Origin of the sequence: Segatella sinensis (assembly GCF_040095255.1) — a bacterium.
GTDB classification, from domain to species: domain Bacteria; phylum Bacteroidota; class Bacteroidia; order Bacteroidales; family Bacteroidaceae; genus Prevotella; species Prevotella sinensis.
In genome coordinates this window covers 1-52,924 of sequence record NZ_JBBNGE010000023.1, presented here as the reverse complement: position 1 = coordinate 52,924, position 52,924 = coordinate 1, and the positions used below count along the sequence as shown (strand labels likewise).

Genomic DNA, 52,924 nt, shown 5'->3' with positions numbered 1-52,924 from the left:
TACACTTACCGTTGTATTCTGACCAACGATTACAAGTCATCGACAAGGGACATTGTTGAATTCTACAATCTGCGTGGGGGCAAAGAGCGTATATTCGATGATATGAACAACGGATTCGGCTGGAACAGGCTCCCCAAGTCGTTCATGTCAGAGAACACCGTATTCCTTCTGCTTACGGCATTGATACACAATTTCTATAAGACCATCATTAGCAAGCTTGACACCAAGGCTTTCGGGCTCAAGGAAACGAGTCGCATAAAGGCTTTTGTCTTCAGATTCATCTCCGTACCTGCCAAGTGGATCTTGACTGCAAGGCAATACGTGCTGAATATCTACACAGAGAACCGAGCTTATGCAAAACCCTTCAAAACTGGATTCGGATAAAGTCCGTTCCTTATGGTTTTAATCTGCGTATTGCCTCAAGTCGCATTGTGGGGTAAGGGGATGGTGGCTACATATTGATGTTGTGCTGTTGCTTTTTACTGAAAGCTGCTACTAACGACTCATAAATCTACCCTTAATCGTGTATTGGATGATAGTTGCGGATTTTAGGTTGATGAAGTATGGGTAAATTTTTACCTGCTGTACGTTTGTATAAACGTAGTTTGCAGAGTCGTTCAAGTTCTTTGGACAACTAACCATACGTACATTCAAAGTGATAGGCTGGTCTGTTACTACTTGAGATTCTTCTTCCCATCCCTTCACTTTCATAACGCAGAGGTCAAACTCGTTGGCTGGTGCATTATAAGTGATAGAGTTTCCTTTGGTTGAAGTAGAGAAGATGCGCTTTTTGTTTTTAAAGTCAGCATTATCTTCTCCTGCAATCTGTATCCAATAGGAAGTTTCTGTTGGGAAACCGTAGTCAGCAGCCTTTTCTGCCTTGAACTGAACGTATTCGCTGCTCTTCAGGTCGATGATATTGTCACCCATCTCAGGCTTGAGGAGATTGAATGACTCTGGAACTGACATGATTGGGTTGTCATCTCTATCGGCATCGCAAGAAGCGAAAGCCAAGAGACCCACCAACGCTGCAGCCATTATATTAATCTTTTTCATATTGTAACCTTATTAAATGATTGATAATTAATAATCAGGGTTCTGTTTCAAACCTGTTGTGTTACTATTGATATCACTGATAGGAATTGCATAGATGTTGAAATGCTTGTCGAATGGAGTTCCATCCTGAGTTCCACCCATCCATTCCCACTTGTACTTGCTCTGGCCACCGAACTTGTCGAAACGAATCAAGTCCATACGGCGGCGTCCTTCGTAAGCAAACTCACGAGACCACTCATCGCAGATGTCATCAAGAGTGAATGAGGTCAAGTTAGAAACATCTATACCTGCTCTTTCGCGAATCTCCTTGATTTTAGCAAGACCATCGTTTGTGCAAGAACCATTGTTCATGCGGGCATCAGCTTCTGCATAAGTCAAAAGTGCCTCTGCATAACGCATCATAGGGAAATCGGTATCAACAAACTGATTATGCTTTGGAGAACCCGAACCTGCATAAGTATTGAGGAACTTGACATAAGCATAACCTGACTTGAAGTCTGTTTCCTTTGTAATACTCATCTTGAAGCCCTTGGTATAGAACAAAGCACGATTGTCGCCAGCTTGAGCTGCAACCTCTGTAGGGGTGCCTTCCATAGGTTGACTGCTAGGGAAGAACTTTTGTACAAACTGCTTGCGGGCGTGATTACCACCCCACTGTTCTGAAGTTCCCGTAGGATAATTCTTTATGATGTCGGCATCAGTAGTAGAAGCAATCAGGAACAAGCAACCACCCCATGTCTGAGTATCCCAACCATCGTGGATTGCAGGAAGAATAATCTCGTTTTCTGCACCATTCACATCATTATCTGCCATAAAGAGTTTCTGGAAACCTGAGTAACTGCCAGTAGGTGTCTTGCACAAGTTATATGGAGTGTCAATAACTTTCTGTGCGAAATACTTGGCAGAGTCGTTATGTTCTGTACCAGAATATACCTTAGCATTGATATAGTCGCGGGCCAAGAGCAACCATGCTGCTGCCTTGTTTGCACGGCCATAACCATCTTGTTTGCCATTTACTACCTTTGCATCGCTTAAAACCTCTTGGGCACCAGCTGTTTCGCCACAAACTTCACGAAGTTCACCATTTATAAAGTCGAAGAGATATTTGCGGCTTACCTGAGGCGCTGATTCTTTAGATACGTTAAGTACCAATGGAACATTACCAAAGAGATCCATCAGATAAGAGTAGTGAAGAGCTCTCAAGAAGCGGGCTTCTGCACGCTTGGTACTGATTTCAGGATCTGTAGAGTTGGCTGTTGACTCCAAATAGTTGTTTGCATATGTGATACCCATGTAAAGACGATAGTAAAGCGCCTTCATCATTGGGTGTGAATCACCCCATGAAGCGTGGTTGAATTCAGGAATACCTGCATCACCCCAAATACACTCTGCTTCATCAGTAGGAAGTTCGTTGGCATTCCACAACTGACGAATCAAACTAGAAGTACCTTCATCGATATCGTCAATATCGCCACTTCCATCAGGTCCTTTCTGACCTGTCAGTACCATGTTAGCATATACCTTGTTTAGGAGAGCGTCATAGTTGGCGGTTGGAACCTGCTGTGGGTTGATGTTGTCTGCATCCAAATCACCTACACATGACGAGAATCCTAATGATGCTACAGCCATAGCTGCAACAGGCAATATATTTTTAATTTTCATTAGTCTCATAATTGTAATACTTAAGTAATTAGAAGTTCAAGTTGAGTCCAATAACAGTTGTGAATGGACGTGGGTAAATTGAGTTGTCGATACCGCTTGCTACCTCAGGATCGATGCCACTATAGTTTGTAATAGTGAATACGTTTTGAACGGTAGCATAGATACGGCCACTGATTCCCTTGTATTTGCTTCCGCCGAAGAGACCATCAAATGAGTAACCCAATGTGATGTTGTCCATCTTCAGGAATGAAGCATTCTCTACGAAGTAGTCCGTGAAGAACTGCTGTGTGAGTGGGTTGGTGAATCCAAGTTTTACTGCATCTTTTGGACGGTTACCTAAGTAACCCAATGCGTAAACAGAACCTGTGCCTACGTTGCAAGAACCTGCGAAGTTATCATTGTATACATAGTTGCCAAGACTTGCACGCATAGAGAAACTGAAGTCCCAGTTCTTGTACATCAACTTTGAACCGAAGCCCATTGTTACGTCTGGTGCAGGTTTATAGTAGAAGTAGCGGTCGCCACTATCTATGTAGCCATTACCATTGCGGTCTACGTATGTATTCTGGAGAGGATTTCCGTTCTTGTCGTAAGCCTGCTGATATACATAGAATGCGCTTGCAGAGTGACCAACGGCATGTGCCTGGATAGTACTTCCAGTACCGGCTGAGACACCACCTGTTTCTACCAGATAACCTTCTGAATTACCGCCTACCAACTCATCAATCTTGTTCTTGTTGTAAGTCAGGTTGTAGTTGATTTCCCATCTCAAGTCTTTTGTCTGGATAGGACGAACGATTGTCGCCAACTCAAAACCTGTATTATGCAAAGAACCGATGTTGCTTGTAACTTTGTTGCGGAAGTTAGAACCTGCTGATACATATACAGAGTTAATCAAATCTGTTGTCTTGCGGTAGTACCAGTCCAAGTTCAGAATCCAACGGTCACGGAAGAATGAGAAATCAAGACCTGCGTTCCAAGTAGTGGTCTTCTCCCAAGTCAAGTCGGTATTGAATGCATCTGGACGATAAGTTACACCATTGCCATTAGCATCCTTGATAGCACCATAGTATGCGTGGTCTTGGTTCGGTGTAAATGTAGGCATATATGTATAGTCACCGATACCTTCCTGCTGACCAGTCTTACCCCAGCCGAGACGAAGTTTCACGTCTTCAACCCACTTGACATCTTTCAGGAAAGATTCTTCCTTCATCTTCCATGCCAAAGCAGCAGATGGGAACAAACCCCAACGATTGCCCTTGGCAAAACGTGAAGAACCATCATCACGAAGCGTGAATGTGAAGAGGTAACGGTCTAAGAGAGAGTAGTTTAAACGACCAAAGAATGATACGAGATAGTTCTCTGTCTTATAGAGCGTACCTGATGTTGGCGCATTATACTTAGTGCCCGCCAATGGAATGGTTGTTGTTGTCTTATCCGGGTTGGTAATGTCTTGGGTCATTCCGCAAGTTGCAGGATACATTCCATAGCCATCCCAATCGGTCTTTTTGTGGAACTTCTGGTATTCATAACCTGCCATCACATCAATGTGGTTTGCCTTGTTGATGTCCTTCAAGTACTGTGCATAAGCATTGAATGAGAGGTTGTATGTATCCATCTTGCTCCAGCCATTGTAACCGAAATAGCTGTTTGAGTATGAATAAGGACTGATATCTGTATTCTGCTTACCAGTAGAATAGTCTGCACCAGCATTCATGTGAATGTGCAAGTCTTCGAAACCATGAATCTTATAGTCTGCCTCGATGTTACCAACGAATGTCTTTGATGTTGCACGATCGTTCTTCATTTCGAGCATTGCCACTGGGTTTTGTGTAGCGTTGCGGTTGTAAGAGATGCCCCAGTTTGGATCCATGTATGTAGAACTGCTGGAATACCACTGTGTATAACCTCCGAAGTACTTCTCATAGACACCATTGTTTACACTAACTGGCTTGGTAGGGTCCATATAGCGGGCTGCACCGATGGCACCACCATCTGCATAACGGCTCTTGGCAATCATACCCTTACCATTAATGTTGAACTTCAAGTGGTCCTGCAAGAATGAAGGGTTCAAACTCATGCTGGCTGTGTAACGTTCAAACTTTGAAGTCTTAATGATACCTTCATTGTTTGTATAGCCGAGAGAAGCGCGGTAAGGCATATTCTTTAAACCACCCTGGATAGTAATGTTGTGGTCGTGAGAAATGGCTGTACGATAAATCTCGTCCTGCCAGTTGGTATCAGCAAATTGCTGTTCGCCTACTTGGTTGAATTCGCTCTTGTAACCAGTAATTTTATCGTCCTTAATGATAGGAGAAATAGTTTCTTTATCATAGGTGTAATAGCCGAGTGCCTTATAAGCTGCACTCTTTTCACCATAAAGATTCTTGATAAACTCTCTATACTCTGGACCGCTCATTACGTCGAAGGTCTTTTTCTTGGTAGAAATTGACATGTTTCCGCTATAGCTAACCTTAGGAGCCTGGCCTGAACGACCTTTCTTTGTAGTAATGATGATGACACCATTAGAAGCTCGGGAACCATAGATGGCTGTTGCTGAAGCATCCTTCAATACAGTGAAACTTTCGATATCGTTAGGATTTACCATAGAGAGTGGGTTAGAGAGACCCTTAACTCCATAATTGTCCATAGCAAGTCCATCAATAACGATTAATGGGTCATTGGAAGCGTTCAATGACGAACCACCACGGATACGAATCTGTGCACCTGAACCTGGAGCACCATCGTTAGAGATGACATTAACACCGGCAATTTTGCCGGAAATCATGTCTTGTGCATTAGTCTGGAGACCATGGTTCATGTCATCAGGTTTGATAGCAGTAACAGAACCGGTCAAGTCGTTCTTCTTAGCCACACCATAACCGATGACTACGACTTCGTTCAAAGCCTTAGAGTCATCTGCCAAGGTAATGCTCATGTTATTTGCTGCTTTCACTGTCTGCGGAGTCATTCCCAGATAGGTGAAAGTAAGATTGGTACCTGGAGCTGCGTCAACAGAGAAGTTACCATCCATATCGGTAATGCCTACTGCCTTACCGTTAACTGTAATGGTAGCACCCATGACAGGCTCACCGGAAGCATCCTTCACATGTCCCTTAATCGCATTAGTCTGCGCAAAGGAACTCACCGTCAGAAGCAGACCACCTGCGAGGGTCAATGCTCTGAGAGGCAATTTAAATTTTACCTGCTTCATCATTTTGCTTGATTTTTAAGTTTATGTTTATACTATTGTTATTCTTAAAATGAATATTCTGCTTTTAGTCTCTGGCCTGTTTATATAAGAGGTCGAGTTGTCTAATTGTTTATTCTTTCTGGGTGCAAAATTAAAGTCTTTTTCGATACAATGTACTATTTTTAAGTTAATTCCGTTATTTCTTATGCGCAAACGTTTGCATACCTTTTGCTTGATTTAGGTCAACAAAAAAGGTACAAAATAACGGATATTTGCCTAATTTTGCAGCGTGATTTAAGATAACATGAATGAAAATAACAACATAACAATGAAAGATATAGCTCGCGAACTGGGAGTCAGTGTTGCTACAGTGAGCCGGGCGTTGAAGGACAGTCCTAGAATCAGTGCTGCCCAGAAGGAGCGTATCCAGACTTTTGCGCGTGAACATAATTTCTTTCCGAACATGCTTGGTGAGGCTTTGCGCCATAGCAAGGTACAGCCGATGAAGGTCATCGGAGTCATTGTACCGGAGTTCGTACATTATTATTTTATGTCCGTCCTTTCGGGCATAGAGGAGGAGGCGAGAGCCCGCGGATATCGTGTGATGGTGGCACAGAGTAACGAAAGATACGACAAGGAAGTGGCCATCTGCGAGGACTTCTATAAGAATAAGGTATGCGGTATCATCGTATCACAGGCGAAGGATACCAAGCAGTACGCCCATTTCGAGAAGTTGATGAACAATGGCGTGCCTCTCGTCTTCTACGATAGAATCTGTACGGGCGTGAACTGCTCCCGAGTGGTAGTAGATGACTATATGGGCGCCTTTACCGCCGTTACCCATCTGGTGGATACGGGCTGCAAGAAGATAGCCTTCTACGGTTCGCCGATGAATATGGAAATCTCCAAGAACCGTTATAACGGTTATCATGATGCACTGGTGAAGCACGGATTGACGGAGAACCCCGACTGGGTGAGAATCTGTGACAACCGTGCCCAGGCAGAGGTGCTTACACCAGAGATATTGAGGGAAGAAAATCATCCGGATGCTTTCTTCGCCATCAATGATGATACGGCGATAGGCATTCTCTATACTGCCAAGCGAATGGGCTTCGATGTGCCGAATGACATCAGTATCTGCGGCTTTACCAATGGCGACAGAGCCAAGGCTTGCGATCCGATGCTCACCACGGTAGAACAGCGTGGAGTGGCAGTAGGCGAAGAGGCTGCAAACATTCTCATCGGACTGGTGGAAGGATCCACCCCTACGCATGACGTTGAGAAGCGAGTGGTAAGAACTCGTCTGGTGGTAAGAGGAACTACCAGATAACTTTGAACTTTGAGCTTTGAACATTGAACTTTATAAATAGCTCTAATAACCTAATGTCCTTTGTGAATTTCAATGTTCAAAATCAAAGTAAGAGTAATCATAAAGTTCAAAATTCAATGTTCAAAATTCAAAGTATAACAATATGACACAAAAACCTGATTTAAGTTTCTGGAAGCTCTGGAACCTGAGCTTCGGATTTTTCGGAGTACAGATTGCCTACGCTCTTCAGAGCGCCAACATCTCCCGAATCTTTGCAACGTTGGGTGCTGATCCACACAACTTGAGTTATTTCTGGATTCTCCCTCCATTGATGGGAATCCTTGTACAGCCTATTGTCGGCACATTGAGTGACAAGACCTGGTGCCGTTTTGGTCGCCGCATCCCTTATCTCTTTGTGGGAGCCACGGTAGCCGTACTCGTGATGTGCCTGCTGCCGAATTCCGGTTCTCTCGGTCTGACGGTAAGTGGTGCGATGCTCTTCGGCTTGATTGCCCTGATGTTCCTCGATACGAGCATCAATATGGCGATGCAGCCTTTCAAGATGCTGGTAGGCGATATGGTAAACGAGAAGCAGAAGGCAAAGGCTTACTCTATCCAGAGTTTCCTCTGCAATGCCGGTTCTGTAGCCGGATATATCTTTCCATTCCTCTTTACCTTCCTGGGTATCAAGAATGTTGCCGAAGAGGGCGTGGTGCCTGATTCTGTAATATGGTCGTTCTACGTGGGCGCTGCCATCCTCATCCTCTGTGTCATCTATACCACGATGAAGGTGAAGGAGTGGAATCCTCAGCAGTATGCTGCCTATAATGGTGTAGCTGGCGAGGTGGAAAAGGAAGAAGAGGGCAAGGCAGACTGGATTACCCTCTTGAAGAATGCACCTTCTACTTTCTGGAAGGTGGGACTGGTTCAGTTCTTCTGTTGGGCTGCTTTCCTTTATCTCTGGAACTATTCTACAGGTGCCATCGCCGAGACCGTATGGAATACCACCGATCCTAAGTCGGCAGAGTTCCAGGCGGCAGGCAACTGGGTAGGCATCCTCTTTGCCGTTCAGGCAGTAGGTAGTGTGCTCTGGGCAGTGGTTCTTCCTCAGTTCAAGAATACCAAGATGGCTTATAGTGTGAGCTTGATTATAGGTGGTGTGGGCTTCGCTCTCATCCCATTCCTGCATGATCAGTATCTGCAGTTTATTCCATTCCTGATGATTGGTGCCGGCTGGGCTGCCATGTTGGCGATGCCTTTCACTTTCGTGACCAATGCTCTGCAGGGTTATGGTCACATGGGCGCTTACCTGGGCTTGTTCAACGGAACCATCTGTATTCCTCAGATTGTGGCTGCCATCTGCGGTGGTACTATTCTGGGTCTTGTTGGTTCTCATCAGAGCGATATGATGATTGTGGCTGGCGTGTTGCTTATTGCCGGTGCTTTGTCTGTTGGAATTATCAAAGTAAAAAAATAAGTGTAGCAAAGAAACGTGTGCAACCGATTGCATTCGCTTTTTTCGTATTTATCTTGAAAGAAATGCAAGGTTTTACTTTTTTTTGCTAATTTCGCAACGAAAATAAAATATTAACTAACTTCTAGATGAAGACTTATGACGTTACATTTTAATCTTGAATACAAAACGGTGTTCGGTGAGCAGATTGTCCTGAACATCCAAAGGGAGAAAGCAATACAGAAGCTCCCGATGACGACACTCAATGGAGAGAAGTGGTCGCTCGATTGGAGTGTAGAACAACCAGATACTGAATATACCTATTATTATAGTGTAGAGCGTGATGGCATAGTTTGTAAAACAGAATGGTTACTCTTGAAGCATCGCTTGGATATGACATCCACCCGATGTGAGGACGTTACCCTCTACGACCATTGGAAAGTGATTCCAGAGGATGCTTATCTCTATAGCAGTGCCTTTACTGATTGCATCAACCATCAGGCTGTAGCCCAGATGGAGCCTCAGAATTACAGCAAGGTAGTGCGTTTCATTGTTCGTGCTCCTCAGCTTCGTGATGGCGAAAGCCTGGGTGTGATAGGATCTGACAATATTCTGGGAGCCTGGAACTCTCAGAAGGTGATTCCTATGGTGCAGCATTCTTTCTGTGAGTGGGTTGTGGATATTGATGCCAGTGCCTTGCAGACCAATCATCTGGAACTGAAGTTTGTTGCCATCAATCACAAAAAAGACAGACTCCTCTGGGAGACAGGCATGAACAGAAGTATCGTCCTGCCGGAAATGAAGATGGGTGATATGATTTCCTATGAGCTTGACCAGGCTTTCTTTGCTCACTGGAACCGCAAGCTTGCCGGAACACAGGTGCCGGTATTCTCTCTGCGCAGTGAGAAAAGTGCCGGTGTGGGCGATTTTGGCGATCTCAAGACGATGATTGATCTCGTGGCATCTACCGGTCAGAAGGTTCTTCAGCTTCTGCCAATCAATGATACCACCATCACCCATACCTGGACGGACAGCTATCCATATAGCTGCATCAGCGTCTTTGCTATCCATCCGATGTATGCCGATCTGAATGCCTTACCTGCATTGAAGGACAAGAAGGCTTGCGAAAAGGCAGAGAAGACCCGCCAGGAACTCAATGCCTTGCATCAGATTGATTATGAGAAGGTGAATGATTTCAAGCAGGATTATCTGCAACAGATATTTGCACAGGAAGGTAAAGAGATGATGTCGGGAGCCGATTTCAAGGCTTTCTTTCAGGAAACGCAACAGTGGCTCGTGCCTTACGCACAGTATTCTTACCTGCGTGACAAGAATGGCACTGCCGACTTCTCTCAGTGGCCAGACCATAATGTCTGGGATGAGGCTGAGCGCAAGGATTTGACCAACCCTGAAACCAAGGCGTACCAGAACGTGGAGTTCTTCTACTTCGTGCAGTTTATTCTGAACAAGCAGATGCAGGAGGCACATGAGCATGCCAAGGCTAAGGGTGTCATCCTGAAGGGTGATATTCCTATCGGTGTGCATCGCCACAGCTGCGATGTTTGGATGGAGCCTAAGTACTTCAACCTGAATGGTCAGGCGGGTGCTCCACCGGATGATTTCTCCGTAAACGGACAGAACTGGGGATTCCCTACCTACAACTGGGATGAAATGCTGAAGGACGGCTGCCTCTGGTGGACCCGCCGCTTCCAGAATATGTCGAAGTTCTTTGATGCTTACCGCATCGACCACGTGCTCGGCTTCTTCCGAATTTGGGAAATCCCTGTGCATAGCGTGCATGGCTTGCTCGGACAGTTTGCGCCAGCTCTCGCCATGACCCGTGGTGAGATCCAGAGTTACGGCTTGAACTTCCAGGAGGACCGCTTCACCCGTCCGTTCATTACCGACTGGGTATTGGACCGTATGTTCCATGAGCGTGCCGACGAAGTGAAGGAGAAGTATCTCGACCGTCTGGATGAGGAGCGCTATCAGATGAAGCCTGAGGTAGATACCCAGCGCAAGGTAGAGGCTCTCTTCCAGGATGTAACTGATGAGAAGGAAATCTGGTTGCGTGACGGCTTGTATGCCCTGATCAGCGATGTGCTCTTTGTGCGTGACCATAAGGATCCTGAGCTCTTCCACCCACGTATCTCTGCACAGCTCGACTTCATCTACGAGTCGCTCTATGATAACGACAAGGCTGCGTTCAACCGCCTTTACAACGACTACTTCTACCGTCGCAACAACCAGTTCTGGTATGGCGAGGCGATGAAGAAGTTGCCTAAGCTGGTTCAGGCTACCCGTATGCTGGTTTGTGCCGAAGACCTGGGTATGGTGCCTGATTGCGTACCATGGGTGATGAATGAGTTGAAGATTCTGAGCTTGGAACTCCAGAGCATGCCAAAGGATCCAACGGTTAAGTTTGGTCATCTGAGCCGTAATCCATACCGCTCAGTCTGCACCATCTCCAGCCATGATATGCCAACCTTGCGTATGTGGTGGGACGAGAACATCTCCCGCACCCAGGAGTATTACAACACGATGCTCTATCGTGAGGGACCAGCTCCTCATCCGCTCCCAGGTTGGTTGGCAAGAGACATCATCGCCCGCCACCTGACCTCTCCATCCATGCTCTGCGTATTGAGCGTACAGGATTGGCTCGCCATTGATGAGAAGCTCCGTCTGCCGGATGCTGATGCCGAGCGCATCAACATCCCAGCCAATCCAAAGCACTACTGGCGCTATCGCATGCACCTCAGTCTGGAGGAGTTGGCTGCCAACAAGGAGTTTATGGCTAACATTACAGAGCTTGTGGCACAGGGCGGACGCAATTAAGCGGGTGACTCTTCAAACAAGGAATGAAGGCGTGCAACCGTTTGCACATTGTTATACATCAAAATACCCTTCTATTTTTAGGAGGGTATTTTTGTTTTTCGTATCTTTGCAAGCAATAATGCAAGTGCGTGCAACGGAAGCTGTTTTCCTGATTGCCGGTGCTGCTATATCCTAAAGTCTAAAGAATAAACAAAAGAATAAACAATAGGTAAACAGAATGAAGAAACTGAATTTATTAGTGATGGGTCTCTTGCTCCCGATGTTGGCAGCAGCCCAGACCGTCAAGTCGCCTAACGGCAACGTCTCGGTAACTTTCTCTTTATCCGAAAAGGGACAGCCTACCTACGAGATGAGCTATAAGGGAAAGACTGTGTGCAAGCCATCTCATCTCGGATTGGAGCTGGCTAAGGATAAGCATGCCTCTAAGGGCATGGAAGAAACCAGCCTGATGGATGGTTTCACAGAGACCGGTAGCAAGACATCGACCTTCGATGAGACCTGGAAGCCTGTATGGGGTGAGACTGCTACCATCCGCAACAACTATAACGAGATGGAGGTAAACCTGAATCAGGCATCTTCCAAGCGTAACATCACTATCCGTTTTCGCGTATATGATTATGGTATGGGTTTGCGCTATGAGTTCCCTCAGCAGGAAAGCCTTAACTATTTCGTGATTCAGGAGGAACATACACAGTTTGCCATGGCAGGCAATCATACTGCCTATTGGATTCCTGGTGATTACGATACCCAGGAGTATGACTACAACATTACTCCGTTGACAGGTATCCGCCCAATTATTGCGAAAAACCGTGAAGCTTACAAGAGCAATTCATCTACCACCGTCTTCTCGGATACCGGCGTTCAGACCTCTCTCCAGATGAAGACCAAGGATGGACTCTATATCAATATCCACGAGGCTGCCTGTCTGGATTATCCAACCATGCACCTCAACCTCGATGAGAAGACATTGACCTTCGAGTCTTGGCTTACTCCTGATGCCGTAGGCAGAAAGGGATTCATCCAGACTCCATTCAATACTCCTTGGCGTACCGTGATGGTAAGCGATGATGCCCGTGATATGCTTTCATGCAAGTTGACGTTGAATCTCAATGAGCCTTGCAAGATCGAGGATACTTCATGGATTCATCCTACCAAGTACTGCGGTGTATGGTGGAATATGATCGTTGGCACCAAGACCTGGAGCTATACCAACGACCTGCCATCTGTTCGTCTCGGTGTAACCGATTACAGCAAGTGCAAGCCTAATGGTACCCATGGTGCAACCAACGAGGAAGTAAAGCGCTATATCGACTTTGCAGCCAAGAACGGTTTGCAGGAGGTGCTGGTAGAAGGCTGGAACGAAGGTTGGGAAGACTGGTTCGGCCATCAGAAGCTCGATGTCTTCGATTTCGTAACTCCATATCCTGACTTCGATATCAAGATGCTCAACGACTATGCTCATTCCAAGGGCGTGAAGCTGATGATGCACCATGAGACCTCTTCTGCTGCTCTCAACTACGAGCGCCACCTGGAGGATGCCTTCAACCTAATGAACAAATATGGCTATGATGCTGTGAAGACCGGTTATGTGGGCGATATCATCCCAAGGGGTGAGTATCACTACAGCCAGTTGATGAACAATCACTATCAGCGTGTGGTTGAAACAGCTGCCAAGCATCATATCATGGTAAATGCCCACGAGGCAACCCGTCCTACTGGTATCTGCCGCACCTGGCCTAACCTGGTGGGTAACGAGAGTGCCCGTGGTACAGAGTACGAGGCATTTGGCGGCAGCAAGCCTTATCACACCGTGATGTTGCCTTTTACCCGTCTGCAGGGTGGTCCGATGGATTATACTCCTGGTATCTTCGAGACCAAGCTTTCAGAGTGGAGCAACAACAAGAGCTATGTTCATACCACACTCTGTGGTCAGCTTTCTCTCTATCTCGTCATGTACAGTCCGCTGCAGATGGCGGCCGATCTTCCAGAGCATTATGAGAAGTACGACGATGCCTTCCAGTTCATCCGCGACGTAGCTTGCGACTGGGACGACTCCAAGTACCTGGAGGCAGAGCCAGCTAAGTATATCACCGTAGCCCGCAAGGCTAAGGGCACCGATAACTGGTTTGTTGGTGGCAAGACAGATGCTGCCCGTACATCCGTAGTAAAGCTCGACTTCCTCGATAAGGGCAAGAAGTATGCTTGCGCCATCTATCAGGACGGCAAGAATGCCGATTACGAGAAGAATCCTAAATCTTACCAGATCATCCACAAGACAGTGAAGAAGGGTGATGTCTTGAAGATTAATGAAGCACGTGGTGGTGGTTTCGCCATCTCACTGCTCGCTAAATAATTTTTGGGAATTTGAGAGATGTCAGGGATAAGACCATAACCTCGTGTTATGAGGATGATTTCCTGATTTCTCTTGAATTCCTTTTCCCATTTTAAAACTACAGTTTTATAACTATAGTTTAATGACTAACAAGAACTTAAATAATATGAACATTCAGAAACTAATAATTGCAGCATTGACAGCATCGATATTACCAACTTCATTGAGTGCTCAGCAGACATTCAATGAGATGATGTATTCCAAGGAGAAAACCATGTTCGTTCTCAATGCCCCAACAGCAGCCAAGTCTTCTGTTACCATCCGTCTTTATAAGGATGGACAAAAAGGTAAGGCTTACAAGACGCTGAAGATGAAGAAGATGGGCGATGAACGATGGGGAGCTACCGTGAAGGGCGATCTGAAAGGTAAGTTCTATACCTTCGATATCGGTAAGGGCGAAACGCCGGGAACCTTTGCCAAGGCGGTAGGTGTGAATGGAAACCGTGGCGCTATCGTTGATCTCTATGATACTGACCCTGTGGGATGGGACAAGGATGTGCGTCCTGCCATCCAATCGCCAGCCGACCTCGTTATCTACGAGCTTCACGTGCGTGATTTCTCCGTTTCTCCTACATCGGGTTTGAAATATCAGGGCAAGTATCTCGCCCTCACAGAGCCTAAGGCTATCGAATATCTCAAGAACCTCGGCATCAATGCCATCCATTTCCAGCCGGTGTTCGATTACGCATCCGTAGATGAAACCCAGCTCAACAAGCCTCAGTTCAACTGGGGCTACGATCCGAAGAACTATAATGTACCGGAAGGTAGTTATAGTACCGACCCGTATGCTCCGGGAACCCGCATCAAGGAGTTCAAGGAGATGGTGATGGCGCTTCACAAGGCTGGCATCCGAGTGATTTTCGATGCCGTGTATAATCACACCTTCGATATCAATGGCAGCAACTTCCAGCGTACCTATCCTGATTATTACTATCGCAAGACCAAGGAGGGTAAGTATAGCGATGGTTCAGGCTGCGGCAACGAGACAGCTTCTGAAAAGCCTTTGATGCGCCAGTTTATGCTGGAGAGCGTGAAGTACTGGATTGATGAATTCCATATCGATGGCTTCCGCTTCGACCTGATGGGTGTTCACGATATCGAGACCATGCAGGCTATCCGTGAGATGGTTAACCGCATCGATCCTAGTATCTATATCTATGGTGAGGGCTGGAGTGCAGGCAGCTGCGCTTATCCTACCGAGAAACTCGCCATGAAGGCGAATACCCATCAGCTCAATGGCATCGGTGCCTTCAGCGATGATATGCGTGATGCTCTTCGTGGTCCTTTCTCTGATGACCATAAGGGTGCGCTCCTGGCTGGTCTTCCTGGCGAGGAGGAGAGTCTGAAGTTCGGTATCGTGGGTGGCATTGCTCATCCGCAGGTAGATATGACCAAGGTGAACTATGACAAGAAGCCTTGGACCAACAACCCAACCGAGCAGATCAGCTATGTAAGCTGCCACGATGATATGTGCTTGGTAGATAGATTGAAGGCGAGCATCCCATCCCTGACAGACAAGAAAATCTCTGAAGAGATGCGTACTGCCGAATTGCTCCGCATCGACCAGCTTGCCCAGACCTGTGTGTTCACTTCGCAGGGTGTGCCTTTCATCCTTGCCGGTGAGGAGATGCTTCGAGACAAGAAGGGAGTGCATAACAGTTTCAATTCTCCAGACAGCATCAACCAGTTTACCTGGACCAATCTGCAGAAGTATCCACAGGCATTCACCTTCTATAAGAATCTGATTCAGCTCCGCAAGAACCATCCAGCCTTCCGTCTTTCTACAGGCGATAAGGTGCGTCAGCATCTGGAGTTTCTGCCTAGTCAGGATGCCAATGGCAACAAGCAGACTTGCCTCGTAGGTTTCCAGCTCAAGAGCCTGGAGGGCATTGATGCCTGGAAGCATATCGTAGTCATCTATAATTTCAACAAGCAGGCAAAGAAGATGCTGATTCCTGAGGGCAATTACACTGTGGCTTGCTGCAATGGTGTCATCAACGAGGAAGGTCTGGGCTTCATCTCTGGCAAGGAAGTTGAGGTTGCCCCTCAGTCTGCCTTGATTCTTTATCAGAAATAGTCTATATATAATAAGGTGAAGAATAGTCTATATATATAATAAGGTGTAAAATATGAAAAAGATAATAGCTTCATTAGTGTTTATGGGTAGCGCAATAAGTATGAATGCGGCAGTCAATGTAAGCCGCATTGAACCTACCGACTGGTATGTGGGCATGAAGGATGCTTCGCTCCAGCTGATGGTGTATGGCAAGGATATCAAGAATGCCGATGTTACGGTAGATTATCCGGGTGTGAAGGTGGATAGCATCGCCCGCCTCGATTCTCCTAACTACCTGCTGGTGTATCTCAATCTCGATGGTGCCAAGGCAGGAGAGATGACGCTCAACTTCAAGCAGGGCAAGCAGTCGAAGAAGGTGAAGTACGTGTTGAAAAACCGCGAGATGGCGGGTGACAAGCGCATCGGTTTCTCTAACGAGGATGTGCTCTACATGCTGATGCCCGACCGCTTTGCCAATGGCAATCTGAAGAACGATGCATTCAAGAACATGCGTGACAAGACCTGCGACCGCACGGCGCCAAGTCTTCGTCATGGTGGCGACCTGGAGGGAATCCGCCAGCATCTGGATTATTTCAACCAGTTGGGCGTAACTGCCCTGTGGTTTACTCCGGTTTTGGAGAACGACAGTCCTAATGATGGCAAGAACAGTACCTATCATGGTTATGCTACCACCAATTATTATCGTGTAGATCCACGCTTCGGTACTAACGAGGAGTACAAGCAGCTTACTGCTGAGGCTCACAAGAAGGGATTGAAGGTGGTGATGGATATGATTTTCAACCATTGCGGTTTCGATCATCCTTGGGTAGCCGATATGCCATCAAAGGATTGGTTCAATGCTCCAGAATGGCTTGCTCCGGAAAATCAGACTCCTGAGCATCAGAAGAAGATAGGTACCGTGGATGGTGCTGCCAAGGTAAACGACAAGTATCTGCAGACCAGTTATAAGTTGACTCCTGTGCTCGATCCATACGCCAGCAAGGTAGATCTTACAGAAACCGTGGATGGATGGTTTGTTCCATCTATGCCAGATTTGAACCAGCGCAATCCGCACGTCATCAAGTATCTGATTCAGAACAGTGAGTGGTGGATAGAGACCGTGGGCATCGACGGCATCCGCATGGATACCTATCCATACGCCGACCGTGATGCGATGGCACACTGGATGAAGGTACTGGGCGAGGAATATCCTCACTTCAATACCGTGGGCGAGACTTGGGTAACCGAGCCTGCCTATACTGCTGCCTGGCAAAAGGATAGCAAGCTCTCTGAAAAGAACAGTTATCTGCCAACCGTGATGGATTTCGCCTTCTTCGACCGCATCAACAGTGCGAAGAACGAGGAGACTGATGACTGGTGGAACGGCATGAACCGCATCTACAACGTGTTCTGTTACGACTATCTCTATCCGAACCCAAAGAGCGTGATGGCATTCGTAGAGAACCACGATACCGACCGCTTCCTGGGTGAAGGCAAGGATACCCTGGTATTGAAGCAGGCGCTGGCACTTCTCCTCACCGTCAACCGCACCCCACAGCTCTATTACGGAACCGAGGTGTTGATGAATGGTACCAAGAGCGTAACCGATGGCAATGTCCGCAAGGACTTCCCTGGAGGTTGGGCAGGTGACAAGCACAATGCCTTTACTGCCGAAGGAAGAACACAGGCTGAAAACCAGATGTTCGACTGGCTCAGCCGATTATTGCATTGGCGTCAGGGCAACGAGGTCATCACCAAAGGCAAGCAGACCCAGTTCTGTCCACAGAAAGGTGTGTATGTCATTGCCCGCCAGTATAAGGGAAAGAACGTGATGACCATCATCAATGGCAAGAAGGAAGCCAACGAACTGAATGTTTCCCGTTATGCTGAGATTATCGGCAAAGCTGAGAAGGCTACAGATGTAACAAATGGCCGCACCGTTCTGATCAACAAGAACGTGAAGCTTCGTCCTCGCCAGACTATGATACTCGAATTCTAGAAAAAACTCAAGAAAGTGCCTAACGGTGTATTTTTACACTGATAGGCGCTTTTTTCTTGTATTTATTCTTTTGTTTCAAATATTCTTCGTACTTTTGCAAGCAGATGGTATAAAAGAAATTAATGACTAGATACATTCTTTCCCTGATAGCAGCATTATTCATAACCTTGAGCAGTTTTGCGCAAGGCAGCCTTCCTAGTCGCTTTAATGTAAGCTATCTCAATATGGCGGCAGGAATGCCTAATAATTTTGCGGATGATATTTTCCAGGATTCATACGGTTTCGTCTGGATCAGTACACATGGCGGTGGACTGGTACGTTATGATGGATTCAATTATATGAACTTCAATCTGGGCTCATCCGGTATCAGTCTGCGAAGCAATAGCTGCCGCAATGTGTATGAAGATCATTTCAAGCGCCTTTGGATAGCTTTCGAGGAAGGTCCGCAGGTGCTCGACCTCAAAACGATGCAGCCCATCATTCCACCTTGTGAGAATGAAAAAGTAGAAGCTCAGCTCTACAAGGCACTCAAGAATCTTTGCACCCGAATGTATTGTGATGCAAAGGGCAATGTATGGATGGTATCTTTCAATCTCCTAACCCGAATCTCCTTCAATGAGAAGGGGGAGGTGAATCGTGTCTTGTCCATCAGCTACCCTTACAAAGCTCCTGACCTCGGCCTTTGCGATGTGTATCGCAATGGCACGGTGGTGATGTGTAACAATGGAGTAGTGAGTGAATTCTCTGTTCAAAACAACAGATTGGCGGCAAAGAACATCAGTTCTATGTTCTTACCGCTTGATTACCGATATGCGGGAGCCGTCATTTCTTATCATGGAAAAATCTGGTTGGGAACCAACCGTGGCTTGTATAATAGTGCCAAGCAGGAGTTTCATGCTTCAGGCACAGTTCATTCACTCCAGCATGAGGTGGTAACGAGTCTTGCCATCACAGAGGATGATAAGCTCCTGGTGGGTACCCTCTGTGGTGTGGATATTATAGATGATAAGACTGGTACGATCGAGCATTGGAATTGTAGCAGTGTGAATCCGTTGAGTAGCAACTTTGTAAACAGCTTGTTGGCTAAGGATGGACAGATCTGGGTAGGTACCGAAACGGGTGGTATCACCAAGTTGGCACCACGCCAGTTGCAACTGGAATTTTTCAAGCACGATGCAGCGAATCCAGCCAGTCTTTCTCCGAATGCGGTGAATGCGATGTATGCAGCCCCGGATGGCACCCTGTGGGTAGGAACCGTAGAGGGCGGACTCAATGCTCTGGCTCCTGGCAGCAGGAACTTTACCCATTATACGATGGCAAATTCCGGTTTGCCCCACAACAGTGTTTCCACGCTTGCTGCCGATAACCGGGGGAATCTGTGGATAGGCACCTGGGGTACGGGCATTGCTGTGATGAATCTCCAGCAGCCGGGCAGGATCATTCCTCTTGTGGTAGATGCCAAGCATCAGCCTTTCCTGAATTTTGCAGGAGTGCTGGTGTATGATCCGATCAATGATGGTATGTGGCTGGGAACCAATGATGGTCTCTTCTTCTACGATTTGAAGCGGCAGCAGTTGATAGAGCCTTTCAGGGGCTGTCTGAATGTGCGCGGTTGCATCGGAAGCCTGATTACCCGAGATGGCAAGCTCCTGATGGGATGTGTGCAGGGTATGGTAGAGATTAACCTCAAGTCGCGTATCCCTGGAAAAGGTGATTTCGCAGTCAAGTATCATCAATATAAGTTAGATGATCCAAAGAGTGGAGTGATAGACAAGATTCTCTCTTTCTGTCTGGCGAAGGATGGCAAGATTTGGCTGGGCAGCAATGGCTACGGCTTGTATTGCTATAATTATAATAAGGAGGGAAAGACATACGTGAAGTCCTTTACCACGAATAATGGATTAGCCAACAATACCGTGAAGGGTATTGTAGAGGATAACCAGGGTATGTTGTGGATAGCCACGGATAATGGACTCTCCATCTTCAATCCGAAGACCGAGACCTTCAGCAATTATTCCCGTAAGGACGGACTGCTCAGTTCGCAGTTCTATTTCAATGGCGCCATCCGTGATGCCAAGGATAAGATCTATCTGGGTACCGATGAGGGATTGATGGCTGTTACGGGTGTGAACCATGCAGTTCATAACGCAGCAAGGCTGCGCTTTACTGAACTTCTGGTTGATAATCAGCCGGTGTTTGCCGGCAGCGATTATCTGGACGATGATATATCCATTGCCAAAAGGTTGTGCATCCATGAGAGCGACAAGTCGTTTACGATCTTCTTTTCTGCCTTGAATTATGGCAACGATAGTCAGGGTGTATATCTCTATCGCATGAAGGGCTATGAGAACGATTGGGTTCAGCTCCAACCGGGACAACATAGTGTGCGCTATTCTACCTTGCCGGCAGGTAGCTATCAGTTTGAAGTGAAATATATTCCTTCCTTTGATTCCGATAAGGAGCAGGTTATCTCCGTGGATATCAAGGTAACTCCTTATTTCTGGAAGAGTTGGTGGTTTGTCTCCTTGATGGTGATAGCCTTCATCGCCTTCCTGCTCTACATCTATACCAGCAGACTGGAGAAGATGCGCGAACGCGAGGTGGAGGAACTCTATCGTCCGATAGAGGCTGCTCTGAAGGATAGTGATGAACCGGGCAAGTTGCAGAGTCGCATCCAGATGATTCTGGAGAACCAGAAGCGCTATCAGGATAGTCAGAAGAAGTCGATAGAGGCTGACAGGAAACAGGTAGCTGAAAAGGAGCGACCGTTTATGGATATCGTGATGGAGGTGATGGAAAAGAACTACGATAACTCGGAGTTCGGTGTGCAAGAGTTGGCTGATGAAATGCGTATGAACCGCAGTGTGCTCAGTAAGATGCTGAATGCTGAGGCTGGTCAGCCTACCGCCCAGTTTATCCGCAACTATCGTCTTGACATCGCAAAGAAGATGATTACAGAAAATGTGGCAAACCGGAACATCACGGAGATAGCCTATCGTGTGGGCTTCAATGATCCGAAGTATTTTACCCGTTGTTTTACCAAGCAATATGGAGAATCGCCTTCCGCTTTCAAGGAATCTCTCGAGAAGGAAATGAAATAATGAGTATGTATTTATATCAAATCGCTTGACCTGCGTCAAGCGATTTTTTTGTTTGTATGTTAGCTTATCTAGTTTTTTGTTCCTTTTTGTTAAATCCACCTATGGGGTTGTATAAATGGTGGAAAAAGTGCGTAAATTATGTAAAAATCGGCAGATTACGCATTTTGTCCACCTATTATTTACGTTTGTCCACCTGCTTAATAGTGATTAATTGTACTTTTGCCACCGAAAATTAACGATCAAACCGATTTGCGGTAACAAACAAACCGTTTGAAAATTAACAAACCATAGAAAATTAGAATAAACAAAATCATAAACCTAAAAAGTTTTAAGCAATGAGGAAACAATTATTCTCTATGATGCTATGCCTAGGAGCTGTCGGTGGTGCTTCTTTCGTAACCCCGATGACCGCTATGGCTGCTGTAGCACAGGACCAGGTGATTACAGTCAAGGGACAGGTTGTAGATGATCAGGGCGAACCTCTGATTGGTGCAACAGTGAAGACCAAGGATGCCAAGACCGGTGCTGTAACTGACCTCGATGGTAACTTCGAGATCAAAGTAAAAGCTAACGCTACTCTTTTGGTTAGCTATTTGGGCTTCAAGGAGCGCCAGATTGCCGTTCGCGGCCGTGCGATCCTCGAACCTATCCAGCTTTCTTCAGACAACCAGTTGCTCGAACAGGTTGTCGTAGTGGGTTATGGTACCCAGAAGAAGGCAGACCTTACCGGTTCTGTAGCTATCGTCAATGCTGAGGAGATGAAGAAGGTGTCTAACTCCAACATCTCTACTATGCTCGAAGGTAAGGTAGCTGGTGTGCAGATTACATCCGATGGTCAGCCAGGTGCCGACCCAAGCGTACGTATCCGTGGTATCGGTTCTTTCGGTAGCACAGCTCCTCTTTATGTCATCGATGGTGTGCCAATGGGTACCACTATCCGTGATTTCTCTCCTAATGATATTGAGACCATCCAGATTTTGAAGGATGCTTCTGCGGGTGCCATCTATGGTTCTCGTGCAGCTAATGGTGTCGTTATCATCACAACCAAGAATGGTAAGAAAGACCAGCCTCTGAAGGTGAACTACTCTGGTTACTTCGGTGTTGACCAGATTCCTAGCGATGTATATGACGTGATGAATGCCGACCAGTATAGCAACTATCTGGGTCAGGCTTGCTCTAACTCCAACACTCCTCTGCCTGGTGGTTACAAGATGGGCGAGGATGGCAAGTATCACTTCCAGGATGCAACCAACACAAATTGGTTCGATGAGGTGTTCAAGACTGGTATCCGCCAGAACCACAACGTAGCCCTCAGCGGTGGTAGCTCTCACAGTACTTATAATGTATCTCTCGACTACTATAACCAGAAGGGTACATTGCAGGGTGCAGGTCCTAACTACGAGCGTTATACAGCCCGTGTGAACAACACCATGGATACCAAGTTCGTGAAGTTCCGCACCAGCATGGTTTATTCTCACTCTAACCAGGACAACATGGGTCTTTCCAATGCCTCAGAGTATGTCCAGGGTCTTTATGGTGATGTAACCAACGTGCTCCGTGGTACACTTCTGATGCAGCCAACCATCAAGGCTTACGATAACTCAACATGGGTTCTCGATGACAAGGTAGGTGCAGCCAACGGTTATCGCTACGATGCATACGGTTATGGTGTTTACTATGACAGCGTACATGGTGACATCTCTGCATCCAACCCATTGCTGGTTAATAACCTCCTGCAGCGCAACACCTTGGTTGACCGCTTCGTAGGTACTGCTTCTGCTGATGTTGATCTCTTGGGTATGGTAGGTATCAAGAGCAAGAACCATGGTCTTCACTATAATGTAAACCTCTCTTACAGCAAGACAGAGGCAAAGGATAAGACCTGGATTCCTTCCTGGATTCAGAGCAACCGTGTATATCTTGCCAAGGAGAATGAGCGCCTTACCAAGGGCTCACGCAACTACAGCGACGCCTTGGTTGAGAATACCATTACCTACAATGGAACAATCGGTAAGCACAATATCAACCTGCTCGCTGGTATGACTTACGAGGAAGAGAATACCAACCTCTTGACAGGTTGGGGTATCAACTTCACTGAGCCTTACTTCCTCCAGCTTCAGAATGCCAAGAACACTTACTCAGAGTCATACGAGTATAAGCATAGTCTGGCATCATACGTAGGCCGTTTGAACTATAACTATGCTGAGAAGTACCTGATTTCTGCAGTAGTACGTCGTGATGGTAGCTCCCGCTTGAGTAAGAACATCCGTTGGGCAACCTTCCCATCTGTATCTTTGGGCTGGCGCTTCGATAAGGAAAAGTTCTTCCCAATCAGTCAGGATATCGTTAACATGTTCAAGATTCGTGCCAGCTATGGTGAGCTCGGTAACGAGAATATCGGTGAGTACCAGTATATGGCTACCATGAACCGTAACAACATGACTTACAGCTTCGGCAACAGTCCTGTAACCGGTTCTGCCGTTTCTACCTTCGTGAACAACGATATCGCATGGGAGAAGAAGAAGACTACCAACGTGGGTATCGACCTCGCGATGTTCAACAACCGCCTGGAGTTCACTGCTGAGTGGTATAAGAACAAGTCAGAAGACTTGCTTTACTCTGTTCCTGTTCCTGCACAGACTGGTGTATCCAACACCTCTGTAACCATGAACGCTGCCTCTATGGAGAACAGTGGTTTCGAGTTCAGCGCAACCTATCGCAACCGTGACCACGCCTTCAAGTATGACATCAGTGCCAATTTGAGTACCTTGAAAAACAAGGTAACTTCTCTGGGTATCGGTAAGGACTCTTACATCTCTGGTGCATACGCTACCTACGTAGGTCAGGAGATCGGTCAGTTCTATGGTTGGGTTTACGAGGGAATTGCCCGTACACAGGCAGATCTCGACAACCACGCTACCCAGCAGGGTGTTAATGTAGGTGATTGCCTCTATAAGGATATTTCTGGTCCAGAAGGAACTCCTGATGGCGTAATCGATGCATACGACCAGACTGTATTGGGCAGTGGTCTTCCAAAGGTGAACTTCGGTTTGAGCACCCATATGGAGTATAAGGGCTTCGACCTCAATATTTCTACCTACGGAGTATTGAACTATCATGTATCAGATGATATCTATAATAGCTTGAACTCTTGCTACGGCTATGGTAACAAGGAAGTAGGCATGCTGGATGCCAATCGCTGGTCAGAGGATGGTACCTACCTTTCAAGTGTTCCACGTACCTACGCTGCCAACAATGCAACATTGGCATGGAACGACCTCTTCTGCTCTCGCAAGATTCAGAATGCTGCTTACTGGAAGATTGCCAACGTAGAATTGGGCTACAACTTCCCAGACAAGTGGTTTGGTGGATATGTCAGTGGCGTACGTCTCTATGTATCAGCACAGAACCTCTACACTTTCACAGGCTATCATGGATATAATGTGGACTATGCCGGTGGTACCTTTACCCCAGGTTACAACTTCTGCTCTTTCCCAAGTGCCAGAACATTTATGGCAGGTCTCCACTTCACATTCTAATAGTTTAAGAGATAAGGAAAACTACGAGAATTATTATTTAAAAGAACATTTGATATGAAACTATATAAATTATCATTAGCTCTCTTCCTTGGCCTCGGTGCAATGGCTACCACCTCATGCGAGGACAAGTTGGATGTTACCAATCCTAACCAGCAGACCACCGGAACCTTCGGTTTCAATGCTGATGATTTGGAAGAGTGCGTTATTGCAGCATACAACCATATTCGTATGGAAGGTTCTTCGGCACGTGTGGGTTATACCCTCGATGTGACACGTGGCGATGAGGTATGGAACTCATCACAGGTATGGTATATGCCTTTCGATGACATGGACGACCCAGTGACAGATGAAATCTCCATGTGGCCTTGGCGTGAGGCTTACTATACTATTAATGTATGTAACTTCATCCTTTCACGTACCACAGGTGATGATGCTTCGCTCAGCGAAAGTATGAAGCGCATCAAGGGACAGGCTCTCTTCCTCCGCGGTTATTCATACTATACATTGGCAGGATATTACCAGAATCCTGCACTGATTACTGATTATGCCAACTATTCTTCTCTGGATGGTCTCTATGGCAAGAACAGTACCTACGATGATGTGCTCGACCAGGTGGAGAAGGATTTCGCAGAGGCGATGACACTTCTTCCTTCCCGTGATGCTGGTGGCGAGTGGGCAAAGGGTCGTGCTACCTGCGGTGCCGCTGCCGGTTACTATGCCCGTACTCTGATGCTGCGCCATAAGTATAGCGATGCGCTCACTGTACTCAAGGACATCATGAACAAGAAGTATGGCTCTTACAAGCTGATGGCTAACTATGGCGACAACTTCCGTGAGGGTTCTGCTTACGAGAACAACGACGAGAGCCTCTTCGAGATTCAGTATCTCGACTACGGTTCACAGGGTGTGGATGATGAGTGGACTCCTGTCAATACCAGTCCTAACGCTACACAGGGTCATGCCGTAGAGTCTAACTTCGCTCCAGGAAGATTCGGTGGATGGGCAGACCTCTCTGCATCTCCATGGTTGTACAACCTCTTCAAGCAGGAGCGTACCAAGGATGGCAAGCTCGATCCTCGTCTCTACTGGACTATCGGTACCTACGAGTCTGACTGGATTGGTTTCGAGAATGGCAATGTAGCTTACAAGAGTGAAATGACTCCTAATGATACCATCGTCACCAACAACAACTATGGTGGTCTCCCTATCGCTAAGTGGACTAATTTCCGTACTAACCTTTATGACAAGGTAACTACAGGTCTTCATTGCGGTATCAACCTCCGTATGATGCGTTACTCAGATGTATTGCTTCGTGCTGCAGAGTGCGAGAACGAGGTAAATGGTCCTACACAGCAGGCTATCGACTGGATCAATCAGGTTCGTGAGCGTGCCAGCCTGAAGGATCTGAGCCTCTCTGATTTCGATACCAAGGATAAGCTCTTCGAGCAGATTGCCAATGTAGAGCGTCCTAAGGAGTTCGGTTGCGAGTATGGTCGTGGTTACGACCTGATCCGTTGGGGATTCTTCTATGATCAGGGTCGTTTGGCTCAGTTGAAGGAGCACGGAACCTTCCGTCGTTCTCCATACAAGGCAAAGGAGCCGGTAAGCTACTCTTTGGTAGGTGTTGATCCTGAGCTGAAGAGTTCTTACGATACATACGTACCGGGTCATGAGTTCCTGCCAATCTATCAGGGTTTGCTGAACGATAACCCTAACCTGACTGGTAACTCTGCGAATACCAATACAGACAACTCTACTGATTTCTTCGGTAGAGGCTGGACAGTTCACCCAGTAGTAAACTTGGGCAAATAACAATATGGCTTATCTCATGGTGCAGCATCTCCTGCCCATGAGATAACCTGAAAATCATATATTTACAATATAGAATATATAAAATATGAAACACCTAAATAAAATAGCATCTGTCTTCTGCGTGGCAGCAATGGCTTTGACAGCATTGACAGGATGCGAGGGAAGTGACATGTTCAGTGTTAACTCTCCTGATTGGATTTCAGAGAAGATTGACTCCATCAATGCTGCTAAGGGCAATGAAAATGCATTGCCAGAAGGTGAGGAGGATGTTTACACCGTTGGTGCTACTGACTATTCTTCTGGTTTCTGGACAGCCTTCTCTAAGTATTATGTCATACCTGAGGGCAAGACCTGGAATGCCGTGTTCAATCTGAACATCAACCCATCGGCTCCTAATACCTTCAAGAACTTCGCCCTCATCCTTGCTAGTGATGATGATCGTGGTGGCGCTAACTATAAGGAGTATGGAGCTATCCGTTTCGATAATCAGCCTAGCGGTAACTCTGAGTGGGGTGACTATATCGACAGAAGTGGTGTAGTAAGTACTCTTACTTTTGATACTGATACCGATGAAGGTGTACAGAAGCTCGGTGGTACTGTGGTTCTTACTGTTGACCGTTCAGACCCTAATGCTTTCAGCGTCAAGATTACCAACGGTACTGTAACCAAGACTTACAAGCAGTCAACCCCTCTTCCAAATCTCAATCCTGATGCAAGCGATACCAACATCCGTGCATTCCTTGTACCGGAAGGTTCTTACATCAACTTCCTCCAGTCTAACCTCGAACCTATCGGTGGTTTCACTTCTGCAGAGGATAAGCAGCCTCTTTCTATGGAGTTGCACTCTGTTCCTAAGAAGGTTTTGGTAGGTACATCTCTTGAGGATGCAATGGCCAACGTTTCTGCTACCATTACATTCGAGACAGGTATCACCAAGGAGGTTCCTGCTGCTGAACTCGGATTCGTGGCTGTTCCTAATATGGATCAGGTAGGTGTGAAGACACTCGTTGCTATCTATAACAAGACATTCAAGAACGAGAACTGCAGTACTCCTATCGCAGGTCAGGCTCAGTTCAACGTGGTAGATAAGATGTTCAACTGCCTGGGTGCTACAGACAACTCAACTCCATTCTTCGGTGTTCTGTCAGATCCAGTAAAGGTAGCTCCTCATGAGACTCAGGTGATGCAGTTTACCAACTATACCAATGGTGGTAATAACTGGGAAAACTTCCTCGTTGTAATGGTAAACGGTGATGGAACAGAATACGGTGTTACCCGTGCCGACTGCTTCGGTTGGGGTACTGCTTACGAAGGTAAGGCAACTCCTTTCGGTGCTCCTGAAAATTGGGCTACATGGCTCGCTGACATGGATGGCGCCAAGGTTACTCTCTATACAACCAACAATGGTGATGGCACAGTAGATATCAAGTACGATATCGTTGCAGCCAATGGTCATAAGTATCACATGGGCTACACTGGAATCTCTGGCGTAGATGCCAACGATTTCTTTGTCAAGCTCTCTCTTGAGAAGGCTCACCTGGAGTTTGATACCGTCATCGGTAATGAGGACAATACTTCTGCTTTCTTAGGCGCTCTCTCTAAAGTGTTTGATGTTCCTGCAGGAAAGACCGTTTCTACTCAGTTTGTCAACTACACAGCTGGTGGTTCCAACTGGTTCAACTTTGTAGCAGTTCTTGTCAACAAGGCAAACGATAAGGAGTATGCTGTAGTTCGTGCCGACAACTACGGTTGGGGTACTGGATATGATGCATGTACTCATGCCTGCTCATGGGAAGACTGGGGTGCTTGGCTTGCTGCCATGGATGGTGCCAAGGTTCAGCTCTCTGTAACCAATGTAGGTAATGGTACAGCTAACATCAAGGCAACCATGATAGGCAACAATGGTGTAACCTACACCCAGACCTATAATGGCATCAACAATATCGATGCCAATGACCTGGCGTTCAAGCTCACCATGGAGAAGGCTCATCTGGTATTCGATTTGCCATTTGCCAATTCTTCATTTGTATCAGCACGCAAGCATTACTCACGTGCACATCGCAGATAAGAGATTTTTGAAATAGTATGATAAGGCATGACCTATGCGGAAACACATTCCCATAGGTCTGCCTTTTTTCAGAAAAGAAGATAATAAAACTAACTAAACGAAAAGAAAAATGAAAAAGCTTCATATATTTGCCCTTTTGCTGGCTTGTACGCTGGCGGTAGGATGCAGCAGTAGCAGTGATGATCCGGAGATTCCTGTGAATCCAACTCCTACACCGACTCCAACCCCTACACCAACTCCTGGTGATCAGACAGCAGAGGAACTGGCTAATTACAAATGTCCTATCTATAGTGATAATTATACATCGGTGGCTGCCTGGACACAGCGCTCGAAGTGGAATCTTGCCAATATGCACGATCCTACGGTGGTGAAGGCATCTGATGGATATTATTATATGTATCAGACTGATGCCAGCTATGGCAATGAACATCAGAAGGATATCCGCAACAGCAACAAGCACGGACACTTCTTCTGCCGCCGCTCCAAGAATCTCGTAGATTGGGAATTTGTAGGAGCCACCATGGTGGGCTTGCCTTCCTGGGTAAAGACAAAACTCAATGAATTCCGCAAAGGCATGGGAGTGGCTGAACGTCCTGACAGCTATTTCGCCAATGACCTGGACTTCGGCTTCTGGGCTCCATGCGTGCGCAAGGTCAACGACCATCTCTACCGTATGTATTATGCCATCACCTGTCCTGGTACCATCAATGGTGACGGAACCTGGAGTGAACGCGCCTTCATCGGACTGATGGAGACCAGCGATCCGGCTTCCAACAAATGGGAAGATAAGGGATATGTCATCACTAACGCTTCTGACAAGGGATTGAATTTCAAGGTAAGATCAGATGATTGGGCAAACTGCTATTTCAAGTATAATGCCATCGACCCTACTTACGTCATCACTCCAGAAGGAAAGCATTGGCTGATATATGGTTCCTGGCACAGTGGTTTCGCGGCTGTGGAGCTTGATGCCAATACGGGTAAGACCAAGGCAGCCTTGCCTAACCCATGGGGTACAGCCGATGATATCGCTGCTTACGGAAAGACCATCTTTACCCGTACGTTGAATAACCGTTGGCAGGGTTCCGAGGCTCCAGAGATTGTATATCATGATGGCTATTATTATCTTTTCGTTGCTTACGATGCCCTGGATGTTCCTTACAATACCCGTGTGCTCCGTTCCAAGAACGTGGATGGTCCGTATGAGACCATGAATAGTAAGATTACCGATGCTGCCAAGGGTGCCAATGAGGAACCTACCGTGCTGACTCATCCTTACAAGTTCAGCGCAGGAAGCGGTTGGGTAGGTATCAGCCACTGTGCCGTATTCGATGATGGTGCAGGCAACTGGTATTATGTTTCCCAGCAGCGTATGCCTGCCAATGTTGCAGGTATTGCAGCCAGCAATGCCATCATGATGGGTGGCGTGCGTTCTATCCAGTGGGATAGCAACGGATGGCCAGTCGTGATGCCTGAGCGTTATGGAGCTGTTCCACAGGCGACAATCACCGCCAGCGAACTGGAGGGAACCTGGGAAGGTATCGAACTCTCTTATGAGTATGGCAAGCAGAAGACCAGCAAGACCTTCAAGCTCAGCAGCAATGGCGTGATGGAGGGTGGTTCTGCCTGGAGCAATGTCAAGGCATGGAGCTTCGATGCTTCTTCCAACACATTGACCATCGGTACTACCAAGCTGAAGGTTCAGCGTGAGGTAGATTGGGAGGCAAGTCCTCGCAAGGTTACCATTGTTTACTCGGGTGTGAGTGGCAACAGAAGCTATTGGGGAAAGAAGAATTAAGATCTTTAGTTAGTTTTAAGTTTGACCGCATCTGCGGTTTTTTAACAGTCATAAGGGGAGCTAAGCTGTGAAGCATTCAGCTCCCTTTTTTAATAACTCAACTTAGTAAGTAGTCCTATAAACAGTAACAAAAAGACGTATGAAAAATTTTTTGATTAAAGATATAAGAGTATGGGCTCTCTCTATACCCTTAGTGGCGGCTTGTGCCGTTTCTGCCGTTTCCGCAAAGGCGCAGACGGCTCTTTCACAGCCGGTTGTGGTGGATTCACCAATGGTTCATGATCCTGTGATGGCTTACGAGAATGGCAAGTACTATCTCTATTGCACGGGTCATGGAGTGGCTCAGATGACTTCTACCGACCGCCAGCACTGGACTCTGAATCCGCAGGGTGTATTGAAGGATGAGGCTCGTGGTGCTTTTCCGGCATGGACGCACGATAGTGTACCGGGATATGAAAGTCATACCTGGGCACCGGATGTCATCAGGTATAAGGATAAGTGGTATATGGCTTATTCCTGTTCTACCTTTGGCAAGAATACTTCTGCCATCGGATTGCTGAGCAATTCTTCGCTCGCCGATACTGATGGATGGAAGGATGAGGGCTGCCTCATATCTTCAAAGGGTGGTAGAGACAACTGGAATGCCATTGATCCGAATTTTGTGATTGATGAGAAGGGAAAGCCTTGGCTTACCTGGGGTTCTTTCTGGGATGGTATCCAGCTTATTCCTTTAGACAAGAAGACGATGCATGTGAAGAAGGGCGCCAAGCCTCAGACCATTGCCCGCCGTTATGCGCTCAATCAGATGGATGTGCCTACCAATCCTACCTCCCGTGATGCCGGCACCAATGCCATCGAGGCTCCTTTCATCATGAAGCATGGTGGTTATTACTATCTCTTCGTCAGTTGGGATTACTGCTGCCAGGGTATGAAGAGTAGCTATCGTGTTGCCGTAGGCAGGAGCAGGAAGGTGGCTGGTCCTTATCTGGATAAGGATGGAAAGGATATGCGAGAAGGCGGTGGCACCCTGCTGCTGGAAGGCGACAAGAAGGAATATGAGGCGATGGGTCATTGCTCTGCCTACTCCTTCCCCGATGGCGATTTCTTCTTCTGCCATGGTTACAGCGTGCCGAAGAATGGTGCCAGCATCCTGGTTCAGAAGAAAATCAACTGGACGGAAGATGGGTGGCTGACACTGGAATAAGATATATTTTTTAAACACGGACAAAATCAATTTGTCCGTGTTATTTTTTTCTTTATCCTTCTTCCTTAATCTTCCAATCGCTGATAGTACGCTGGGTACTGTCGAAGCTGATACCGATTTTTACCAGCCGCTTGCCTTCTGTATGATATGGCAGCATATAGCCTTTTTCGTCTATCTGTGCCAAAGCCTCCTCGGCACTCTTTACCTCTGTGCGGATATAGTGCGCTGCTAAGTTACAAAGAAAATCCGAATTAGCCAAGCATAATGGTTAAAAATAAAATGTTTTGTAAAATAAGGCATTCGGAATACCCTGAAATATGTAAAATAAGGCATTCTAAAATCCAGAAACTTGTAAAATAAGGCGTTCTGTGTAGTTAAAAACTTGTAAAATAAGGCATTCCTTATTATTTTTTCTTATCTTTGCATCCAGAAAAAGTAAGTGTTATTATGCTGGATAAGAGAAACTTAGAACAGATTCTTGCTGATCAGCAGGAAGAACTGGAGATACGTAGAGGCGAAACTTTGTGTCATCGACCAGAAGAGGCGCAGATAGACTTGGGCAGTACGCAGGCTCAGGTCGTGATAGGTGTGCGCCGTAGCGGCAAATCTACTCTATGCTTCCAGGCATTGGAGAAAGCAGGTGTGAAATACGCTTATGTAGATTTTGACGATGAGCGGTTGGCTAACATACAGGCAGAAGATTTGAACGATGTTCTGGAAGTACTGTATAAGATATATGGTGATTTCAATTATCTGTTTCTTGACGAGATACAGAATATCGAGGGCTGGCACCTTTTCGTGAATCGCATGCTTCGCAGGCGGATGCATGTCATTGTAACAGGTTCTAATGCCAAACTTCTGAGCAGCGACCTGGCTACTCATCTCTCGGGGCGCTGCAAGGAGATACTTTTGTTTCCATTCTCCTTTTATGAGTATTGTCTGATGAAAGAGGTGGATACGGAAGGAATGACTACCAAGGTACAGGCGTTCAGGAGAGCAGCCTTTGATCATTATCTGAAACAGGGAGGATTTCCTGAACTGCTCGTTATCGGCGAACACCAGAATTATGTGAAGAATCTGGTAAGCAATATTCTGCAGAGAGATATCGAACAGCGTTTCAAGATAACCTATCAGGCCACCTTCGAGCAGTTGGCTCATCATTTGCTCAATGTGGCTCCGGTTATCGTGTCTTCTTCGGAACTGTCGGCTACACTGGGGGTAAAATCGGAGCATACCATCAAGAATTATATCGGCTATATGAAGCAGGCTTATCTGCTGCTGGGGCTTCAGAAGTATTCTGCCAAGAGCAAGATGAGGATAACCCAGGAGAAGGTGTATCCGATAGATGTGGCTTTGATGGATCAGCGAGATAATGCTCTGGCGGGAGAGAACCTGGGATGGAGATTGGAAACCAGCGTCTATCTGCAGCTGGTTAGAACTTATAAGCCGCAGGGGTATGATATCTATTACCTGAGCGACCGCTCGGGAGAATGCGATTTCGTGGTTTGCAAAAACAATCAGGTGAAACAAGCCATTCAGGTATCGTATGACATTTCTTCACCCAAGACTCGCAAACGGGAGATTGAGGGATTGCTTCTGGCTCATCGCAAGACGCAATGCGCCGACTTGCTGCTGCTCACCGACCATGAGTACAACCAAGTTACCGAAAAAGGTCTTGACATCAAGATACGACCGGTATATGATTGGGTTGTGGAAATGGGGAAGAGAAAAAATTGAAAAATAGAGAAAAATAATAATCGCAATATAAGAAATGAATAAATTAAAAGCATTATTGGGCTTCGACCCGAAGACTACTACGGTCAAGACGGAATTGATAGCTGGTATGACTACCTTCTTGACCATGTGTTACATCCTGGCAGTAAACCCTACCATCCTTGCCACCACAGGTATGGACAAGGGGGCTCTCTTTACTGCCACAGCCATCGCTTCTGCCATTGCCACCTTCCTGCTGGCTTTCATGGCAAAGCTGCCTTTCGCCCAGGCTCCCAGCATGGGACTGAATGCCTTCTTCGCCTTCACCCTTTGTCAGGCAATGGGCTTGACCTGGCAGCAGGCTTTGGCAGTATTGCTCGTAGAGGGTATCATCTTCCTTGCCATCACCTTCCTCAATATCCGTGACAAGATATTGGAGTGCATTCCGAAAAACCTCCGCTTTGCCATTTCGGCTGGTATCGGTATGTTTATCGCCTTTATCGGTTTGAAGAATGCCGGCATCATCACCGCCAATGCGGATACCTTCGTACAGCTCGGCAAGTTTACGCCAGTCAGCATTCTGGGTCTCATCAGTATCCTGCTCTGCGGCTGTCTGATGGCGAGAAGAGTGAAGGGCTCCCTGTTCATCGCCATCATCATCTCTACCTTGATAGGTATTCCGATGGGCGTAACCCAGTTCTCTGACAACTGGATGCCGGTATCTACCCCTCACAGCATTGCTCCAATCTTCTGCCAGTTTGATTTCACGGGCTTCTTTACCCCAAAGATGTTCATGGTGGTATTCTCCCTGTTGCTTGTCAACATCTTCGATACCATCGGAACGGTGCTGGGATTGGTTTCCAAACTCGGTGTCAAGGAGAATGAGAAGGGAGAGATTCCTGGTGTGAAGGAGGCGATGATGAGCGATGCCATCGGTACCACGGCGGGAGCCTTGCTGGGCAGCTCTACCATTACCACTTATGTGGAGAGTGCTTCGGGAGTTGCCGAGGGCGGTAAGTCGGGCTTGACATCTTTCTTTGTGGGTTTGATGTTTATCCTGAGCATTTTCCTGGCTCCTATCTTCCTGCTGATTCCGAGTGCAGCCACCAGTGGTGCCCTGGTAATGGTGGGTGTATTGATGATTGATTCGTTCAAGAAGATTGAGTTGGAGGATATTTCCGAGTCATTCCCTGCTTTCATCACAATGATTACGATGGTGCTCTGCTACAGCATCGCCGATGGCATCTGTCTCGGCATCCTGAGTTATGTGCTCATCAAGATGATGGTGGGTAAGTTCAAGGATCTGAATCTTACGCTCTATATTCTGAGCATCTTCCTGCTCTTCAATTATGTTTTCAGCTAAATGAAGCGATAGATAAAAACGAGGCGGCAACCTGCATCACGCAGATTGCCGCCTTCTTCTTTTCTAACTAACTTTCTTATCAACTATTCAAAAAATGTATCAATATATTGGGTATATCCAGGGCTGATGCCCTGGATGTAGCTTGTTTCTTATTTCAATCTTTCTACTTCAAACGGATGATGTTCAGCGAGCTGGCAGGAATCTCTACCGTAGCACCATTCTTCTCTGTAGTTACGTAGTTTTCTACAGGATAGATGTTGGTAGGATTGTCGATGGTGTTCTCCTCCAGACCGTTCTTGGCAGAAAGGCGGATGAGCTTGCCATCCTTGATCTCCTTGCCCTGAAGATTGATCTTCGCTGTGGTGTGCTCGGTGCTGGTGTTGGCAATCTTCAGGATTACCTCGCCAGTCTGCTCATCGAGTGTGGCTGTAGAGAAGATGCCAGGAAGGGTGTTTGCCTTCAACTTGGTAGCGAATACCTCCTTGCCATCCAACTTGGCGAAGATGCTGTCGCCCACTACCTTCAGCTCGATATCGTACCACTTGCCGGTTTCAATCTTGCCTGGGCAGGTAGCCACCTGACTCTTGGCACCATTCACGATAGACTCCACACCGTGCTGGGTGTTGTTCCAGCCACCAAGGTTCAACCAGCAGTAGTTGTTCTTATCCACGTAGTTGAAGATGATGAGGAAACCCTCGTTTCCGGCATCCTTCTTCGCACGTACCTTATATATATAACCGTTGCTGGTAATCTCGCCTGGGTTCAGACGGATGCAGCTCTCCTCGTTGCTGGTCTGCTTGATGAGGCTGCCCTCAGTCTTCCACTGTCCATGGATGTCGGTAGGCAGTTCCTGCAAGGTCATTGGCAGCGCCTTGCCGTTCTCATCGCTGTAGCCCTTGTCTTCGAAAGATACCTGGGTGCCCCAAGTTCCCATTCCCACACGGCAGATGGCTGGCTTCACCTGGGTCTGCTCATATTTGTATGGATTCTCCTGGTTCACCTTCAATACACGGGTACCGATGTTGTTCGCCATCACGTTCTGAACGTAGTAGGATGGAGTTCCGAATACCTTATCAGATGTATATTGAATCATATCCGGTGCCCACATACGGTTGTTGAGGTTGGCGAAGATAGGAGCGTAGGATGCCATGGTCACAATATCAGAGTTGTTCTCGATGCCCATCATATAGACAGCCTCACCGAGCGCTGCATCGAGCGAACCCATATTGCCGAAGCCCTGGGTTACGGCATATTCACCTACATAGATCTCGCTGCCCTTGCGGTTGTAGTTGTCATACTTGTTGAAGTTCTCGGCAAACCAGGCAGGGTTGCGGTAGTAGTGCTCGTCGAGCAGCTCTACGCTTTCGTTGCTTTCCCACTTAGGGTTATCATCGCCCCAAGCCACCACGTTGCCGATGAGGTGCATCTTAGGATATTTCGCCAATACGGCATCCTTGAACTTCTTGAAGCGCTCGTAGTAGTGGTCGCTCTGTGCGGCAGGGTCTGGCTGGTTGTTCTCATTACCAATCTCCAGATACTCGATGTTGTATGGCTCCGGATGACCGTTCTTGGCACGCAGGGCACCATACTTGGAGGTAACAGGACCATTGGCATACTCCAGGGCATTCATGCACTCGTCAATCCAAGGCTGGATGCTATCCACCGGAGTCATACCGCCGTGCCACAAACCTACGTTTACTACATAGAGAGGCTTGGCGTTCAAATCCTCAGCCAACTGCAGATACTCATCGAATCCCATACCGTCGCTGGTGCGGTAGCGCCAGTTCACGTTCTTATGTCCCGGACGCTCCTCGATAGGACCGATGGTCTTCTCCCAGTGGAATGCATTCTCTGGAGACTCCTGTCCCTCTACGTAGCAACCGCCTGGGAAGCGGACGAACTTAGGATGGATGTTATAGAGCAGCTGAGCCAAATCAGGGCGCAAGCCGTTCTCGCGATTCTTGAAAGTAGGAGGGAAGAGGCTAACCACGTCGAGAACGATGGTACCCTTGCCGTCGGCTACGAGTTCAAACTGTGCTTTCGCATCGTTGGCATTGGCTGTAAGTTCAGCTGTATATTTGGTCCACTTCTTGCCTACCTTGGCATTGAGGGATGTTTCAGCATACACCTTGTCGCCCTTGGTGTTGGTGAGGCGAGCCTTCAATCCGCCCTTGTAGCTACCCTTTGCCCAGAAAGAGAGCTTGTAGGTTCTGCCCTGAACGGCGTTGATGCCCCAGAAACCTTCGTTGATGAGAGAGGCTGTGGCAGCAGGTTTGGCAGCAATGGTAAGCTGGAGAGCCTTGCCCTGTGCCTTGTTGAGCAGCCCCTTGTTGATGAGTTGTGTCTGGATCTTTGCACCTTCCTGTGCGGAAGTTTTCCAGGTAGGGATGTTCTTTTCATCATCTTCGAAGGAGCGGTTGCTGATGAGTTCGGCATAGAGACCGCCGTCAGCAGCATGGTTGATATCCTCGAAGAAGATACCATATAAATTAGGTGAAACCTTGACGCCTGGGTTAGAGGCATCTACATGGATGGTTACTTGGGCGTTGGCTGCCAATGTTGTGGCGAGCACAGCCGAGAGCAAAAAATGTCTTTTCTTATTCATTGTTTATTCTTTAGGCTTGTTTTTATTTTGTTGCTTGTTATTTGCTGGTAGCATGAAGCCGCAGCTTTTGGAAGTTACTTCCTGCTGCGATTCATACACAGCCGCAAAAGTACACAAAATACACGGAAAAGAGGTGGACAAAACGGAGAATATAGTGTAAAAGGTGGATTTTCTGCTGAAAATCCACCTTTTTATCCTCTGTGAGGGTGTGTCATTATTCATCGGATTACGCACGGAAAATCTATGAAGTAATCCCCCAATCCAATATGCCTTTTCCTTCCTCGTCCAGTTCTATGCCGAGGTCTATCACCTTTCGCTTGTCAGCCTTGAAAGGTTCCAGGTATTGGTTGTCTAGAATCTGCTGGATGGCAGCCTTCTTGCCGCCATTGTTTCTCAGCTTCAGTTCTATCACGTAGATGTAGCGGGAAGTCTGGGCTATGAGGTCGATTCTTCCTGTGGCAAGCATGTGCTCTACTTCTACTTTCAGTCCGATGGCATTCAGAATGGTACTGATGATGAGTCTATAGCGCTCTTCTGCGTGGGCAGCACCACCTCGTAGAGAGCCTGTTTCACTTCCTGATTAGGGAAACCGAGGAAGTAGCCAAATTCATCGCTGCTTTTGATGGTAAGGTAGCCCGTCTGATAGAGGAAAAGCTCGGCACCACCATTGATTACATCAGAACTCTCAAGCGTCTTGCGTAAGATTGGACAATGTTCGAAATTACGTAAGCGAAGCTCCATATTATCCACAAACTTCGGCAGCATGGAGGTAGCGCCTGATGAAACCCAGAAACAGCTCAAGTCTTGTGTATCAAGTGCATTGAGGAGACTGAAAGGATTGTAGATGTCCACCATATTTCTGCGACTGAAATGGTAGCCGTCGTAGTAATCCTTCAGATTATCATGGGTTTGCTGCAAAGTCCAGCCGTTCACTTCTGCCATTCTTTCCAGTTCCGGCTTGAAGTTCTGTCCGATTTCTTCTTCTGTGATGCCGCAGATGGCAGCATATTCTGGAAGGAAACTGATATTGGTCAGGTTGTTGAGAACCGAGAAGAGAGAAATCTGCGTAAACTTGGTAATGCCCGTGATGAAGACGAAACGCTGGTAGGCATCGTCAGCCTTCAGAATGGCAAAAACGCTTCTATATACGTCTGTGCAACCCTCATGCTCGGGAGTTTTCCAGGAGTGCTGGAGAGGAGAGTCGTATTCATCGATGAGAATGGCAACATTAGCTCCTGTTTGCTTATAGGCGGTTTTGATGATGAGGTCGAAGCGGTTTCCCAGTGAATCTGTTGGTTTAATATGGATGCCATATAATTGCTCATAAACATCAAAAGTCCGATCCAGATATGCCTTAACTTCATTTGCAGTAGCTCCCCCTCGGCTCATGTCAAGTCGAATTACCGGGTACTGTTTCCAATCTTTTTCCAGCTCCATGATTTTCAGTCCTTCGAAGAGATCTTTTCTTCCTTCGAAGTAAGCCTGGAGCGTATCAATAAGCACAGATTTTCCGAATCGGCGAGGACGGCTCAAGTAATTATACTTAAAACCTTGGTTCGCCAATTTCCAAATCATGTCAGTTTTATCAACATAGAGGTATCCTTCCTCTCTGATAACATTGAAAGATTGTATGCCTACCGGCAGCTTTCTGTATTCATTGTTTGCTATAATCATTTCTCCTATTCCTTTCTTTAGCCGCAAAGATACGGCATTTTTTTGAATCGTGCAAGTTTTGGCAATTAAAAAGATGTAAATCGTTTCCGACAGGGGGGATTGCAAATCCCCAGGTTTGATAAGTCGAACCTTTTTATACGACGGATTGCAAATCCGTCGAAACTGCAAGACTGAACTGTACTATCGCTGTGCCTTGTAAGTATTATCGTTGCTGCATCGTTTTATCGTATAAAGTCTTCGGAGTAACCTTTACTTGTTGCCAGAAGAACTAATAGTATAAGCCGGAAAAGCCTATTCCTCCAGCCGCACAACAGCTGTTGTGCGCTTGCATAACAGCTGATATGCGCTCGCCCAACACCTGTTGTGCAAGTGGAAATCAGCTGGTGGGCGGATATTTATTTTAAATCTTCCTATCTTCCGTGAGGCGTCCCAGCGAATTTGTAATCCGCTGTAACTTGTAACGATTATCCGCCAATTTCAAAAACACTCTTCACTCTTCACCGGAGTGGCGTAAGTGTTTGTGTATGAGTTGCTTTGGTAGGGTGAAGAGTGCGCTCGACTCTTCACCACTCTTCACCCCAGATTTTTTCGCTAGCTGTTTATAGATTGAGGGGGGATTGCAAATCCCCCGGTTTCATAGGTCGAACATTTTTTTACAGCGGATTGCAAATCCGCTGGGACGCCTGACGGTTGCAAATCCGCTGGGACGCCTCACGGAAGACAGACGCCTGACGGAATCCGTGCGTAATCCGTGGAGCAAGAATGCTCTGTTAATTCAGCGTAATCCGATGAAAAAATATCCAGGTGAAGAGTGGGTGAAGAGTGGTGAAGAGTTGAGCCAACTCTTCACCTCTCGGAACCCCAGTGTTTATCGGAGGGTCAGGCGATTTGGTGAAGAGTGAAGAGTAAAAAAGAGAGTGGGGATTTTCTCTCCCGACGTATCGTTTTGTGCCTGGCAATGGCAAGATATTGCCCTGGTAAAGGGCAATATAATGCCGTAGTGAGGCAATAAGCGCTGGAAGCGTCTTTACTATCCGTCAGTACTATCTGGGGGGCTATTTCAGAACTTCCATCGCCTTCTTCAGGCCTCTATCCACAGCCGAAGCATCGTTCTGGTAGAGCTTCTCCTTTTCCTCTCCGGTCATCTCGTCGAGCAGATAATCGGGGGTGATTCCCACACTTTCCAGCAGGTTGCCCTGTGCATCCTTGGTAAGCGAGAACGGCATGTAGAAGTAGAGATAGCTCGTTACATTTCCTATCCAACCGCCATTGCTGGCTTCGTTGTCGGAAGTGAGCATCGCCTGCGCTCCGTAACTGTTTCTGCCTATCGTCTTCACGTGGTCGCCCTGACTCTTCAGGATGAGGGTTGTCACCTCCGACATGCTGGCGCTGTAGTTGTCGAGCAGGATGGCGGTAGGGATGTTTCTGCCCAGGCTCTTCGGCGTTACCGTAATCTTCTGCGGAATCCAAGGCGTATAACTGTATGGATTATTGTCCTCTTTTTTGCGCACGTAGGCATAGACGGCAGATTGGGTGATGAGATAGTCGGTAAGCAGACGGGTGTCTATCACGCTTCCGCCTCCGTTGCCACGGAAGTCGAGAATCAGCTTCTTGATCTCGCCCTTAGCCAGAGGCTCCAGGAACAGGCGGCGGTAACCTTCTACGCAGAGATGATTGTAGGTAAACTTCAGGTCGCTCCAGTAAGCATAGAGTTCCCGCTCATGCCAGAGGTAATCGGCAAGTGCCTGACAATACCAGTTGGCAAAACCGGAGGCTGAAAGCATCTGCTGATAACGGGCATCGCCCTGCAGCTTCTGTCGGATCTGTTCGCCCATGCCGCTTGCATCAGCAGTAATAGACAACAGTTTGAGGAGTCCCGGTGCCACCTCGTAAGCCTCGCTGGCGAGAGCATAGAGACCGGAATAATCTCCCTGGTTGCTGTAGGCCGCCATCTTCTCGCAGGCTTGGGCAACATCATCTGAAGCCAGATAGCTATCCATATCGGCAAGCAACTGCGCTGCCTGCTGCTCAGCCTTCTCTCGCTTTCCTGCATCTGTAATCAGTTCCTTCGCCTTGTCTGTTATCTTGGAAGCATCCAGATGATAGGTGCTGGCGGCATTGTCAGGAAGATAGGACTTCTGATACTCGTGGAAACAGTTTTCGTAGAGGGCAAACTTGTTGAAGCCGAGGTAATAGGTGCCCGGCTGCTCCTTCAGGTAACCGCCCATGATGCAGAAACCATCTGAGGTAATCTCGCCGAAGGCTGTACCATCCAGGTTGAGCTGGTCGCGGGTATGGTTCCAGTGAGCATTCAGTGGGAAATACTCGGTCTTGTTGCGGAGCGTGCTGTTGAATCTCACCGTTTCCGTAGAAGAGTGGGAGACGGGCAGGGTAATCTTGACATAGAAATGCTGGTCGATGATCTTGTCGATGATTTCCTGGAAATACTGCTTTGCCTTGGCGTTGTCTTCCAGAATCTCCTGCTGGGTGAAAGCGGAGGTATGCTGGAAGGTCTTCAGGGCATCAAACTTGGGTTTGTATTCCTTGTACACCTGGTCCCAGGTCTGCGAAGATACGGCAGACTGCTCGTTGAGGGTGCAGTAGCGCTGGTTCATCACGCTCCAGAAAACCTGGAACAGGTCGCCATACGACTTGACATCGGTATCGGAATAATCGGAAATCGATTTCTCGTTGGCATCATTGTCTGCCACACAACTGGTAAGCGACATCCCCGTGGTGGTTGTCGCCAGGAGGAAGGCGAAGAGGCATCGCATTCCACCTTTTATATATAAAGGGATTCTCATATTTTAAAATGAATTTTTTAGAACTTATAGGCAGCCGAGGCAGTGATGAGACTGGAGTTGCGGCGGGCTGTCTTGCTGGTACGGGCCTTATCCTGGTAGATATGCGAGAAACCGTATTGGAAGTTATACCCAATAGAGCCATCTAATCTTCCGAAGGAATAACCAACCTTGATGCCAGCTTCGCCGCCAAAGAGACTGCGGCGGAGATGGTTCTCATTCTTCCTGAAATCGTAGGTGGTGTTATAGCGGATGTAGGAACCATCGCCCTTGTACCCCTCCATGATGTTCATCGGATACATACCCTTGGTATGCATGGAGGTGAAGTACTCGTAATAGATGCCTACCTGCGGCTTGATCCACCATCCCTTCTCGTGGTAAGGATTATGGAGGAGATAGTAGCCCACATGGAGTGGGATGCTGATGAAGTTGTTGTTGTATCGGGTGTTCCAGGAGTCGCCGCCGAGGTTCTGGTACAGGTAGTCGCGCTGAACGAAGCGGATGCCCGCTCCTACCGCCAGCTGATCTACGATATTGTATTCGGCACCGATGGCAGCCGTGAAACCCGGTCGCACCTTATAATAAGTCTCCGACAAGCCCGACACATCCGTATCAAGCACACTGCAACTGACACCAGCTTCTGCCTCCACCTTCCAGCGGTAGGAGTTCTGCTGTGCCAGAATGCCTTGGCAGCAGAAGCCAAGGGCTATGGATAAATATACCTTTCTCATAAAAATGGGGTAGTTTGGGGTGAAAAAAGTCTTAATAGAGAAGAAGCAATCCGGCAAACGCAGAATAGAGTATCATGCGGATGGGATTGATCTTCATCACCTTCACGCCGATAAAGGTGGCAAAGAAGAGGGCGATGGAGATATAGAAATGCCAGGGATTGGCTGGCGTAGAGAAGTTCTCACCATTCATCAGGAGTAAGGCTGCGGCACCTACCAGACCGACAATGGCTGGGCGAAGACCGATGAAGATGCTCTGGACGGCTGAGGTCTTCATATACTTGTACAGCATCTTGCTGATAAGAATCATCAAAACCAAGGATGGGAGAACCAAAGCAAAGGTTGCCATGGCACTTCCGAGTACAGCCATCATGCCACTCATACCGGCATTATGGACAGCTGTATAGCCACAATAGGTAGCGGTGTTGATACCGATAGGTCCCGGTGTCATCTGAGAAATAGCAACCACATCGGTAAACTCCTTCATCGTCATCCAATGATACTGCGTAACAACTTGTCCCTGAATCAGGGATATCATGGAATAGCCACCTCCGAATCCGAAGATGCCTATCTGAAGGAATACGATGAAAAGCTGAAGAAATATCATATATTATTCTGTTGGTTGAATGAATTGACCATAGATGTAGCCACCTACGGCAGCTGCGATAATCACCCAGATTGGGTTGACGCCCAAAAGCCAAATCAGGAGGGCGGAGAGAATAGGAATCCAGCAGTTGACGAGCGAAATCCTGGCACTCTTGGCTAGCGAGAGCGTAGGTACGGCTATCAATGCCACGACGGCAGGACGGATGCCGGCAAACAGGGCTGCCACCACCTTGTTGTCTTCAAACTGATGGAAAAACATGGCTATCGCCAGGATAATAAGAAACGATGGCAACGAAGCGCCGAAGGTGCAGACGATGGCTCCCGGTGTTTTTGCCAACTTATATCCGAGCAGGGAACTCATGTTGATAGCCAAGGCTCCCGGACAAACCTGGGTGGTAGCGATGGCATCCAGAAATTCCTCCTTCGTCATCCAATGATGCTTGTCAACGACTTCGGATTCTATAATAGGAATCATGGCATAGCCACCCCCAAAGGTGACTATGCCAATCTTCATAAATGTTTTGAATAATGTAAGATAACTTACGCTATTATTCATTTTTTACCTTTTTACTTTTTTACCTTTTTACTTTTTCAAAGCTCTTTCTTCAATCCACTGACGTGCATTGACAAATGCCTCAATCCAAGGAGTTACCTCATCGTTGCGACGATCAGCTGGATACCAGGCATTCTGCCATGGGAAGATGGCACGCTCCAAGTGTGGCATCATAGCCAAGTGGCGACCATCTGCAGAGCAGATACCTGCTACATTGTAGTCACTGCCATTAGGATTACCTGGATACTCAGCGTAGTTGTATTTCGCAATGATGTTGTAGTGATCCTCTGGCTCTGGCAAGTAGAAACGGCCCTCGCCGTGAGCTACCCAGATACCGAGCTTGTCACCGCTCAGGCTACCGAACATCACACTGTCGTTCTGAGGAATGGTCAGACCGAGGAATGTACTCTCGAACTTCTTGGATGTGTTGTGGCAGAGGTGTGAACGATGCTTGTGCTCAGGATTGATGAGGTTCAACTCAACCATCAGCTGGCAACCGTTGCAGATACCGAGTGAAAGGGTATCCTCACGGGCATAGAACTTATCGAGTGCCTCCTTAGCCTTAGGATTGTAGAGGAATGCACCAGCCCAACCCTTGGCAGAACCGAGAACGTCGGAGTTAGAGAAACCACCGCAGAATACGATAAAGTTCACATCTTCCAGAGTCTCACGACCAGAAATCAAGTCGGTCATCATCACGTCCTTCACGTCGAAGCCAGCGAGATACATTGAGTAAGCCATCTCACGCTCACCATTGGTACCCTTCTCACGGATGATGGCTGCCTTGATGCCAGATGGCTTGCGGCGGTTGGCATCGAGACCATAGCTAGAGAGTGTGCCCTTGAAGCCGTAGCCGAAGTTCATCTCGATAGGCTGCTTCTTATAGTTGGTGTAGCGCTTCTTAGCCATACCATTCATACTCTGCTTGCGGTCGAGGAGGTAAGATGTCTTATACCAGTCGTCGCGCAATGCATCGATATCGAACTCGTGCTCGAAGCCTTCCTTCTTGATGATAATCTTGCGGAGCTCTGGAGCTGGATAACCAATCTTGGCATAACCGATACCGTTCTCATCGAAGAATGCCTTCAACTCATCCTTGTGAGCATCGCTTACCTGGATGACAACACCTGGGTTCTCGGCGAAGAGTGTCTTGATGATGTCGGCATCTGCGATGTCGTGGAGGTTGATCTTCATACCACCCTCTACGTTGGCGAATGTCATCTCGAGGAGAGTTGTAATCAAACCGCCGGCGCTGATATCGTGACCAGCCATTACCCAACCGCGGTTGATGAGCTCCTGTACGGCATTGAAGCAGTCAACGAAGTACTCTGGGTTCTTCACGGTAGGAACATCGCTGCCCACCTTGCCCAGGCTCTGTGCGAAGGCTGAACCACCGAGACGCTGCTCGTCGAAGCTGAAGTCGATGTGGTAGAGGCTAGAGTTCTTGTCGTTAACGAGAACTGGGCTAACCACCTTCTTGATATCTGAAACCTCACCGCCGGCACTGACGATAACGGTACCAGGAGCGATGATCTTCTCGCCGTTAGGATACTGCTGGGTCAATGAGAGAGAGTCCTTACCTGTTGGTACGTTTACGTGGATGGCGCAGCAGAAGTCTGACAATGCCTTCACACCCTCATACAGACGGGCATCCTCACCCTTCTGGCTGCGGCAAGGCCACATCCAGTTAGCTGAAAGGCTGATGCTGTCCATGCCATCTGCCAATGGAGCCCAGATAATATTGGTCAATGACTCTGCTACAGAGAGTACAGAACCTGCCTTAGGATCGGCAAGACCAGCCTGAGGAGCATGACCCATTGCTGTTACGATACCCTTCTCGCCACGATAGTCGAGTGCTACGACACCACAGTCAGAAAGTGGCAACTGAATCTGACCCTGTCCCTGCTGACGGGCAATCTTACCTGTTACGGAACGGTCAACCTTGTTGGTCAACCAATCCTTACAAGCCACAGCCTCCATCTGGAGAACACGCTGCAAGTACTCGTCGAGGTCGTCTGCAGAATAAGTTACATCTTCATATTTACGCTCTACGGTCTCATCTACCATCACAGTCTTAGGAGTATGACCGAACATCTGGGCTACATCGAGGTCGAATGGCTTCACACCATCAGCCTGCTTGAAGCTGAAGTGAGCATCGCCAGTAGTCTCACCAACCACGTACATTGGAGCACGCTCACGGTCGGCAATCTTCTGAACCTCGCTGATATACTTCTCGTCGATGAGCAAGCCCATACGCTCCTGACTCTCGTTAGCGATGATTTCCTTGGCGCTCAAAGTCTTGTCGCCGATAGGCAACTTAGACATATCGATTTCGCCACCGCACTCTTCTACCAACTCTGAGAGACAGTTCAAGTGACCGGCAGAACCGTGGTCGTGGATGCTGACTACTGGGTTCTCATCGTTCTCAACGAGTGCACGAACCAGGTTGTAGGCACGCTTCTGCATCTCAGGGTTGGCACGCTGGATAGCGTTCAACTCGATACCGTTGCTGTAACGGCCTGTATCTACAGAAGAAACAGAACCACCACCAAGACCGATGCGATAGTTATCACCACCTACTACGACAACCTTGTTGCCCTTCTGTGGCTCACCCTTCTTATAGTCACGCTTCTTGCCGTAGCCTACACCACCAGCAAGCATGATTACCTTATCGTATGCATATTTCTCGCCGTTTTCCTCGTGCTCGAAAGTAAGCACAGAACCGGTGATGAGAGGCTGACCGAACTTGTTACCGAAGTCTGATGCACCGTTGGAAGCCTTGATCAGAATCTGCTCTGGAGTCTGATAGAGCCACTTACGCACTGGCATGATGTCTTCCCAGTCGCGCTCAGCATCGCTCTTGCCGTTGTCATCCTTCAAGCGAGGATAAGCAGTCATGTAGCAGGCAGTACCTGCGATAGGCCATGAACCTACACCACCACCCATACGGTCGCGGATCTCACCACCTGTACCGGTAGCAGCACCATTGAAAGGCTCTACGGTAGTAGGGAAGTTGTGGGTCTCAGCCTTCAGCGAGATGACACTCTCGATATCCTTCACCTGGAAGAAATCGCTGGTAGTCTGATCGGCTGGAGCAAACTGCTCGATAACAGGACCCTGAGAGAAAGCCACATTATCCTTATAGGCAGAGAGAATCTTGTTAGGGTTCTCGTTGGTGGTCTTCTTGATCATGCTGAAAAGAGAAGACTCCATCTCCTTGCCGTCGATGATAAACTGGCCGCCGAAGATCTTGTGGCGGCAGTGCTCTGAGTTAATCTGTGCGAAACCGAAGATTTCGCTGTCGGTGAGAGGACGTCCGTTTTCTTTCTCCAGCTTGTGGAGATAAGCCATTTCGTCCTCGCTGAGGGCCAGACCCTCTTCCTCGTTGTACTTTTCGAGGTCATCGACGTACTTGATAGGTTCTGGCTCGTGGTTCACGGTGAACACATCCTGTCCGATACCGTTGTACATACGCTGGAGCATAGGGTCGTGCTCAGCGTCCTCGCTATCCACAGGGAAGTACTCCTCGATACGCGAAATGCCGTCAAGACTCATGTTCTGAGTTATCTCAACGGCATTCGTACTCCAAGGAGTAATCATTTCACGGCGTGGGCCAACATAGAAGCCCTGCAACTGCTGGGCGTCCTCTAAAGTTGCGTCACCATAAAGCCAACAAAGTTCATTGATTTCGTCCTGAGATGGTTTGTGGTCAATCTCGGTCGCAATCACACTCTTAGATGGAGTTCTGAAAAAAAGAATCATACTATTTCTCTTTTTATATTGTTAATGTATTAATTCTACCTTGACAAAAGCCTACATAATATGCTTTTGCTTTCCGACTGCAAAGGTAATACAAAAATCTGATTTCTCCGCAAAGAATACGCATTTATTTTCTTTTTTTAGTTAAAAAGGTGATAAATAGTGATTTAGTGGTTAAAATTTTATAAATGGATTAGACAAATAAGGTTTATTGGAGTCTTATCAGTAACTTTGCATCCAGAAAGAGACGTATAAAGCGTTTTATATGGAGGGCGTAACTGCCGTCTATATAATAACATAGTGATTAAAAAACAATAACAGAAAATTTAAAAATCGAAAGCAAATATGAAACAGACTAAAATTTTTGTAATGGCAATGATGGCTGTAGCCCTGATGGCTACTAGCTGTGCTAGTAAGAAGGATCTCCAGAATTGTCAAGCTGAAAATAGAGAATTGACTGCCAATTATCAGGCAACCAAGGAGAAGTTGGCTGCTGCTGAGGCTAGCCTTGCTGCTGCGCAGGAGCAGTTGAGCAGTACCAAGAAGGATTATGCCAAGTTGCAGAACTCGCTGGACAAGAGTCTGACCAATGCCAATCAGAACAACATCAGCATTGAGAAGCTCGTTGACCAGATTAATGAGAGCAACCAGTATATCCGTCACCTGGTAGAGGTGAAGAGCAAGAGCGATTCGCTCAACATGGTTCTTACCAACAACCTGACCCGTTCTCTCAGCCGAGAGGAGATGAAGGAGGTTGACGTTCAGGTGATGAAGGGTGTGGTTTACATCTCTCTGGCTGACAACATGCTCTATCAGAGCGGTAGCTACGAGGTAAACAGCCGTGCCAAGGAAACTTTGAGCAAGATTGCAAAGATCATCCAGGACTACAAGGATTACGATGTACTCATCGAGGGTAACACCGATAACGTGCCTGTAAGCACTACCAGTGCCAAGATGAAGAACATCCGCAACAACTGGGACCTCTCTGCTCTCCGTGCTTCTTCAGTAGTTCAGTATCTCCAGGACAACTTCGGTGTTAGTCCTAAGCGTATGACTGCTGGTGGTCGTGGTGAGTACAATCCTGTAACTACCAATGATACTGAGGTGGGCAAGATGCGTAACCGTCGTACACAGATCATCATCACTCCTAAGCTCGACCAGTTTATGGACTTGATCGACAAGGCTCCAGAGGATTCTCAGAAGTAATCTGAATAGAAAATATACAAGAAGGCACCAATGGGTTTATGCTCATTGGTGCCTTTTTTAGTATAAATATGCATAAATTATAGAATATGGCTTGGAAAAAAGCGCGTTTTATTGTCATTTTGACAGAAAATATCTTAATTCTCTTTCTTTTGTCGAATCTTTTTCGTAATTTTGCAGGCAAATTATTAATTATACATGAATTGTTATGGAAAAGATTAAGATGACAACTCCATTGGTAGAGATGGATGGTGATGAGATGACAAGAATTCTCTGGAAGATGATCAAGGATGAACTGATTCTTCCTTTTGTAGATTTGAAAACTGAGTATTATGATCTGGGTCTGCCTTATCGTGACCAGACCAGCGACCAGGTGACCATCGACTCTGCTGAGGCTGCCAAGAAATATGGTGTAGCAGTAAAGTGTGCTACCATCACTCCTAATGCACAGCGCATGGATGAGTATAAGCTTCATAAGATGTGGAAGAGCCCTAATGGTACTATCCGTAGTATTATGGATGGTACTGTGTTCCGTGCACCTATCATCATCCCAAGCATCCATCCTTGTGTGAAGAATTGGGAGAAGCCTATCACCATCGCCCGTCATGCATACGGAGATGTATATAAGAGTGTGGAAATCCGTGCCGATGAACCGGGAGTAGCCAAACTCGTGTTCGAGGGTAAAAGCGGAAAGAAGCAGGAGGTGGAAATCCACAACTTCGATGGTGCAGGCGTTATCCAGGGTATGCACAATACCGACAAGAGTATCCGCAGCTTTGCTCACAGCTGCTTCAAGTTTGCCATCGATACCAAGCAGGATCTCTGGTTTGCTACCAAGGATACCATCTCAAAGACTTACGATGCGCAGTTCCGCAAGATTTTCGAAGAGGTTTACGAGAGTGACTACAAGGAGAAGTTTGCTGAACTCGGCATAGAATACTTCTATACACTGATAGATGATGCTGTGGCTCGTGTAATCCGTAGCAAGGGTGGATTCATCTGGGCCTGCAAGAACTATGATGGTGATGTGATGAGCGATATGCTCAGTACCGCTTTCGGTTCTCTGGCAATGATGACTTCTGTATTGGTTTCTCCAGAAGGTAAGTATGAGTATGAAGCTGCGCATGGTACCGTTACCCGTCACTACTATCGCTATCTGAAGGGCGAGGATACCTCTACCAACCCAATGGCAACCATCTTTGCATGGAGTGGTGCCTTGAGAAAGCGTGGTGAGATGGATGGACTTCAGGATCTCCAGAACTTCGGCGACCAGCTGGAGGCTGCTTGCTTCGATACCTTGAATGATGGTATCGCTACCAAGGATCTCGTCAACCTGATGGAAGGTGTTGAGGCTAAGCCTGTCAACTCAGCCGGCTTCATCGCTGCTATCCGTGAGCGCCTGGAGAAGAGATTGGCATAGTCCTCTCTCTTCTTCAGAAAGATAAAAACAAAGCCCTGCAGTACTTCTCGTTTATATAGAAGTATTGCAGGGTTTTATTTATTAGAAAAGCGATTTGTTTAGTTATATGGTGTAGCCAATATAATTACACTGAGTTAAAAAGTGTAACATTATGCTGGGCTTTGTCATTTTTTTGCAAAAAACTCGTTGTTGTTACAAAATTGTAATCTAATGTAACGCTTATTACGAGATAAAAAATGTATTTTTGCACCATAATTTCGAATTTATAAAAATAGATTATGGAAAAGGCGGATAAAAGAATTCTTGTTGTTGATGATGAACAGGATTTGTGTGAAATCTTGAGTTTCAATATCCAGATAGAAGGATATCATGTGGATACAGCCAATTCTGCCGAAGAGGCTTTGGAAATGGATATTGCATCCTATGATCTGTTGTTGCTGGATGTGATGATGGGAGGTATGAGTGGATTCCAACTGGCTAAGAAGTTGAAGGAGAACCCGATGACTGCCCATGTGCCAATCATTTTCCTTACCGCTCGGGATACGGAGAATGATACGTTGACGGGATTCAACCTGGGTGCTGATGATTATATTTCCAAGCCATTCTCCATCCGTGAGGTGATGGTACGCATTCGTGCCGTATTGCGCCGTACCGCAGAACAGAATGGTAGTGCTGATGAACCTAAGGTGATTGGCTATCAGGGGCTGGTGCTGGATCTTGATAAGAAAACGGTTAGCATTGATGGCGAAACTGTTCCTTTTACCAAGACTGAGTTTGAATTGCTCCATCTCTTGTTGGAAGAAAAGGGCAGAGTCTTCTCCCGTCAGGAATTGATTGACAGGGTGTGGCCTAAGGATGTAATGGTACTCGATCGTACCGTGGATGTGAACATTACCCGTATGCGTAAAAAGGTTGGACGATTTGCAAAGTGCATCGTGACTCGTCTCGGTTTCGGATATTATTTCGATGCCTGATTGGTTTGACTTTGATTTACAGATAATTGTGAAGTTTAATGTTCAGTTTTTAAAGTTCAATGCTTAAAACAAATACTGTAGGTAGAAAATTGTACTTTAGTGTGCTGGCGGTGTTCCTAGTGTTCGCTGTCAGCTTTATCGTGTTTCAGCAAACACGAGAGAAGCAGTATAAGATTAGTACCCTTACCTTGAAACTTGCCACCTATAACGAATTGTTGGTGGAGGATCTCGCTCTATCTTCTTCAAATGGTATTCTATTGTCGGATACGGTGAATCTGGTGGATAGTGTCAGGGTAGCTGAGGCTAAACTTGAGGATTTTGTTCAGGAACACGAAAGTAAAGACTTGAGAGTGACTCTTATCAAGCCTGATGGTAAGGTTATCTATGATAATATGGGTAAGGATTTTCGCAAGTTTTCCAATCATGCAAAAAGAGCGGAGATTGCGGAGGCACTTCAGTATGGAATGGGAACCAGTGTAGAACGCCAGTCTTCTACCCTCAAGCACGATTATTTCTATGTGGCATCCTATTTTCCTAAAAGTCAGCTAGTTGTGCGTACGGCGTTGCCATATAACGATGATTTGGCAAAGTCGCTTCAGGCTGATCAGCATTATATCTGGTTTGCTCTTGTTGCCGTCATCATTCTTACGCTTGTGCTCTATCGTTTCACCAGTCGTCTGGGTAGTAATATTTCCAAACTCCGTATATTTGCCTATAAGGCAGATCATAATGAAAGCCTGGAGGTAGAAGATTTGGCAAGCTTCCCGGGGGATGAATTGGGAGAAATTGCTGAAAGAATCATCAAGATGTATAAGCGCGTGCAGACTACCCGAAAAGAACAGGATATCCTGAAAAGACAACTTACTCAGAATATCGCTCATGAGTTGAAAACTCCTGTGGCTAGTATTCGGGGATATCTGGAGACGATTCTGGATAACCCGCATATCAATGAGGCGACCAAGGCGCAATTCCTGCAACGCTGCTTTGCCCAAAGTGAGCGGTTGACCTCCTTGCTTCACGACATCTCTACGCTTAACCGTTTGGATGATGGTTCTGATATGATAGATTTTGAAGCGGTAGATATTACCCGGTTGGTGACTGATATTACCCGTGAGACAGCGTTGGCTCGACAGGAAAGGAAAATGACTTTTGATAATCGGATGCCGGAACATATCGTGGTGAAGGGAAACCGAAGTCTGATATATAGTATTTTCCGCAATCTTACAGATAATGCCATTGCTTATGCTGGAGAGGGGCGCAAGATGACCTTGGAGGCGAAGGAACAGGGAAATAAATGGCATTTCATTTTCCGGGATAATGGTCAGGGAGTATCACCGGAGCATCTGGCCCGTTTGTTTGAGCGCTTTTATCGGGTGGATAAGGGGCGTAGCCGCAAAATGGGTGGTACTGGCCTCGGGCTTGCCATTGTAAAGAATGCCGTTCTCCTGCATGGAGGTACTATTCGGGTAAGTAATTTGCCGGAAGGCGGTCTCAAGTTTGAGTTTACCCTTAAAAAATAAGCAAAAATATTTGAATACAATATATAATATGCGCGCGCGAGAGCGTGCGCATATATGCGTATGTATGCGCGCCCCAGTGTGCGCATGTATATTATAAGGTGCTGAGTATCTGATAGTTTATTTAAGTGTTTATAACTGTTAAAAAATGGCGTTTTTTGAAACTTTTTCCTCAAAACATTTGGTGGAATGAAAAATAGTTAGTACTTTTGCACTCGCTTTTGAGAAATACACTTTCTCTTAGCAACTAAAGAAAGAGTTCTTTGAAAGATTTTACATAAACAGACAAGTAGTACAAGAAGCGGTTGACTTCTTAGAAATAAGAAAGTTGACTGGGTAAAAGAAACGAACCGTCAAGTAATTGACAAGTCAGGTTTACTAAGCTTCAATAAACGAAAAGGATATTCGTCCTAAGTACAGACAACAAACACCGACTGCTTCAGCAATGAGGCAAGAAGTAAAAATGATATTTTACAATGGAGAGTTTGATCCTGGCTCAGGATGAACGCTAGCTACAGGCTTAACACATGC

At 46.9% G+C, this 52,924-nt stretch carries 30 protein-coding genes and 1 pseudogene; 19 read left to right on the top strand and 12 right to left on the bottom strand.

Features of this window, described 5'->3' with window-relative positions:
* Positions 1–384 (top strand): transposase (locus AAAT87_RS08155; RefSeq protein WP_349226161.1); only part of this gene is annotated, 384 nt, incomplete at its 5' end.
* Between the two features lie 111 nt (positions 385–495).
* Here AAAT87_RS08155 and AAAT87_RS08150 read toward each other — a convergent pair.
* The 3 genes from AAAT87_RS08150 to AAAT87_RS08140 are packed head-to-tail and all read right to left on the bottom strand — an operon-like array spanning position 496 to position 5,932.
* A complete protein-coding gene (locus AAAT87_RS08150; RefSeq protein WP_349226160.1) occupies positions 496–1,056 on the bottom strand; it encodes a SusE domain-containing protein in 561 nt (186 codons plus the stop codon).
* A 27-nt stretch (positions 1,057–1,083) separates the two neighbouring features.
* Positions 1,084–2,727, bottom strand: coding sequence for a RagB/SusD family nutrient uptake outer membrane protein (locus tag AAAT87_RS08145; RefSeq protein ID WP_349226159.1), 1,644 nt, complete (start codon positions 2,725–2,727; stop codon positions 1,084–1,086).
* A 19-nt stretch (positions 2,728–2,746) separates the two neighbouring features.
* Entirely contained in the window at positions 2,747–5,932 is a 3,186-nt protein-coding gene (locus AAAT87_RS08140; RefSeq protein WP_349226163.1) for a SusC/RagA family TonB-linked outer membrane protein, read from the bottom strand.
* Between the two features lie 283 nt (positions 5,933–6,215).
* Here AAAT87_RS08140 and AAAT87_RS08135 point away from each other — a divergent pair, with 283 nt between their 5' ends.
* From AAAT87_RS08135 to AAAT87_RS08080, 12 genes and pseudogenes are all read left to right on the top strand, one after another.
* Entirely contained in the window at positions 6,216–7,241 is a 1,026-nt protein-coding gene (locus AAAT87_RS08135; protein WP_349226158.1) for a LacI family DNA-binding transcriptional regulator, read from the top strand.
* A gap of 142 nt (positions 7,242–7,383) precedes the next feature.
* Positions 7,384–8,697 carry an MFS transporter gene (locus AAAT87_RS08130; RefSeq protein WP_298532718.1) on the top strand — a complete coding sequence of 438 codons (1,314 nt, stop codon included), beginning with the start codon at positions 7,384–7,386 and terminating at the stop codon, positions 8,695–8,697.
* Between the two features lie 135 nt (positions 8,698–8,832).
* Complete coding sequence (locus AAAT87_RS08125) at positions 8,833–11,508, top strand: 4-alpha-glucanotransferase (RefSeq protein ID WP_349226157.1); 2,676 nt, start codon at positions 8,833–8,835, stop codon at positions 11,506–11,508.
* A gap of 217 nt (positions 11,509–11,725) precedes the next feature.
* A complete protein-coding gene (locus tag AAAT87_RS08120; protein WP_153090646.1) occupies positions 11,726–13,861 on the top strand; it encodes a glycoside hydrolase family 97 protein in 2,136 nt (711 codons plus the stop codon).
* Positions 13,862–14,006: 145 nt separating this feature from the next.
* Entirely contained in the window at positions 14,007–15,977 is a 1,971-nt protein-coding gene (gene pulA, locus AAAT87_RS08115) for a type I pullulanase (protein ID WP_349226156.1), read from the top strand.
* Between the two features lie 52 nt (positions 15,978–16,029).
* Positions 16,030–17,955 (top strand): glycoside hydrolase family 13 protein, encoded by a 1,926-nt coding sequence (locus tag AAAT87_RS08110; protein ID WP_349226155.1) that lies wholly within the window; start codon positions 16,030–16,032, stop codon positions 17,953–17,955.
* A 122-nt stretch (positions 17,956–18,077) separates the two neighbouring features.
* Positions 18,078–21,056: a two-component regulator propeller domain-containing protein gene (locus AAAT87_RS08105; protein ID WP_349226154.1), complete on the top strand. Its 2,979-nt coding sequence runs from the start codon at positions 18,078–18,080 to the stop codon at positions 21,054–21,056.
* A 335-nt stretch (positions 21,057–21,391) separates the two neighbouring features.
* Positions 21,392–24,595 (top strand): SusC/RagA family TonB-linked outer membrane protein, encoded by a 3,204-nt coding sequence (locus AAAT87_RS08100; RefSeq protein WP_349226153.1) that lies wholly within the window; start codon positions 21,392–21,394, stop codon positions 24,593–24,595.
* A 54-nt stretch (positions 24,596–24,649) separates the two neighbouring features.
* Positions 24,650–26,407, top strand: a complete 1,758-nt coding sequence (locus tag AAAT87_RS08095) for a RagB/SusD family nutrient uptake outer membrane protein (RefSeq protein WP_295023804.1) — start codon at positions 24,650–24,652, stop codon at positions 26,405–26,407.
* 85 nt (positions 26,408–26,492) lie between these two features.
* Positions 26,493–27,935 (top strand): annotated as a pseudogene (locus tag AAAT87_RS08090) (hypothetical protein); the annotation flags it as partial.
* Positions 27,936–28,584: 649 nt separating this feature from the next.
* Positions 28,585–30,273 carry an arabinan endo-1,5-alpha-L-arabinosidase gene (locus AAAT87_RS08085; protein ID WP_349226151.1) on the top strand — a complete coding sequence of 563 codons (1,689 nt, stop codon included), beginning with the start codon at positions 28,585–28,587 and terminating at the stop codon, positions 30,271–30,273.
* Positions 30,274–30,544: 271 nt separating this feature from the next.
* Complete coding sequence (locus tag AAAT87_RS08080; RefSeq protein ID WP_296972761.1) at positions 30,545–31,477, top strand: family 43 glycosylhydrolase; 933 nt, start codon at positions 30,545–30,547, stop codon at positions 31,475–31,477.
* A gap of 52 nt (positions 31,478–31,529) precedes the next feature.
* On the opposite strand, the gene AAAT87_RS08075 is transcribed toward AAAT87_RS08080, so the two are convergent.
* On the bottom strand, positions 31,530–31,736 hold the full coding sequence (locus AAAT87_RS08075) for a PD-(D/E)XK nuclease domain-containing protein (protein WP_228112829.1): 207 nt from the start codon (positions 31,734–31,736) through the stop codon (positions 31,530–31,532).
* A 188-nt stretch (positions 31,737–31,924) separates the two neighbouring features.
* Here AAAT87_RS08075 and AAAT87_RS08070 point away from each other — a divergent pair, with 188 nt between their 5' ends.
* Positions 31,925–33,214 carry an ATP-binding protein gene (locus AAAT87_RS08070; protein ID WP_349226150.1) on the top strand — a complete coding sequence of 430 codons (1,290 nt, stop codon included), beginning with the start codon at positions 31,925–31,927 and terminating at the stop codon, positions 33,212–33,214.
* Between the two features lie 34 nt (positions 33,215–33,248).
* The gene (locus AAAT87_RS08065; protein WP_153127810.1) at positions 33,249–34,553 is read left to right on the top strand and encodes a solute carrier family 23 protein; all 1,305 of its coding nucleotides are present in this window, start codon (positions 33,249–33,251) and stop codon (positions 34,551–34,553) included.
* A 163-nt stretch (positions 34,554–34,716) separates the two neighbouring features.
* Here the strand turns inward: AAAT87_RS08065 and AAAT87_RS08060 are convergent, their stop codons facing one another.
* The 8 genes from AAAT87_RS08060 to purL all read right to left on the bottom strand — a co-directional run bounded on the left by AAAT87_RS08060 (position 34,717) and on the right by purL (position 47,282).
* Positions 34,717–37,158: an alpha-L-arabinofuranosidase C-terminal domain-containing protein gene (locus AAAT87_RS08060; RefSeq protein ID WP_349226149.1), complete on the bottom strand. Its 2,442-nt coding sequence runs from the start codon at positions 37,156–37,158 to the stop codon at positions 34,717–34,719.
* 241 nt (positions 37,159–37,399) lie between these two features.
* Positions 37,400–37,645, bottom strand: coding sequence for a PD-(D/E)XK nuclease domain-containing protein (locus AAAT87_RS08055; protein WP_349226162.1), 246 nt, complete (start codon positions 37,643–37,645; stop codon positions 37,400–37,402).
* 11 nt (positions 37,646–37,656) lie between these two features.
* The gene (locus AAAT87_RS08050) at positions 37,657–38,832 is read right to left on the bottom strand and encodes an ATP-binding protein (RefSeq protein WP_349226148.1); all 1,176 of its coding nucleotides are present in this window, start codon (positions 38,830–38,832) and stop codon (positions 37,657–37,659) included.
* Between the two features lie 1,055 nt (positions 38,833–39,887).
* A complete protein-coding gene (locus tag AAAT87_RS08045; RefSeq protein ID WP_349226147.1) occupies positions 39,888–41,636 on the bottom strand; it encodes a S41 family peptidase in 1,749 nt (582 codons plus the stop codon).
* 17 nt (positions 41,637–41,653) lie between these two features.
* Positions 41,654–42,364 (bottom strand): porin family protein, encoded by a 711-nt coding sequence (locus AAAT87_RS08040; RefSeq protein ID WP_349226146.1) that lies wholly within the window; start codon positions 42,362–42,364, stop codon positions 41,654–41,656.
* Positions 42,365–42,395: 31 nt separating this feature from the next.
* Positions 42,396–42,968 carry a chromate transporter gene (locus AAAT87_RS08035; protein ID WP_298531937.1) on the bottom strand — a complete coding sequence of 191 codons (573 nt, stop codon included), beginning with the start codon at positions 42,966–42,968 and terminating at the stop codon, positions 42,396–42,398.
* Between the two features lie 3 nt (positions 42,969–42,971).
* Positions 42,972–43,523 (bottom strand): chromate transporter, encoded by a 552-nt coding sequence (locus AAAT87_RS08030; protein ID WP_296972740.1) that lies wholly within the window; start codon positions 43,521–43,523, stop codon positions 42,972–42,974.
* A 27-nt stretch (positions 43,524–43,550) separates the two neighbouring features.
* Positions 43,551–47,282, bottom strand: a complete 3,732-nt coding sequence (gene purL / locus AAAT87_RS08025) for a phosphoribosylformylglycinamidine synthase (protein ID WP_349226145.1) — start codon at positions 47,280–47,282, stop codon at positions 43,551–43,553.
* A 342-nt stretch (positions 47,283–47,624) separates the two neighbouring features.
* Between purL and AAAT87_RS08020 the strand changes: the two genes are divergently transcribed.
* From AAAT87_RS08020 to AAAT87_RS08005, 4 genes are all read left to right on the top strand, one after another.
* The gene (locus AAAT87_RS08020) at positions 47,625–48,485 is read left to right on the top strand and encodes an OmpA/MotB family protein (RefSeq protein ID WP_349226144.1); all 861 of its coding nucleotides are present in this window, start codon (positions 47,625–47,627) and stop codon (positions 48,483–48,485) included.
* A gap of 205 nt (positions 48,486–48,690) precedes the next feature.
* Positions 48,691–49,902, top strand: a complete 1,212-nt coding sequence (locus AAAT87_RS08015) for an NADP-dependent isocitrate dehydrogenase (protein ID WP_349226143.1) — start codon at positions 48,691–48,693, stop codon at positions 49,900–49,902.
* A gap of 278 nt (positions 49,903–50,180) precedes the next feature.
* Positions 50,181–50,876: a two-component system response regulator PhoB gene (gene phoB / locus AAAT87_RS08010; RefSeq protein WP_295024953.1), complete on the top strand. Its 696-nt coding sequence runs from the start codon at positions 50,181–50,183 to the stop codon at positions 50,874–50,876.
* Between the two features lie 59 nt (positions 50,877–50,935).
* On the top strand, positions 50,936–52,396 hold the full coding sequence (locus AAAT87_RS08005; protein ID WP_349226142.1) for a sensor histidine kinase: 1,461 nt from the start codon (positions 50,936–50,938) through the stop codon (positions 52,394–52,396).
* The last annotated feature ends 528 nt before the right edge of the window (positions 52,397–52,924 follow it).

Excerpts from the sequence above, each read along its gene's own strand:
- AAAT87_RS08030 (WP_296972740.1), bottom strand. The coding sequence starts at position 43,523 with ATGAATAATAGCGTAAGTTATCTTACATTATTCAAAACATTTATGAAG.
- AAAT87_RS08065 (WP_153127810.1), top strand. The coding sequence starts at position 33,249 with ATGAATAAATTAAAAGCATTATTGGGCTTCGACCCGAAGACTACTACG.
- purL (WP_349226145.1), bottom strand. The coding sequence starts at position 47,282 with ATGATTCTTTTTTTCAGAACTCCATCTAAGAGTGTGATTGCGACCGAG.
- AAAT87_RS08150 (WP_349226160.1), bottom strand. The coding sequence starts at position 1,056 with ATGAAAAAGATTAATATAATGGCTGCAGCGTTGGTGGGTCTCTTGGCT.
- AAAT87_RS08035 (WP_298531937.1), bottom strand. The coding sequence starts at position 42,968 with ATGATATTTCTTCAGCTTTTCATCGTATTCCTTCAGATAGGCATCTTC.
- AAAT87_RS08095 (WP_295023804.1), top strand. The coding sequence starts at position 24,650 with ATGAAACTATATAAATTATCATTAGCTCTCTTCCTTGGCCTCGGTGCA.
- AAAT87_RS08050 (WP_349226148.1), bottom strand. The coding sequence starts at position 38,832 with ATGATTATAGCAAACAATGAATACAGAAAGCTGCCGGTAGGCATACAA.
- AAAT87_RS08145 (WP_349226159.1), bottom strand. The coding sequence starts at position 2,727 with ATGAGACTAATGAAAATTAAAAATATATTGCCTGTTGCAGCTATGGCT.
- AAAT87_RS08135 (WP_349226158.1), top strand. The coding sequence starts at position 6,216 with ATGAATGAAAATAACAACATAACAATGAAAGATATAGCTCGCGAACTG.
- AAAT87_RS08085 (WP_349226151.1), top strand. The coding sequence starts at position 28,585 with ATGAAAAAGCTTCATATATTTGCCCTTTTGCTGGCTTGTACGCTGGCG.
- AAAT87_RS08130 (WP_298532718.1), top strand. The coding sequence starts at position 7,384 with ATGACACAAAAACCTGATTTAAGTTTCTGGAAGCTCTGGAACCTGAGC.
- AAAT87_RS08120 (WP_153090646.1), top strand. The coding sequence starts at position 11,726 with ATGAAGAAACTGAATTTATTAGTGATGGGTCTCTTGCTCCCGATGTTG.
- AAAT87_RS08005 (WP_349226142.1), top strand. The coding sequence starts at position 50,936 with ATGCTTAAAACAAATACTGTAGGTAGAAAATTGTACTTTAGTGTGCTG.
- AAAT87_RS08040 (WP_349226146.1), bottom strand. The coding sequence starts at position 42,364 with ATGAGAAAGGTATATTTATCCATAGCCCTTGGCTTCTGCTGCCAAGGC.
- AAAT87_RS08125 (WP_349226157.1), top strand. The coding sequence starts at position 8,833 with ATGACGTTACATTTTAATCTTGAATACAAAACGGTGTTCGGTGAGCAG.
- AAAT87_RS08080 (WP_296972761.1), top strand. The coding sequence starts at position 30,545 with ATGGTTCATGATCCTGTGATGGCTTACGAGAATGGCAAGTACTATCTC.
- AAAT87_RS08020 (WP_349226144.1), top strand. The coding sequence starts at position 47,625 with ATGAAACAGACTAAAATTTTTGTAATGGCAATGATGGCTGTAGCCCTG.
- phoB (WP_295024953.1), top strand. The coding sequence starts at position 50,181 with ATGGAAAAGGCGGATAAAAGAATTCTTGTTGTTGATGATGAACAGGAT.
- pulA (WP_349226156.1), top strand. The coding sequence starts at position 14,007 with ATGAACATTCAGAAACTAATAATTGCAGCATTGACAGCATCGATATTA.
- AAAT87_RS08140 (WP_349226163.1), bottom strand. The coding sequence starts at position 5,932 with ATGAAGCAGGTAAAATTTAAATTGCCTCTCAGAGCATTGACCCTCGCA.
- AAAT87_RS08110 (WP_349226155.1), top strand. The coding sequence starts at position 16,030 with ATGAAAAAGATAATAGCTTCATTAGTGTTTATGGGTAGCGCAATAAGT.
- AAAT87_RS08060 (WP_349226149.1), bottom strand. The coding sequence starts at position 37,158 with ATGAATAAGAAAAGACATTTTTTGCTCTCGGCTGTGCTCGCCACAACA.
- AAAT87_RS08015 (WP_349226143.1), top strand. The coding sequence starts at position 48,691 with ATGGAAAAGATTAAGATGACAACTCCATTGGTAGAGATGGATGGTGAT.
- AAAT87_RS08070 (WP_349226150.1), top strand. The coding sequence starts at position 31,925 with ATGCTGGATAAGAGAAACTTAGAACAGATTCTTGCTGATCAGCAGGAA.
- AAAT87_RS08105 (WP_349226154.1), top strand. The coding sequence starts at position 18,078 with ATGACTAGATACATTCTTTCCCTGATAGCAGCATTATTCATAACCTTG.
- AAAT87_RS08100 (WP_349226153.1), top strand. The coding sequence starts at position 21,392 with ATGAGGAAACAATTATTCTCTATGATGCTATGCCTAGGAGCTGTCGGT.
- AAAT87_RS08045 (WP_349226147.1), bottom strand. The coding sequence starts at position 41,636 with ATGAGAATCCCTTTATATATAAAAGGTGGAATGCGATGCCTCTTCGCC.